The following is a 56,949-nucleotide window of genomic DNA, read 5'->3' on the forward strand; positions in this document are numbered from 1 at the left end:
GCCGCGATCAGGACACCGAGTAGGAAGCCGCCGCGCCGTGCCTTCTTCATCGGAGGCCCGGCTCCTGCCTCAATACATCGACTTGATGTCGGCCAGTTCGCGGGCGAGGCCTGCCTCGTCATGGGCTTCGATGAAGCGGGCGATGGCGGGCAGGCGCGGGCCGATCAGGGCGCCGGTGACGGTGAAGAACTCGTCCTCGTCGATCGCCTCGGCGGGCTTGCCCTCCTCGGCGAACAGCAGGGCCACGCAGGCGATCGAGAACACGGCAACGTTGGGCTCTACCTGGGCGAAGAAGCGGTTCTTCTCCGTCACCTTGCCGATGCGCGCCACCGGCCCCTGTTCCACCAGCGCGATGAGGATGCGGGCCATCATGGCGCTGTCCGAGACCGATTCATCGAGGCGCGGCGCGAGGCTGCGGCGCGCGGCATCCACCCGGTGCTCGAGGATCAGCCAGGGCGGCGCGGAATAGCGACCGGCAACGTGGATGGCGGCGCGGTAGAAATAGGCATTGAAGGTGGGGTTGTGGGTGAGGCTGTCGTTGCGGATGTCGCGGGCGACCGCGTGCATCAGCCCGGGCGTGAAAGGCGAGGGCAGCTTGCGCCAGGAGGGCAGGAACAACGAGATCGAGAGATCGGCCCCGCAGCTCATCAGCCCATCGACCAGGCGCGCACCGCGGGCGACGACACGCGACAGGAAGGGCACGCGGGCGGGTTCGCCCTTGCCGAAACGGTCGGCATTGGCAAGGTCGCGGATGTAATACTGCGCGGCGCGCAACCCATCGCGCACCCCTGCGGCGGCGCAGGTGGCATGGGCGGCAAAGGGCACGTTTTCAGCACGGGATGCAGTGGTCATGCCCCCATTTGACCCCCTCGGGGGCCCTGCCGTCAAGTTTTCCTATCTGGCCGTTTTGCTATCGGGCCGCTTTCCTATTTGGCCAGGGCGGCGTTGCGGATGTCGCTCAGGCTGCGGGCAGGCGTGATGGCCTCCGGGTCGATGAGGCAGTGGATGATGGCCGGCTTGCCGCTGGCCCGGGCGCGCGCCAGGGCGGGGCCGAATTCGGCGGTCGCCCGCACGGTTTCGCCATGGCCGCCATAGGCGCGCGCGAGAGCCGCGAAATCCGGGTTCTTCAGCTCGGTCGCCGAGATGCGGTTGGGGTATTCCCGCTCCTGATGCATGCGGATGGTGCCATACATGCCGTTGTCGACCACCACCACGATGACGGGGAGGTCATATTGCATCAGGGTGGCGAATTCCTGGCCGTTCATCATGAAGCAGCCGTCGCCCGCAAAGGCGATCACATTGCGGTGAGGCTGCAGCGCCTTGGCAGCGACCGAGGCCGGAACGCCATAGCCCATGGTGCCCGACGTGGGGGCGAGTTGCGAGGCGAAGGCGCGGAAGGGCCAGAAGCGGTGCACCCAGGTGGCGTAGTTGCCGGCACCGTTGCAATATACGGTGTCGGCCGGCATCACCTCCCTGAGCTGCGCCATGACGCCCGCCATCTGCAGGTCGCCCGCCGTCCTGATCTTCGACGGATCACTCCAGGCGAGATACTCGGCATGGGCGGCCTTGGGCGCGCCCGCCCAGGTGACCGTGTTGGGCTTCGGCAATTCCGCCGCAGCGGCCGCGAAGGCCTGCGGCGTCGCCAGGATGCCGAGCCCCGCGCGATAGACCTTGTTCAGTTCCTCCGCACCCGGATGGACATGGACGAGCTTCGACCCGTCGCCCGGAATGTCGAGCAGCGTGTAGCTCTGCGACGGCATCTCGGAGAGACGGCCACCCACCAGCAGCACGAGGTCGGCATCCTTCACCCGCTCCAGCAGCTTCGGATTGGGGCCGATGCCGAGGTCGCCCGCGAAATTGGGGTGGTCCGCGGGAAACAGCATCTGGCGACGGAAGCTCACCGCGACGGGCAGATCGAAATTCTCGGCGAAGCGCACGAGGTCGTTGACCCCCTGCTCGCTCCAGCCCGACCCGCCGGCGAGCACGATGGGGCGCTCGGCGGCGAGCAGGCGGCGCTGCAGCGCCTCCATGTCGGCCTGACCGGGCTTCATCACCACCGGCGCATAGGGCAGCGCGTCGGCCACCTCCACCTCGTCGGTGAGCATGTCCTCGGGGAGTGCCACCACCACCGGGCCGGGGCGGCCCTGGGTTGCCACATGGAAGGCGCGGCTGACGAGTTCCGGGATGCGCTCGGCGCGGTCGATCTCGACCACCCACTTGGCCATGGAGCCGAAGACCGCCTTGTAGTCGATCTCCTGGAAGGCCTCGCGCTCCTTCATGTCGCGCGCCACCTGGCCCACGAACATGATGAGGGGTGTGGAATCCTGCGAGGCCACATGCACGCCGCAGGAGGCATTGGTGGCGCCGGGGCCGCGCGTGACCATGACGATGCCGGGCGCCCCCGTGATCTTGCCGGCGGCCTCGGCCATGTAGGCGGCCCCGCCCTCCTGGCGGCACACGATGGTCCTGATGTCCGCGTCATGCAGCGCGTCGAGCACCGCGAGGTAGCTTTCGCCCGGCACGCAGAAGACATGGCTCGTGCCATGGATCTTCAGCTGGTCGACGAGGATCTGGCCGCCGGTGCGCCTGGTCATTTGTTGGTCCTCAGCAGGCGGGCGCGGGTTTCCGACACGGCATTGGCATGGCCGTCGAAGCCCTCGTAACGGGCGATGACCTCGCCGTGCCTCGCGAGCTCCGGATAGCCCTTGGCCGTGACATAGGCGACCGAGGTGCGCTTCATGAAGTCATGCACGGTGAGCGGCGAGCCGGTCTTGGCCCAGCCGCTGGTGGGCAGCACGTGGTTGACGCCGATGGTGAAGTTGCCGAGCGTCGGCGGCGTGTGGCGGCCGAGCAGGATCTCGCCCGCATTCTCGAGGCGGCCCAGATACTGGAAGGGCTCGTCGGAGTGGACGCCCAGGTGCTCCGGCGCATAATCGTTGCAGAAGGCGATGGCCTCCGCCTCGTCGCGCGCCAGCACGATGCCGCCCATCGGGCCGCCGAGCACGGCGGAGGAATATGCCACGCGCTGCTCGCCCATCTGCTTCCAGAATTCGGGGATCGCCTGCATCGCGTCCTCGGCCACCTTGCGGCTCCACGTCACGAGGAAGGCGGAGGAGTCCGGCCCGTGTTCCGACTCGATGATGAGGTCGAGGCCGGCGAGACGGCCATCGGCCGTGTCATCCGCCAGCACGATCAGCTCGCTGGGGCCCGCCGGCGTACCGACGTCGATCACATGCGAGCACAGGCGCTTGGCGGCCCCCACCCAGGGGCTTCCCGGCCCGACGACCTTTGCGCATTTGGGGATCGTCGCCGTGCCATAGGCCACCGCGGCGATGCCTTGCGCGCCGCCCGCCTTGAAGACCCTGGAGACACCCGCCATGCGCGCCGCGACCAGCGTCGCGTCATCGATGTGTCCGTCAGGCCCGGGCGGGGTGATGATGCAGATCTCCTTCACCCCCGCCACGTGCGCGGGGATCGACTGCATCAGCACGGATGATGGGAAGGCTCCCTTGCCGCGCGGGATGTAGCAGGCGACGGAGGGAATGGCTGTGGTGCGGTCGCCTGCGAAGACGCCGGGGCGGATCTCGTGGAACCACATTTCCTCCGGCTTCTGGTCTTCGTGGAACTTGCGGATATTGGTGGCCATGAAGGCCAGCGCCTCCTTCACCTTCGGGTCGAGCGTCTTCTCGGCGCGGGCGAAGTCGGCCTCGGTGGCGGCGAGGGCATCGGCCTCCACCGGTGCCTTGTCGAACTGGCGGGCGAAGCGCGCCACGGCCGCGTCACCCTCATGGCGCACGGCGTGGATGATGGGCTTCACCTTCTCCTCGAATTCGGTGAGGTCTGCCTCGGCGCGCTTCAGCAGCTGGTCGCGCGCGGTGCGCGTCATCTTGGAAAGGTCGTGGAAGGAAATGGCCATGCTGCGTCCGATCAGAGTGAGCCGAAGGTCTTGTGCCAGTGCCGCGCGATGTCGATGCGGCGCGGGATCCACACCTTGTCGTGGCCCAGCACGTAGTCGATGAATTTCGCCAGCCCCAGCGCCCGGCCCGGCCGGCCGACGAGGCGGCAGTGCAGGCCCACCGACATCATCTTCGGCGAACCGCGGCGGCCTTCCTCATAGAGGCAGTCGAAGCTGTCCTTGAGATACTGGTAGAAATGTTCGCCGGTGTTGAAGCCCTGCGGCGTGGCAAAGCGCATGTCGTTGGCATCGAGCGTGTAGGGGATCACGAGGTGCTTGCCGCCATCCCGCTTCTTCAGGAAATAGGGCAGGTCGTCGGAGTAATCATCAGAGGAGTAGAGGAATCCGCCCTCCTCCATGACGAGCTTCGTGGTGTTCATCGAGCAGCGGCCGGTATACCAGCCGAGCGGGCGCTCGCCCGTCACCTCCGTGTGCAGCCGGATCGCCTCGGCGATCTGGCGGCGCTCCTCGTCTTCCGGCATGTCCTTGTGCTCGACCCATTTGAGGCCGTGGCTGGCGATTTCCCATTGGGCTTCCTGCATCGCCTGCACCTGCTCGGGCGAGCGCGCCATGGCGCTGGCCACGCCATAGATGGTGAGCGGCACGCGGCGTTCGGTGAACATGCGCCACAACCGCCAGAAGCCGGCACGCGCGCCATATTCATAGATCGACTCCATGTTCCAGTGGCGCTGGCCCACCCAGGGCTGGGCGCCGACGATCTCGGAGAGGAAGGCCTCGGAGGCGGCATCGCCGTGCAGGATGTTGTTCTCGCCCCCCTCCTCGTAGTTCAGTACGAACTGCACCGCGACATGGGCGCCGCCCGGCCATTTGGGATCGGGGATCGCCCGGCCATAGCCCTTCATGTCGCGCGGGTAGGAGGTGGTCATCGCGTGCTCCTCAGTAGGATACTTTCTTGTAGTAGCGCCTCGTGGTGAGCGGATGGTTGCGCTTCACCTCGAGATGCGCCGAGAGGCGTTCGAGAATGGTGGCGAGGACCACGGGCGACACCAGCGCGCGCGTTTCCGCCGACACGCCGGGCATGGCGAAGCGCGCCGTGTCCAGCACCGTCACCTTGTCGGTGAAGTCGCGGACGAATTTTTCAACGCGGTCGGTGAGCGGGCGATAGGCATCCTCGCCCTTGAAGACGATGACACTGACGCCCTTCTCGACGAGTTCCAGCGTGCCGTGGAAGAAATCCGCCGCATGCACGGGACGGGTCCTGATCCACTGCATCTCCTCGAGGATGCACATGCCGTAGTACCAGGCCTCGGCCCAGCTGCCGCCGGCGGCGGTGATGATGTGATAGGGCTCCGTGCGGAAGGCCTCGGCGAGGCGTTCCGCCTCCGGCTCGAAGGCCCGCTTGGCGGCGAGCAGGTGCTGCGGCAGCGTTGCGAGCTCGGCGACGGTGCCGTCATAACCGGGGAACTCGCTACGATGCGCCATGACCGAGAGGGCGACCAGCAGCGACTGGAGATAGAAGGACTCGGAAGACGTGTCGTCCTCGGCGAAGTTGACGAAGGCGTGGTCGGCCTTCAGGCCGAGCGGCGTGTCGCTGTGGCCCACCAGGGCGATGACGGTGGCGCCGCGCTCCCTGCAATAGTCCAGGGTCGCCACCGACTCCTTCGTGGTGCCCGAAAGTGACGGGATCACCACGATCGAATCCCTGCCCAGCGCATGATGGCCGCTGGCGACGAGTTCCGCCGCGATTTCCATGAAGGCCGGAAAGCCCGAGCGGCGCTGCAGCATCAGGGCTGCCGGCTGCATCAGGATCGCCGCACCGCCGGTGCCGAGGAAGAAGATGTTCTTCGCACCCCCGGCCAGCGCAGCGCCGATGGCGGCATGGATCGGGCCTGCCAGCGCCAGTGCGCCGGACTGGATTGCCAGGAAGCGGTCACGATCGAAGTTCAGCATCAGGTGAGCACCGGATAGAGTTCGAGAATGCCGCGCCAGATCATGTCGAGCGCCACATAGAGGATGATGGCGAGGCCGACATAGGCGATCCAGCGGTGGCGGTTGAGCAGCCGGGCGATGAAGGAAGCGGCAAGGCCCATCAGCGCAATCGACAGCGCGAGGCCGATGACCAGCACGCCCGGGTGCTCGCGCGCCGCACCGGCGACGGCGAGCACGTTGTCGAGCGACATCGAGACATCGGCGACGATGATCTGCCAGGCCGCCTGGGCGAAGCTCTTGCGCGGCGCGCCGCCGGCGATGGCGCCGTCGGCGTTGACGTCCTCGCCGGTGACGGCTTCGACTCCGGCTTCCTCGCCATGGCCGTCGCGCAGCTCGCGCCACATCTTCCAGCTGACCCACAGCAGCAGGATGCCGCCGATGAGGATGAGGCCGAGGAGCTGCATCAGCTGGGTGGCGATGCCGGCGAACAGGATGCGCAGCACGGTGGCCGCGATGATGCCGACGAAGATCGCCTTGTTGCGCTGGTCCCGGGGCAGGCCCGCCGCGGCAAGGCCGATGACCACCGCATTGTCGCCCGCCAGCACGAGGTCGATCATGATGACCTGGCCCAGCGCCCAGAGGGCCTCGCCCGTCAGCAGGGACTGCACGAATTCAAGCATGTGATACTCCTTGCGGCTTTCAGCACCAACGGGGCGGAAAGCGCAAGGGTTTCCTGCGGGTGAGCCCTATGCGCTCAGGTGATCCGCTTGATCGAGGCGGCGATTTCCTGGGGTTCGAAGACTCGCTTCCAGTCGTCCCGCATCAGCATGGGCTTGCCGAAGGTGATGGCCTTGTTGCAGGCGTCCGAGAACACGCCCGGCTGCTCCTTGAAGATCACCGCGGCCAGGATGTTCATGTGGCCCAGGAGGAAGTCGCGCGCCGCCTCCGCCGGGACGCCGCGGGCCACTACCTCGTCCATTGCCTCGCGCATGACGTCGAGGAGCGAGGCGACCACGGTTTCGGACAGGCCCGGCTCCAGCAGCGCCATCTGCTCCACCGTCACCCGGTGCGAGCGCATGACGGGGGCCCAGATGGTGCGCGCCACCTCCTCGCCCAGCGCATAGTGCTCCTCCGGCCCCTGCATGAGGGCGGAGACGATGTGCTGCTTCGCCGCGATGCCGCCGAAACGGTCGAGCTTCGCCTCCATAACCGTCTCGTCGTTGAAAATCGGCGGGTGGCAGGGGTGGGTGACGAAATAGGTGAGGTCCGGCCGCTCCGGCAGATGACCCGCAAAGGGCGCCGCGGCGTCGAGCACGACGACCATGGTGCCGGGCTTCAGCAGGTGGTTGATCGACTGGGCCACCTTGCCGATGTGGGTGTCCGGCACCGCGAGGATGGCCACCTCGGCGTCGGCCAGCGCCACCTCGGGCGAGACGCATTGCACGCCGAAATCCTGCGCCAGCCGCGCCCGGCCCGGCTCGCTCACCTCGACGTGCCGAACGGTGAAGGCGGAGTCCTTCAGGTTGCGGGACAGGCGGTGGCCCATTTTGCCACCAGCCCCGAAGAGAGCGATTGACGTCATGCAGAAACCTCGGATAGCGTTTAGCTCTGCTTACATGCTACTGGTATGACAAGTCAATCAGTGTGACCCGGAGCCAACCGGGCCGTTTGGGAGGACGACCCCGATGGGGCTCAAGGAACTCGCGCGCGCGCCGGGGCCGAAGATCGGCAATTTCATCGTCGAGTTTGCCACGCCGGGCATCGGCCACATCATCAAGGCTGCGGGGCTCGACTTCGCCTTCTTCGACATGGAGCACTCGGGCTTCTCCTTCGAGACGCTGAAGAGCGCCATCCGCTATTTCGAGGCGGCCCAGGTGCCGCTCATCGTGCGCGTTCCCGCCCAGGAGAACGACATGCTGGCCCGGGCCTGCGACATGGGCGCGGAGGGGCTGATCGCGCCGATGATCTCAACACGCGCCCAGGCGCAGGCGATGGTCGATTCGGTGAAGTATTTCCCGGAAGGCAAGCGCGGGGTGGGCCTGCAGATGGCCCATGACAACTACCGCGCCGCACCGGTGGCGGATGCCCTGAAGGCCGCCAACGCCCGCACCGCCGTGATCTGCCTGATCGAGACGGCGGAAGGGGCCGAGAACGTCGATGCCATCGCATCGGTGAAGGGTGTCGACGGCTTGTGGGTCGGCCACTTCGACCTTTCGGTGTCGCTTGGCATTCCGGGCGAGTTCACCCACCCCGCCTTCACCGCCGCCATCGACCGCATCGTCGCGGCGGCCGGGAGCCACGGCAAGTTCCTCGGGCGGCTGGTGCCCACCCCCGAAGCGGGCATCGCCTTCTACAGGCAGGGCTTCGACTTCATCTGCTATTCCGGCGACATCTGGGTGCTGCGCGACGGGCTGGCAGCGGCGGGCAAGGCGATCCGCGAGGGGGTGAAGCCATGAGCGCGTTCCGCGTCGCGCTGTCCGGCGACTTCCGCAAGGCGGACGGCACGCCCACCTTCCCCGATTTCGACCTGACACCGCTCACATCGGCCAGGAACGTCGAGACGGTGTTCCTCGACAATGCCTCGCCGCTGAGGCCCGAGCAGTTGCAGGATTTCGACGCGCTGATCCTGCTCGCCCACCGCTTCGATGCCGCGAGCGTGCCGACCTCCGGCCGCCTTGCCGTCATTGCGCGCTTCGGCGTTGGCTATGACACGGTGGACGTTCCGGCCTGCACGGCCAACGACATCGCGCTCGTCATCACGCCCGACGGCGTCAGGCGGCCCGTTGCCGTCTCCATCCTCACCTTCATCCTGGCGCTCACCGGCAAGCTGATGGTGAAGGACCAGCTCGCCCGCTCCGGCCCTGCGGGCTTCGCGGCGCGCGGGAGCCATATGGGCGTGGGTCTCGTCGGCAAGGTGCTGGGCTCGCTGGGGGTGGGCAATATCGGGGCGGAAATGTTCCGCCTCGCCCGGCCCTTCGACATGCGCTTCATCGCGCATGATCCCTTCGCCGACCCGAAGCTGGCCGCCGAACTCGGCATCGAGCTCGTGTCGCTGGAGGAGTTGTTCCGGCGTGCCGACATCCTCTGCGTCAACTGCCCGCTGACACCGGAGACGCACCACATCGTCAGTGCCGAACGCCTCGCGCTGATGAAGCCCACCGCCTATTTCATCAACACGGCGCGCGGGCCGATCGTCGACCAGAAGGCGCTCACCCGTGTACTGCAGGACCGCAAGATCGCCGGCGCCGGCCTCGACGTGTTCGAGCAGGAGCCGACGGACCCGGATGACCCGCTGCTCAAGCTCGACAACATCATCGTGGCGCCGCACGCCCTGTGCTGGACCGACCAGTGCTTCGCGGGCAACGGGGCCGCCGACGTGAAGGCGGTGCTCGACGTGATGAAGGGCCAGGTGCCGCGCGGCGTGGTCAACCGGGATGTTCTGGACAGGGAGGGTTTCAAGGCCAAGCTCGCGGGCTTCGGCACGCGCTTCGGCTGAAGGAGAATTCCCCGGCCAACGGGGAAACACGAATGGCTGCCGTGGGGCCGCCGTTCACAATGGGAGGAAGGACGATGGTTACAAGACGTGACGTGGGCAAGATTGGCCTTGCGGCCGGGCTTGCCGGTTCGACCAGCTTCGCGGCCCGCCAGGCCGCCGCGGCAGACGCAGCGCAGGTGGCGGTGGACGCCGCCAAGCAGTATTCCGGCCAGACGATCTCCATCGTCTGGGAGGCGGGCCTGCAGGCGCTGGACCCCCTCAACTTCTCCGGCCCGAAGTGGAAGGAACTGACCGGCATCGACATCAAGGTGGTCGAAGTCTCGACCGCCGAGATGTTCACCAAGATCATGCAGGACTACAAGTCGGGTGCCGGCGCCTATGACGCGCTGAACGTCATCCCGTCCTGGATGCCGGACCTCGCCAATGCCGGGGCCCTCGAGGTGCTGGACCCCTATGTCGACAAATACGGCTACCGCGAGGAACTGCAGAAGATCGCCGCCACCTACCGCGACAACCAGATGATGGTGAACGGCAAGATCTATGGCCTGCCGGATGATGGCGACGTCTTCGTCATGTATTACCGCAAGGACATCTTCTCCGACCCCGCGGTGCAGGCGGCCTTCAAGGAGAAGACCGGCAAGGACCTCGCCGTGCCCACCACCTGGGCCGAGTTCGACGCCACCGGCCCCGTGCTGACGGACATCCTCAAGGACAAGGGCACCTATGGCGCCGGCTTCTTCCGCCAGCCGCCCTACACCATGTTCATGTTCCAGGAGCGCTTCCGCAACGAGGGCGGCAAGTTCTTCGACGCCGACTCGATGAAGGCGACGATCAACTCCGACGTGGGCGTGAAGGTGCTGACCGACATGCGCGCCGAAAATGCCTGGATGCCGCCGGGCGTCGAACAATGGGGCTTCGTGGAGAACCTCGCCGCCTTCCTGCAGGGCCAGACGGCGATGACCATTTCCTGGCCGCCCTATGGCCGCTGGGCCGCGGGCTATGGCACCGACCAGGAGGTGCTGAGCTGGGTTCCGAAATCGACGATCGCCGGCAAGGTGGGCTATGCCATGCCGCCGGGCGGCCACCCGGAACTGGCGGCGGGCTTCTGCCTCTCCGTCGCCTCGACCTCGAAGAACAAGGATGCCGCCTATCTGTTCATCCAGTGGCTGAACAGCGAGTCGATCTCGATGGAGCGCGTGCAGCTGCCCTATGCGCTGCGCGACCCGTTCCGCGACTCGCACTTCGTCTCGCCCGAGTATCTGGCCAAGTGGCCCGATGCCAAGGACTACCTCGCGGCCCTGCAGGCCGGCGCGCAGAACGGCCTGCTCGACCTGTCGCTGCTGCAGACCGACAAGTACGAGGAGGTGCTGCGCCAGATGATCTCCAAGCTGTGGGCGGGCGATGACCCCAAGGCCATCGCCGACGCGGCGGCGGCCGAGTGGGACGCCATCACCGAGAAGATCGGCGTCGACAAGCAGAAGGAGGTCTATGCCAACTGGGCCTCGAAGTCGGGCGCCTATCCGAAGATGTGAGCATGCCGCGTGTCCCTCCCCCCGCGGGGAGGGACACCGCTTCTGCCTGACCCTTGCCGGGCGGCGCAATTCACGGGACAAAGGGACGGCATGTCACTCGAGCCCCTCATCACCGCATCGCTGCCCGTCCAGATTCATGCCTTTGCGGCGCTGGCGGCACTGGTGCTGGGTGCCGCGCAACTCCTCCGCCGCAAGGGCGGCGGGGCTCATCGCGCCATGGGTTATGTCTGGGCGACCCTGATGCTGGTGATCGCGATATCCGGACTGTTCATCCATGAAATCCACATGATCGGGCCGTTCAGCCCCATCCACATTCTGTCGCTGGTCATCCTGGTCACCGTGCCGCTGGGCGTCATCCGCGCCCGGCAAGGCAGGATCGTTGCCCACCGCAGCACCATGCTGAACATCTATTGGATCGCCCTCGTCGGGGCAGGCCTTTTCACCATGCTGCCTGGCCGGATCATGGGCCAGGTTCTGTTCGGAACCCACTAGATGCAGCTTGCAGCCCACCACCCGCCGGACCGGAACTTCAAGTACTGGATCATCGCGCCCGCGGTGTTCCTGCTGCTGGCGGTCGGGCTGTTCCCGCTGATCTATTCACTCGTCGTGTCCTTCATGCGCATCGACATGATGGACACCGACACTTCCTTCGCGGGTCTCTACAATTACAAGCAGTTGTTCAAGGATGCGCGGCTCTGGCAGTCGCTGCTCCACACCCTGATCATCACCGCCGTGGCGCTGCCGCTGGAACTGATCCTCGGCCTCGCCATGGCCTATCTCTTCCTCGAGCGCATGCCGGGGCGGCAGATCTTCGTGTCGCTGCTGGTGCTGCCCACCATCATCTCGCCCATCGTGGCGGGCGCCACCTGGCGGCTGCTGCTCGACAACCAGTATGGCCCGATCAACCAGATCCTCGGCTGGTTCGCGGGCCAGCGGGTGAACCTGCTGTGGACGATCAATCCCCACCTCGTCTATCCCGCCATCATCTTCTGCGAGATCTGGCAGTGGACGCCCTTCATGTTCCTGATCCTGCTCGCGGCCCTCTCCAACGTCGACAAGTCGCAGACGGAAGCCGCCGAGATCGACGGCGCCTCCTTCCTGCGCACCTTCCGCTACATCGTGCTGCCGGCGATCTGGCCGGTCATGGCGATTGCCATCCTGATCCGCGGGCTCGACCTGTTCCGCATCTTCGACATCATCTGGGCGCTCACCATGGGCGGGCCCGGCACCATGACCGAGACGATCTCGATCTATACCTATAACCAGGGCTTCAAGCAGTTCGAGACGAGCTACACGGCGGCCATCGCCTTCCTCGTCATCGCCATCCTTACCGTCGTCGTCACCTGGGCCATCCGCAGAATGGGACTCGCCAAATGAGCGCCACCCTGCCCTTCCACCGCAGGCCGGGAACACGGCTGGCCCTGCGCTATCTGCTGGCGCTGGTCCTCACCGTGATCTTCGTCTTCCCGGTCTACTGGCTCTTCATCATCTCGTTCAAGACGCCGGACGAGATCTTCGCCTTTCCGCCGGTGTGGTATCCGAAATCGCTGCAGCTCGCGAACTACCATGTGCTGTTCAAGGACGGCGATGCAGCCACCGTCGGCAACAGCCTGATCCTCGCCTCGGTGTCGACCTTCTTCGCCATGATCCTCGGCACCATTGCGGCCTACAGCCTGGTGCGCTTCCGGACGGGGGGCGAGAACCTGGCGGTGTGGATCATCTCGCAGCGCATGATGCCGCCGGTGGCGATCGTGTTCCCGATCTTCCTCGTCTATGTCTGGCTTGGCTGGGTCGACACCTATGTCGGGCTCATCGTGCTCTACACCGCCTTCTCGCTGCCCTATGTCATCTGGATGATGCGCGGCTACATCGAGGACATTCCGCTGGAGCTTGAGGAATCGGCGCTGGTCGACGGCTGCACGCGCGCGCAGGTGCTGTGGAAGGTCGTCTTCCCCATGGCGCGCACCGGGCTCTTCGCCACCGCCGTCTTCACCTTCGTCTTCGCCTGGAACGACTTCCTCTTCGCGCTGGTGCTGACGCGCACCGAGGTGACCACCTACACCGTGCAGGTGACGCATTACTTCGGCGGCCAGTCGAACTTCTGGGCCAAGATCGCCGCCATGTCGGTGCTGGGCACCATTCCCGTTTTCTTCACCGTCGCGGTGATGCAGCGCTACCTGGTGCGCGGCATCTCCATGGGCGCCGTGAAGGGCTAAGAGATTGAAGGGCTAGAGATGTCGGACCTCAAGATCACCAAGCTCAACAAGCATTATGGTGCCTTCCATGCGGTGAAGGGCATCGACCTCGAGGTGCCGTCGGGCGAGTTCACCGTGCTGGTGGGGCCTTCGGGCTGCGGCAAGTCAACCCTGCTGCGCACCATCGCGGGGCTGGAGGAAGCAAGTTCCGGCACGGTCGAGATCGGCGGGCAGGACGTGACCTGGGCCAGGCCGCGCGACCGCAACATCGCCATGGTGTTCCAGAACTACGCGCTCTACCCCTATCTCAACGTGAAGGACAACATCGCCTTCGGCCTGCGCTCGCGCAAGGTGGCGGAAGCGGAGGTCGAGAAGCGGGTGAAGCGCGCCGCCGAGATGCTGGGGATCGCGCATCTCCTCGCCCGCTTCCCGCGCGAGCTTTCGGGTGGGCAGCGCCAGCGCGTGGCCATCGGCCGGGCCATCGTGCGCGACGCCATCCTCTATCTCTTCGACGAGCCGCTCTCCAACCTCGATGCGCAGCTGCGCGACGACATGCGCGTCGAGATCAAGCGCCTGCACCAGGAGCTTGGCCGCACCATGATCTATGTGACGCATGACCAGATCGAGGCCATGACGCTCGCCGACCGCATCGTGCTGCTGCGCGACGGGCTGATCGAGCAGCAGGGCGCACCGCTCGACCTGTTCGAAAGGCCGAAGACGCGCTTCGTCGCGGGCTTCCTCGGCAGCCCCAAGATGAACTTCATTCCCGCCACCCTCACCGAAACCGGCGTGGCTTTGAGCGACGGCACGGCGCTCGAACTGCCGGGCCGCAGGGGGCTCAAGGCGGGCCAGGCCGTGGTGCTGGGGCTGCGGCCGCAATATATCTCGATGGCGGGACAGGCGCTGGCGCCGGGCCACGCCCGCGTGCCCGTCACCATCGAGCTCGTGCAGCCCACCGGTTCGCGGGTGCAGGCCACCATGCCGCTGGGCGGCGCCTCGATCATCGCCGAACTCGCCGCGCATGATGTTTCCCGCCCCGGCGAGCGGACGGCGATTGACATCGACATGACACGTGCGGTCATCATCGATCCCCAGAGCGAACAGGTCATTTGAGGACACCCATGGCGAAGAGCACCCTCACCCGCGCAGTGAAGCTGACCGGCACCGACGTGGCCGAAGGCAAGCGCCGCACCCTGACGGCGGGGCCGATCACCGCCATGTTCGACAATGGCGCGCTGCGCTACATCCGCTACCGGGGCGCCGAGGTGCTGCGCGGCATCGCCTATCTGGTGCGCGACAAGGACTGGGGCACCTATGCGCCGGCCATCGAGAACCTCAAGATCAGGCAGGGCAAGGACGGCTTCTCCATCAGCTATGCCGCGACCACGAAGGACAAGGCGCAGGGCCTCCATTACGTGGCGAAGATCGAGGCCAGCGCGAAGGGCACGCTGAGCTTCACCGTCACCGGCACGCCGCTCACCGACTTCCTCACCAACCGCACCGGCTTCACCATTCTCCACCCGCTCAACGGCGTGGTCGGCGAGCCCGTGGAGATCGTCCACACCGACGGCCGCAAGAAGAAGGGCCGCTTCCCCAAATTCATCAGCCCCGGCCAGCCGGTGTTCGAGATCCGCTCGCTGAAGCACCAGGTGGTGCCCGGCGTCACCGCCACGGTGCTGATGGAGGGCAACAAGTTCGAGATGGAGGACCACCGCAACTGGATGGATGCCTCCTACAAGACCTATGTCTGCTCGCTGCTCGACCCCTGGCCCTATACGCTGAAGAAGGGCGAGGCCTTCACCCAGACGATCACCGTGACGATCGAGGGCAAGCCCGCGGCGAAGAAGGGCGCCAGGGCGGCCTCGGGCCTCGGCGTCGATGTGGGCGGGGTGAAGGGCATGATCCCGGCCATCGGCGTGGGCGTGCCCATGGCGGAAGCCGCCCATGCGCTCGCCAAGGCCGACCTCATCGCCGCCATGGATGCCAATCACCTCGTCTGCCAGATCGACGGGCGCCAGAAGAACCAGCGCGAGGCCGCGGCCGCCTTCCGCGAACTGCGCGAGCGCACCGGGGCCCTCTCCTTCCTCGAGATCGTGCTGCCCGCGAAGAAGCCCGCGGCGGAGGAAGTCGCCGCCATCGCCAAGGAGCTGCGCGCCGCGGATTACAAGCCCGATGCCATCGTGGTCACGCAGGTGCATGACCTCAAGTCCTTCCAGCCCAACACGCCGCGCCCCTGGGGGCCGAGCTACGAGGAAATGGCGGCGGCGGTGCGCAGGGAATTTCCCGGCGTCACGCTGGGCGGCGGCATGCTGTCCTTCTTCACCGAACTCAACCGCAAGCCGGTGCCGAAGGGCGTGTTCGACTTCATCACCCACACGGTGTGCCCCATCGTCCACGCGGCGGACGATATCTCGGTGATGGAGACGCTGGAGTCGCTGCCCTCCATCATCGCCTCCACCCGCAACATGATCGGCAAGGACACGCCCTATCTGCTGGGGCCTTCCTCCATTCCCTGTCGCGACAATCCCTATGGCGCGGTGGTCTCCGCCAACCCTGGCAATTCCCGCGTCTGCCTCGCCGACATGGACCCGCGCCAGCGCGGCCTCTTCGCCGCGGCGTGGAATGTGGGCCTGCTCGCGGCCTTCGCCAAGGGCGGGCTCGATGCCGTGGCGCTGGGCGCCGTCACCGGCCCGCAAGGTGCCATCTACCGCAAGGCGGAGCATGCGCAGCCCTGGTTCGATGGCGCCAGGGCCGAGGTCTATCCCACCTATCACGTGCTTGCTGGCCTTGCGGCGGCGAGCGGCAACCGCCGGCGCGACGCCGTGTCCAGCGCGCCCTCCACCATCGCGGCCGTGGCGCACAAGTCGCCCGAAGGCAGCGAAGTCTGGCTCGCCAATCTCACGCCCGAGGCGCAGAAGGTGAAGGTCTCGGGCCTTGAAGGTGCCGCCGAAATCCACCGCCTGTCGGATGCCAACTTCCAGAAGCTGGCGACGACGCCCGACTTCCTGCTCGGCCAGGGCGAGAGGGTGAGGAAGGTTTCGGGCGTCGAGCTCGGCCCCTATGGCGTGGTCCGCATCCGCACGGCCTAGACCATGATCCTGGGCTGCATCGCCGACGACTTCACCGGGGCCACCGACCTCGCCAACACGCTCACCCGCCGCGGCATGCACACGGTGCAGACCATCGGCATTCCGCAGGGCGCTGCCCCCGAGGCCGATGCCGTGGTGGTGGCGCTGAAGTCGCGCACCGTTCCGGCAGCGGAGGCCGTGGCGCAGTCGCTCGCCGCCTGCCGCTGGCTGAAATCCCATGGCGCGCGCCAGATCTTCTTCAAGTACTGCTCGACCTTCGATTCGACGGATGCTGGCAACATCGGCCCGGTGGCCGATGCGCTGCTCGACGCGCTGGGCGCGGGCTTCACCATCGCCTGCCCGGCCTTCCCGGAGAACGGGCGGAGCATTTATCTGGGCCACCTCTTCGTGGGCGGCGAACTCCTGTCCGACTCGCCCATGAAGAACCATCCGCTCACCCCCATGCGCGATGCCAGCCTCGTGCGCGTGCTGGGGCGGCAGACGCCGCACAAGGTGGGGCTGGTGCCCTACCGCACGGTGAAGCAGGGTGCCCCCGCCATCGCCGAAGCCTATGCATCGCTCGCGGCGCAAGGCATCCGCCACGCCATCGTCGATGCGCTGGAGGACCGCGACCTGGAGCACATCGGTGCGGCGTCCTCCGCCTTGCCGCTCATCACCGGCGGTTCGGGCGTCGCCATCGGACTGCCGCAGAACTATCTCACGGCGCGGCTCATCCCCAGGCGTGAGGGGGCGGCGGCGCTGGACAAGGTCGGCGGGCCCGGCATCGTGCTGTCTGGCTCCTGCTCCGCCGCCACGCTGGGCCAGGTCGAGCGCTTCGCCGCCACGCACCCTGCACGGGCCATCGACCCGGCGGCCCTGGCGGCCGATCCGGAGGCGACGGTGCGCGATCTTCTCGCCTGGGCCACGGCCGCGCTGAAGCAGGGCCCGGCCCTGATCTATGCCTCGGCCCCGCCCGACAAGGTGGCCGCGGTGCAGGCGCAGTTCGGCCGCGACAGAGCAGGCGCGATGATCGAGCAGGCGATCGCCCGGCTCGCCCAGGGCCTTGCCGCTGACGGCGTGCGGCGCTTCGTGATCGCGGGCGGGGAAACCTCCGGCGCAGTGGTTTCGGCGCTGAAGGTCGAGGCGCTCGAGATCGGGCCGCAGATCGCACCCGGCGTTCCGGCCTGCCTCGCCCATGGCGCGCCGCGTTATGCGCTGGCGCTCAAATCCGGCAACTTCGGCGGCCCGGACTTCTTCGGCCAAGCCCTCGAGGCACTGGCATGAGCGAGGCACAGGCGCGTGAGCTGATCTGCGAGATGGGCCGCTCGATGTTCGAGCGAAGGCTGACCTTCGGCTCCTCCGGCAACATCTCGCTGCGCACCGATGACGGCTGGCTGATGACGCCCACGGGCTCGTCCCTCGGCCGGCTGGACCCCGCCCGCCTGTCGAAGCTCGATGACACGGGCAGGCTCGTCAGCGGCGATGCGCCCACCAAGGAAAGCTTCCTGCACCTCGCCATGTATCGCGAGCGGGCGAAGGCGGGTGCCGTGGTGCACCTCCATTCCACACACTCGGTGGCCGTCTCCTGCCTCGACGGCATCGACCACGAGGACGTGCTGCCGCCGATCACCGCCTATTACGTGATGCGCGTGGGCAAGCTGCCGCTGATCCCCTATTACGCGCCCGGCGACAAGGCGCTGGGCGAGGCCGTGGGCCGCGCCGCCGCCAGACACAATGCCATGCTGCTGGCCAATCACGGCCCGGTGGTGGCAGGCACCAGCCTCTCCGCCGCGGTCGATGCCATCGAGGAGCTGGAGGAGACGGCGCGGCTCTACCTGCTCCTGCATGGACGCCCCACACGCTACCTGACGCCGGAACAGGTGGAGGACCTGAAGCGCCGCTTCCCGCCGCAGTAGGTGGCCTCAGCCCCGCCCCAGCCTGCCCTGCAGGGCCATGGCCCAGTGCGCGAGTGTCTCCTCTCCCGGGTAGCTGTTGGCATAATGCATCACCCCACCCTCGCCGTGCAGCAGGATGCCGGGGTTGAGCGGCACCTCCGGCGCGGGTGCCGCGGGTCCTTCGCCGACGCGGTGAAGGAACTGGCCGGCCTCTCCGCCGAGCGACTGGAGAAAACGTTGCGAAGGTGAAAGTCCGGCACCCGGCAGCGGCGGGCGCCGCCGCTTGGGCTTCCCGGCAAGTCCGGCATAGAGGCCGGCCATGGTTGCGGCATTGCGCCGAGGATCGAAGCGTTGCAGCGCCATGCTGCGGGCCGCGCCGCCGATGCGGCTGCGCAAGGCGCCATCCCCGGCCAGGCGCATGAGGGCCGCGGCGAACCCGTTACAGTCCTGCGCCACGAAACCGGTGACGCCCTCCTCGATCCAGCCGGTTGCCGCCGTTCCCGCCAGCAGCACCGGCGGAAGACCTGCCCACATCGCCTCCTGCAGCGCCTTCTCGCTGGTGACGTAGCTGCCTGCGGCCAGCGGATAGGCAAAGATGTCTGCCTCGGCGAAGGCCTCGGCAATGTTTTCCACATGGCCATGGAAGCGGACGCGGGCACCGGCCCTGCGCATCTCGAGGTCATGCTTCAGCCGCTCCAGGGTCGCGGCGTCACCGTCGCCATAGAGATCGAAGGTGACATCGGGGTGATGGGTGGCGGCCACGATGTCCGGAAACGCGGGGCTCAGCTTGGTGGCGGCAAGGCTGCCGAGATAGGCGATGCGCAGGCCCTGGTGCGGGCGCGGCGCATGGCCTGCGAGGCGCGTCATGTCGGAGAGGGCCGGAATGTGGTGCACGTCACCATGGCCTTTCAGACTGGCGCCGTGGCCGGGAGGTGCCGAAAGCACCCAGCAATCGGCCAGTGCCACGAGATCGGGATACAGGATGTGCGGCAAGGTGTTGCCGGCGATCGCCGCGCGGATGAGCAGGCGTGCCGGCGGCAGGTCGCGGCGCAGCAGGTCAAGCAGAAGCGGGTGGTTCCAGTAGGTGACCTCGACGATATCCGCCGCGGCGATCTCGCGCGCCAGGTCTTCCGGAAGCGGGTTCACCACCAGCACAACGCCCAGCCGCCGCGCGCGGATGAACAGCGGCGCGGATACCGGCGTGTCGAGCACCACCACGCGGCGCGTCATGCCGCCGGGCAGGTCCTTGTCATGGCGGGCGATTTCCAGGATGCCGCGTTCGGGCCCGCCGCCGATCCAGCGCGGGATGATGTGCAGGATCCTCATGCGCCGCCACGCCGGGCGCGCGCGATGAAGCGGCGGGCGATGAGCATCATCTCGGCGCGATAGGCCGCCACGTCGGTGGACAGGCTGCCGGGCCGCAGGCCCTTCTCGAGCACGAGCTGCGGGATGACGAGCGGCGGCCCCAGGGCCTGCGCCGCGCGGAGGATCCAGTCGCCATCGGCACCGATGCGCAGCGCCGCATCGAAGGGGCCGACGGACTGGAAGGCGTGGCGGCGGATGAGCATGGCGCCCGGTGTGAAGCCCGGGTGCTCGGCGCCCTCGACGCGGCGCACCGGGGCGGCGGATGCATCACCCGCGACGGAGACGAAGCGCACCTGGCCCGTTGCCGCCCAGATGTCGGGCCTGAGGCGCAACGCGGCGAGCCGCAGGGTGATCGCGCCCGGCGTCCAGCGGTCATCGGCATCGCAGAAGCCGATGAGCGGCGCGGAGGATGACGCCACCGCCTCGTTGCGCGCCGCGGCCAGGCCGCGCGTGGATTGATGAAGGATGCGCAGGCCCGGCAATGCCTGCCGCCGCGCCTCGGCCTCGGCGATGGTGTCATCGGTCGATCCGCCATCGATGAGGATCACCTCCGGTGGCGGCCCCGCAAGACCGGCGCATGCAGCGGCGACACTGTCCAGCGCCGCGCCGATGGTTGCCCCGGCGTTCAGGCTCGGAACGATGATCGAGAGCATGGCAGCATCCGTCATGATGCGGGCCCCGGCTGTCCTGCGCCGTCGCCCAGTGCATGCCGCCAGCGCCCGATGGCGGCGGGATCGACGCCGGTTCGGCCAAGGTGCTCGATCAGCCGTCGCGTCTCTTCCATGTGGCGGAACGGCAGCAGATGCAGGCGCAGCGCGGCATCGAGCGGAAGATCGCCGCGCCGGGCCAGGCGGCGGGCCATGGCGGGGTCGCGGCTGCGCACCAGAAGCTCGAGCAGCACGCGCGCGCGGTCATAGGCGGGGTCATCGGCCCCTTCGGCAAGCAGGCGAAGACATGGCGGCGCCAGCAGCGCATCCGCCGCCGCCCGATCGGGATAGGTTCCGCGCGGCAGGAAGAACAGCATGTCGTCGCCGTCCCTGGTGATGGTCGCGTCGGGCCCCAGGCCCAGGTTGTGCACGAGATTGACCGGCGACACGATGGCAATCCGCCCAGAGATTGCCATGCGCAGCGACCACTCGACATCCCATGACAGGCTGGTCACCTGCCGCGCCTGATCGAGATAGAAGGTGAAGAGCGCCGCGAGTGCCGGATCGAAGCCACGGGCCGCCACGTCCTCGCAGGCCGTGGCGCCGGGTTCGCCCTTGAAGGTCTGGCGGATGGCGCGCCACCGGTCCCGCCATGTGGCCCAGCCATAGATGCCGCCGCGGCGGCTGGGAATTCCGGCGGTGCCTGGCATGACATCCGGCCACCACACCAGCGGATTGTGACCTGTCAGCATGGCCACGTCGTCCCGGTTTTCATAGGCCGCGAGCATGCGGGCCGCCCAGCCGAAGAAGCGCGGATCGGCGTCGATGTCGTCTTCGAGAATGATGGCGCGCTCGACCAGCCCGAAGGCCCAGTCCAGCCCGGTGAGGATGCGCCTGCGGCAGCCGAGATTGCCTGAGGCCGCGTCGCGGCGGATTTCGCAATCCCAGTCGATGCGGTCGAGTTCGGCCCGGGCGCGGGCACAGGCCTCGGCATCCGCCGGATCGCCGCGCTTCGGCCCATCGGCCACGATCAGCAGCTGCCGCGGCCTCAGCCGCCGCAACCCGTCGACCAGCCGGCGGACCATCCGGGCCCGGTTGTAGATGATGCAGACGATCGGCACATCCACCGGCCCGATCATGCCATGACCTCGCCGCCAGCGAGCAATGCGCCGAGAGCCGCGTCGATGCGGGCGAAGTCCCAGCCGATGCGCATGCGCCAGGCCGGCACCATGCGGGACAGGCCCGCCAGCTGCCGGACCCAGTCGGCCGAGGGGCCATGCGCCTGCAGCGCGGGGGCCAGCGCTGCCTGCCACGGCACCAGCGCATCCCGCCGCGCCATGGCCTCCGGCTCGTAAAGCCGTCCGGCTTCGGGCGAGACCCAGACGACGCCGGCGAGATCAGCCTCGTGCGCCATGGCAATGGCGGGGGGAAGACGGCGGGCATGCTTGCCGTGATGCGTGATGCCGATGTCCTGCCAGTCGCGGGCCTGAAGCCGCGACAGGGAATTGCCGGTGACCACGGCCGTGGCATAGAGGCTCGCCACCCGTGGACCGGCAGCCTCGCGGTAGAGGAAGCAGCGGTCATCGCCCACCAGACTCCAGCCGCGCTCCGCCAGGGCCAGCGCGGTGGTGGTCTTGCCGCTGCCGCTGTCGCCCAGCAGGATCAGCGCACGGCCGCCCCGCGCAATGCCGGAGGCATGAATGGGAAGAATGCCCCGGCTCGCGGCCCAGGCGGAAATCACCTCGACCCCCGGCCGCGCCTGCAGGCTGCCGTCCAGCCCCTGCGACCGGTCGAGGACGACACGCGCCATCGCCGGTTCGCCGGCATCCGGCGCGGCCAGCACCAGCGACTGGAGATGGCGCGGATTGGGCGCAAGCCAGAGATGGGCGTCGCCCCGGCGGCGGTGCTGCGAGGCCAGTGCCACGTCCTGCAGGGCCTCGTCCACGGCTGCCGGATCGATGCGGAAGGAGACGGTGAGGTCGGCCGGCCCGCGCTGTTCCTCATCCCGCCTCGCGAAGGACTGAGCGAGGTGGGCGGTCTCCGGCGGCAGTTCGATGTCGATGGCCTGCCCGGCAAGCGACGTGCGCATGCGCTTCGCGGCGAGTGGCTGCTGCGACACGCCTGTCAGTCGCGGCCGTCGAAGGGCCAGCCGCGCTGGGGGTCGATGTCGTGGATGGGATCCATGGTGATGATGCTGGTCATGTCGTCATACTGCGTCAGAAGGAATGACCCGAGGTCTGCCGGCCACTGGCCCGTGGTGTCCGGCAGTTCGGTCGCGTCGTCGACAGCGGCCTCGGACGCCAACCCCAGCGCCAGCAGACGGTCGAGGAAATCCTGCGCCTCCCGAACGGCACCGCCGCGTGACTGAACCGCGGCGATGAGCGCATCGCGGCCGGCCCCCCGGGTGATGCTGTCCCACAGCACGGCTGCCCCCTGTTCGAGCAGGAAAAGGCGCCCGCTGACGGTGTCCATCACGATGGTCTCGCCGTCGAGGGGATCGCTGACAAACCGCTTGCCGTCGACGTCGAACCGAATCATGGCCACTCTTCCCCACTGGCATATAAATGGCCTCTGAGCTTATGTGGTGAGCAGGCAGCACACAAGGCGGCACCGGCGCGTGACGCGGGAGACGGAATGAGCGACGAGACGGCCGGCACAAGGGCACTGCTGACCTCCTTCCTCGGCGGCCCGGGCAGCGACAGCGGCTGGTCGCTGCTGGCGCCGCGCATCCATGCGCCCGACGATCTGTCGCCCCTTGAAAGGACCCTGCTGCCGCTGGCCTTCGAGCGCTGGCGGCAGGATGGCCGGGCAATCGACAGCATGCACGTGCTGCGCGGCATTCACCGCAAGACCGTGGTGAGGAACCGGCTGTTCCTGCTTGAATCCGCAAGGTCGTTGGCCGCGCTGCGCGCCGCGGGCGTCGATGCGCTGGTGTTCAAGAGCGGCGGCCTTCTGGGCCGCCTGCTGCCCGACACCGGCCTGCGGCCCATCGCCGATATCGACCTCTGGGTGCGGCCCAGCCAGATCAGGGCAGCGACGCGCGCGCTCGGCACGGCCGGAGCCTCGCCCGGCGAGGACCACGCGGTGACGATCGAAATCGCCAGCGGCCTGCAACTGGACCTGCACAGCCTGCCAAGCCACATCCACACCAGCCGCCTCGCAACGGCGGCGAGCGCCGAAGCGCTGTTCGACAGCGCCTGGGCGCAGCGTGAAGACGGCGCCCTGTCGGCGGCCGACCTGCTGTATTTTTCATTCCTCAACCCGCTCTACTCACACCCTCCGGGCGGGGCGCGGGCCGCCTTCGCCCTCCTCGAACTCGCTGCGGCCCTGGGCGCACTGCCCGTCACTGACGACGTTCTGCAAGGCGTCCTGCGGCGGGTGCAGGATGACGGGTCGGCCGCAGTGTTCCTCGAGCACGCCTCGTGGCTGGGCCCCGGCGTGTCACCCGCCATCGACCGGTTCATCGCCACGGCGGTGCAGCCTGCTGCCACGCCGCATGACATCGAACTGGCACTCCGGCTGTCGCGCCAGGCCCGGAACACCGCGGGGCTCAGCGTCCACCAGCGCTGGCTTCGCACCCATGCGCGTGGCGAGGCGCTGGCCTCGCGCCGCATGCCCGGCGGAACGCCCGCCACCTATTCCGGCGTGGCCCGGCACTTCCTTGGCGTGATGCGGCGCAATCCGCGCATGCTGCTGGTATGGGCCGGACGCCCCAGCAGCTGGCGGCGCCTGTGGCACATCGGGCGCCATGTCGCCGGGGCGGATTCCTGAGCGTTCCGTTGCGCCGCCCCTCCCCGGGCGCGCAGCGGGTTCGCGCTGGCGGCGGTTCCCTCCGCAGCTGAACCACCCTATGATCCGCGCCATGGACATGCTCGCTCATTTCACCCTCGCGGATGCAGGCCGCCGGCTCGAGGATCTTGAAACCCCCGTTCCGGTCATCGACATCGACGTGGTGGAGCGCAATCTGCGCCGCTGGCAGCAACGCTGCGACGAGGCGGGCCTCGCCAACCGCCCCCACATCAAGACGCACAAGCTTGTGCCGCTGGCGAAGGCCCAGATCGAACTCGGCGCGAAAGGCATCACGGTGCAGAAGCTGGGCGAGGCGGAGGTGATGGCTGATGCCGGCATCACCGACATGCTGCTCACCTTCAACGTGGTGGGCGGCCACAAGCTGGGCCGCCTCGCCGACCTCGCCAGGCGCACCGCCATCAAGCTGGTGGCCGACAACGAGGCGGTGCTCGAAGGCCTGTCGCAGGCGGCGGCGCAGGCGGGCCGCGGCATCGAAGTGCTGGTCGAATGCGACACTGGTGCCGCCCGCAACGGTGTTCAGAGCCCCGCGGCGGCGATTGCCCTGGCGCAGGCCATCGACCGCATGCCGGGCCTTGCCTTCGGCGGGTTGATGACGCTGCCGAAGAACGGCGCCCGGCAGCAGATGGCAGAGTTCCTTGGCGAGGCGCAGGCCGGGCTGGCGGCGTCGGGCCTCGATGTTCCCACCGTTTCCACCGGCGGCTCGCCCGACATGTGGAAGGACGACGGGCTGGCGCAGGTGAGCGAATATCGCGCCGGCACCTATATCTACATGGACCGCATGCAAGTCGCCGCGGGGTCCGCCACGCCGGATGATTGCGCGCTGACGGTGCTGTCGACCGTGGTCAGCGTGCCGACGGGCGACCGCGCCATGATCGATGCGGGCTCGAAGTCGCTCACCAGCGATCTCGTCGGGCTCGAAGGCTATGGCGAAGTGCGTGCGCTGTCCGGCGCCCGGGTCTACAATATGTCTGAGGAACATGGCTTCCTCGACATCTCGCGGCTCAACCACAAGCCGCGCGTCGGCGACCTCGTCCGCATCACGCCCAACCACGTCTGCCCGGTGACCAACCTGTTCGACAAGGTCGTGCTGGTGCGTGGCAGCGAGGTGCTCGGCGCCGTCAGGGTCGATGCGCGCGGCACGGTGCAGTAGCGCGCTCAGCCCTCATGGCCATAATCCCTGCGCGCCGCCTCCACCGTCACCAGCCCGGCGGCGATATCCGCTTCCAGCGCCGCGCGGTCGCGCCGGTCGGGCCTGCCGAAGCCGCCGCCGCCGGGGAGTTCAAGCACCAGCGAGTCGCCTGCCTCGATGATGTGGATGCCCTTGTCGGGGAGCTTCGAGCCCGACCCGCGCGCCGCGAGGCCGACGCAGCCGGGCTGGCCGCCCTCGCGACCCTGCGCGGGGTGGATGACGCGGTCGAAGGTGGCGGCCGAAATCGCAAACGGCGCGTCCTCGGTGTTGGCGATCTCGATCCGCTGCGAGACGCCGCCGCGCCACTGGCCGGCGCCGCCCGAGTCAGCAAGGTAATGCTTGCGGCGGAAATAGAGCGGGCACTGGGTTTCCGTCACCTCGATGGGGATGGTGCCCACGCCCGAGGGGAAGGCGGTGGTGGCCAGCCCGTCCTTGCCGGGCCTGCCGCCGATGCCGCCGAGGCCCATGTTGATCACCGCAAAATTCTTCGCCTTCGCCGTCTGCTCCGGCGGAACCCGTCCGTGGGCGGAGTAAAGCGACAGGATCCAGATCGGGCCGGCGCTTTCCGCCTGCACCGTGCCGGGCAGCGCCTGGGCGAGGCAGCCGAAGACGCTGTCGGCCAGCATCTGGCCGATCACGTGGCGCGCCGTCACGGGCGAGGGGCGGATCGGGTCCACGATGGTGCCGGGCTCGGTGACGAGGTCGAAGCAGGAGAGGGAGCCGATGTTGTTCGGCACATGCGGTGCGATCACCGCCTTCAGGCCGAACACCGCGTAGGCATGGGTGTAGGTACGCGGGCTGTTGATGCCGAAGAGCGAGGCGGGCGAACTCCCTGAGAAGTCGACCGTGATCTTGCCGCCCTTGATGATGAGCTTCGACTTGAGGGTGAGCTCGCGCTCATAGCCGTCGAGCGGCATCTCGTAGGACCATTCGCCCTCGGGCAGCGCCTTGATCGCCTCGCGCGCGCCCTTCTCGGACTGCCTGAGGATGTGCTTCGCCAGCGCATCCAATGAGGTGAGGCTGAACTCCTTCATCATGTCGACGAGGCGGCGCGCACCCGTGTCGTTGGCGCTCACCAGCGAGAGGATATCGCCGCGCACTTCCACAGGCGAACGCGAATTGGCGAGGATCACCGAGAGCAGTTCCTCGTTGAGCCTGCCCTCCTTCCTGACTTTGAGGTGCGGGATCAGTGTGCCTTCCTCGAAGGAGGAGTTCGCCTTGGCCGTCATGCCCACGCCCCCCACGTCGATGACGTGGCAGGTGGACGCGAAGAAGGCCACGAGCTTTTTGCCCAGGAACACCGGCGTCATCATCACGTAGTCGAAGAGGTGCCCGGTGCCGAGCCACGGATCATTGGTGATGAAGACATCGCCCGGCTTCATCGTCGACTGCGGATAATGCTTGAAGAAGTGCGCGACCGCCGTGGCCATGGTGTTGACGTGGCCGGGCGTGCCCGTCATAGCCTGGGCGATCATGTTGCCATTCACATCGTAAACGCCGGCGGAGAGGTCGCCCGCCTCGCGCGTGATGGTGCCGAAGGCGGTGCGCAGCAGCGACTGCGCCTGTTCCTCCACCACCGCGATCAGGCGGTTCCACATGACCTGCGTGCGGATGGCGGCGAGTGCGTCCCTGCTTGCAGTCCTGCTCATCGGCGGCGCTCCAGAATGATGTAGCCCAGCGAATTGACTGACGCCGTGAAATTGGCGCCCACGATGGTCGAGGTTTCGTCCTCGGCGATGATGGCGGGGCCCTTGATGGCCGCACCGGGCTTCATGTCGAAGCGCCAGTAGACGGGCGCTGCAACCTGCCTGCCGAGAGCCGGATCATAGATCGTGCGCTTCGAACGTGGCTTGGGTGCTGCCTTCTTCGTGGCCTTCGCCGCACGCTTCGGCTTCTTCGCCTGCGACGACACGGTGACCGACCAGGTGATCGCCTCCGCCTCCTGGTTGGGGATGCGCAGGCCATAGACCTGCTCGTAGAGCTTTTCGAAGGCGGCCTTCAGCTTCGCGCCATCGGCTGGCATCAGCTTCCTCACCGGCACGGGCACGCGGATTTCGTGGCCCTGGCCGATGTAGCGGCAGTCGGCGATGACCTGCACGGTGGGCTTGGCCTTGCCGAGGGCGGGCTGCACCACGGCGCGGGCATCCGCCGTCATCGCCGCGAGCAGCCTGTTGACGCGCGCGGCGTCGAAATTCTCGAGCGAGACGACCGCACTCTTGGTGATCTCATAGGCCACGGGCGCGCGCAGGAAGCCGATGGCGGAGCCGACGCCCGCGCCCTTCGGCACGATGATGGTGTCGACCCCCACCTTCTCGGCGAGCCTGCAGGCATGGAGCGGCGCGCCGCCGCCAAAGGCGATCATGGTGCAGGCAGCGATGTCATGCCCGCGCTCGATCGCATGCACGCGCGCCGCATTGGCCATGTTCTCTTCGACGATCTCGGTGACGCCCGCGGCAGGCCAGAAGTCCTTGAGGCCCAGCTTCGCGCCGATATTCTTCTGCAGGGCAGCCTTGGCCGCGGCTTCGTCGAGCGCGATCTTGCCGCCGGCGAAATAGGCGGGGTCGATCTTGCCGAGTGCGAGGTTCGCATCCGTCACCGCGGGCTCGGTGCCGCCGCGGCCATAGCAGACGGGGCCCGGAGTCGAGCCAGCGCTGTCCGGCCCCACGGTGATGCGCGACAGCTTGTCGACGCGCGCGATGGAGCCGCCACCGGCACCGATCTCCACCATCTCGATGACGGGAATGCGGACAGGGATGCCGGAGCCCTTCATGTCGCGATAGGCGCGTGCGATCTCGAACTTCCGTGCGCGCTCCGGCTCGCCATCGGTCAAGAGGCAGATCTTCGCCGTGGTGCCGCCCATGTCGAAGGAAAGGACATGCGGCAGCGCGCATTCCGCTGCGATCTGGCTCGCGAGGATCGCGCCACCGGCGGGGCCTGATTCCACGAGGCGGATGGGGAAGCGCGCCGCCGTCTCCAGCGTCGTCAACCCGCCGCCGGACATCATCAGGAACAGCGGGGCCGACAGCTTCATCGCCTTCAGCTGGTCGCGCAGGCGATAGAGATAGCTCGCCATCAGCGGGCGCACATAGGCGTTGGCGACGGTGGTCGAGAAGCGCTCGTATTCACGGATCTCGGGGGCGACCTCGGAGGAGATGCAGACGGTCACGTCCTGCGGCAGCAGCCTGGTGAGCAGCTCGCGCACCCGCGCCTCGTGCCGGTCATGCGCATAGGCATGGAGGAAGCCGATGGCGACGGATTTGACGTCCTCGGCGATGATGCGTTGCGCCAGCTTCTTCACCGCGCCCTCGTCCAGCGGCAGCAGCTCGCGGCCGTCGGCGGCAAGGCGCTCGGTGATCTCGAAGCGCAGCGTGCGCGGCACCAGCGGCACCGGGCGGTCGATCATCAGGTCGTAATGGTCGAAGCGCTTCTCGTAGCCCTGTTCGATGATGTCGCGGAAGCCCTCGGTGGTGATGAAGGCCGTCTTTGCACCCTTGCGCTCGATCAGTGCATTGGTGGCGAGCGTGGTGCCATGGATGAAGACGCCGATGTCCTGCGGCTTCAGGCCCGAGGCCTCCAGCACCAGCCCGATGCCCTCGATCACGCCCAGTTCCGGCGCATCGGTGGTGGTCAGCACCTTGCCGGACCAGCGCTTGGCGCCGTCCTCCAGCACGATGTCGGTGAAGGTGCCGCCAATGTCGGCGGCGAGCTTTGCTGTCTTGGGCATGGTGCTTGGTTAGCCCGTCCGCGAGGCTTTCGCATCCGGATTCTGAGGTGCGTGTTGCAGAAAGCGCAGCATCCCTCTATCAATCCCTCATGGCTAAGGTGACCATCCAGGATGTGGCCCGCGTGGCGGGCGTGAGCGTTGCGACCGTCGACCGGGTGCTGAACCGCCGTCCCGGCGTCAGGAGCGTCACCGTCAACAAGGTCGAGACCGCGATCAGGGACCTCAACTACCAGCCGGACCGCATCGCGGCGCGGCTTGCCCGTTCGCGCGAATACCGCTTCTGCTTTGTGCTGCCCGACCGGGCGGGCGATTTCTGGGAGCGCATCAACGAGGAAGTGCGCACCATGGCGGAGCGCATGGCGGGCGAGCGCGTGGCCATCACCGTGAAGCGCGTCGACGTCTTCGACGGCGAACTCCTGGCTTCGACCCTCGATTCGATCGGCGACGTGCATGACGGCGTGGCCGTGGCGGCATTGGACCATCCCGCGGTGCGCGAGGCGATCAATGCGCTGGCCGCCCGCGGCGTCACCGTGGTGACGCTCGTCTCCGACGTGCCAGGCTCGAAGCGCATGCATTATGCCGGCATCGACAATTCGTCTGCCGGGCGCACCGCGGCGAGCCTGATGGGCCGCTTCCTGCGGGGGCTGACCGGCAAGGTGGGCCTCATCGCCGGGTCCCTCGCATTGCGTGACCACATCGAGCGCCAGTTCGGCTTCGAGCAGGTGCTGACGCATGAATACCCAAACCTGCAGGTGCTGCCGGTGCGCGAGTCGCGCGACGACTGGAGGAAGCTCGAGGAGATGACCGCACAGCTCCTCGCCGAGCATCACGATCTCGTCGGCATCTACAATGTCGGCGGCGGCACGCGCGGCATCGTCTCGGCGCTGGAAGCCGCGGGCCGGGCGAAGGACGTGGTGCTGCTGGGCCATGACCTGTCGGACGCCAACCGCAAGGCGCTGATCCGCGGCACCATCGACGCGGTGATCAACCAGGACCCCGGCCACGAAGTGCGCTCCGCCATCCGCGTGCTGATCGCCAAGGCCGACAACGTGCCGCTGATCGAGAGCCAGGAGCGGATCAGGATCGATATCTTCCTGCGGGATAATTTGCCGTAGGGCGCTGCTACGTTTGCTCCCCCAAGGCCGTCACCCCGGCGAAAGCCGGGGCCCCGCTTTGGATCAGCATGACGGAAGGAAAGCGGGGTCCCGGCTTTCGCCGGGATGACGAAACAAAGGGGGGGGGGGTGTTACGGGCAATCAGGAATACAGCCCCGGCCTCTTCTCATAGCCGATCGCCACCGTCTCTCCCGTCTTCAGCGACTTCACTCCCGCATCCGTCACGGTGGTCGCCACATAGCCGTCCCACGCACTCGACCCCACCGGCACGCCCGAAGCGATCGACCTGATCCAGGCCTGGTTCTGGATGCGGTAGGCCGCCGCGAAGCGCGGACGCCAGTCGGGGGCGAGCGAGGTGGCGTGAACGCCATTGGCGCGAATGTCGGTGTTGAGTGTCGGGCCAAAGGAAATGGTGCCCGTCTCGCAGACCAGTTCGCCCTTCACGTCATAGCCATATTGCGCGTTGATGAAGAGTTCGACGTCGACCAGCTGGCCCTTGTCGGTCTCGAACACGACGAGCATCGGATCGTCGAATGTCGCGTGGCGCGAACGCTTCGCCTTCAGCACCTGCACCGAGGCGAGCTCCGCCGAGAGCACGAAGCGCGAGACATCCACCTCGTGCCCGCAGGAGCTGACGATGGCCGCGGCGGAATCGAAATGCGCAGGCGCAGAGGCATTGCGGTGCACGCAGTGGAAGGCCAGCGCTTCGCCATAGCGGCCGGAGTCGAGCAGGCCCTTCATCTCGACATAGCCGGGGTCGAAGCGGCGCATGTAGCCGAGCTGCACGAGGCGCCTGCCCGCGGCGACCTCGGCCTCGATCACCCGCAGGCCTTCCGCCGCCGTGGGCGCCAAGGGCTTCTCGCACAGCACCGGCTTGCCGGCCTTGATGCAGGCGATGGCGAAGTCGGCATGGGTGGCATCGGGCGAGGCGATCAGCACGGCGTCGACGGCGGGATCGTTGATGACAGCAAGCGCGTCGCTCGTTGCACGCGCGGCCCCCGTCTCCCGCGCCACGGCCCCGGCGCGTGCTTCGTCGGCATCCGAGATCGCCACCAGATGCGCGCCGGCGATCTGGCCAGCGAAGATGCGCGCATGGTCCGCCCCCATGATGCCTGTCCCGATGATGCCGACCCCGATGCTCATGCGCGTCTCCCCTTTGTGGCGAGATTAGCGGAGGGAAAGAAGATCGACCACAGGCAATGCCGCCTCCGAAACAATTCAGATCATCATGCGCGGGCTCGTCCCGCGCATCCTTTTGGCGGCCCCAAAGAGGATGCCCGGGACGAGCCCGGGCATGATGAGGTGTGAGGGTGAAGGACCCCGATGCAGATCCCCGGGTCGGAGCCCGGGGATGAGGCCCGCTGCGCGGGCGTCACTTCATCGTCGGCATGACGAAGTCGGCGCCGGAGCGGATGCCCGTGGGCCAGCGCGAGGTGATGGTCTTGAGCCTGGTGTAGAAGCGGATGCCTTCCGGCCCGTGCATGTGGTGGTCGCCGAAGAGGGACGACTTCCAGCCGCCGAAGGAGTGGAAGGCCATGGGCACCGGGATCGGCACGTTGATGCCCACCATGCCGACCTGGATCTGGTGCGCGAATTCGCGCGCCGCGTCGCCGTCGCGGGTGAAGATGGCGGTGCCGTTACCGTATTCGTGTTCATTGATCATGGTCGCGGCCTCCTCATAGGTCTTGGCGCGCACGACCGAGAGCACGGGTCCGAAGATCTCTTCCTTGTAGATCTTCATCTCCGGCGTCACGTTGTCGAACAGCGTGCCGCCGACGAAATAGCCGTTCTCATAGCCCTGCAGCTTGAGGCCGCGGCCATCGACCACGAGCTTCGCACCTTCGGCAACACCCGCATCGATGTAGCCCTTCACCTTCTCCTGGTGCTGCTTCGTCACCAGCGGGCCCATTTCGGCTTCGGGGTCCGTGCCGGGGCCGACCTTCAGCGCCCGCACCTTGGGCTCGAGCTTGGCGATCAGCGCATCCGCCGTCTTCTGGCCGATCGGCACGGCGACCGAGATCGCCATGCAGCGCTCGCCGGCGGAGCCATAGGCCGCACCCATCAGCGCATCGACCGCCTGGTCCATGTCGGCATCGGGCATGATGATCATGTGGTTCTTGGCCCCGCCAAGCGCCTGGCAGCGCTTGCCGGTGCGGGCGGCGGTTTCATAGATGTAGCGCGCGATGGGGGTGGAGCCCACGAAGCTCACCGCCTGGATGTCGGGCGAGTGGAGGATGGCATCGACCGCCTCCTTGTCGCCATGGACGACGTTGAACACGCCATCAGGCAGGCCCGCCTCCGTGAGCCACTTCGCGAGCAGCAGCGAGGCGGACGGATCACGCTCCGAGGGCTTCAGGATGAAGCAGTTGCCCGCGGCGAGTGCGACCGGGAACATCCACATCGGCACCATGGCCGGGAAGTTGAAGGGCGTGATGCCGGCGACGACGCCCAGCGGCTGGCGCAGCGAATGGCTGTCGACGCGGGTGCCGACATTCTCGGTGACTTCACCCTTCAGGAGCTGCGGTGCGGCGGTGGCGAATTCCACGACCTCGGCGCCGCGCTGGATCTCGCCCTTGGCATCCGACAGCACCTTGCCGTGCTCGGCGGTGATGACGGCGGCGAGCTCGTCGGTGCGCTCCTCGAGGATGCGCAGAAACTTGTTGAGGATGCGGGCGCGGCGCAGCGGCGGGGTGGCGGCCCAGCCGGGGAAGGTTTTCCTGGCGACAGCGATGGCCTCGTTCACCTCGGCCGTGGAGGCAAGCGAGACGGAGCCCGACTGCTCGCCCGTCGCCGGGTTGAATACGGCGGCGGTGCGGCCCTTGCCGGTCACTTCGGTGCCGTTGATGTAGAACGGAATGGTCTTCGCCATGGGGAGTCCTCCTGAATTGATGCCCCCCTATGCGCCTCTGAAATCTGCACAGCAATGGACAGGATTGCGCTTTCGATGTGCAGAAATTAAAGTACCAGCATGGACTGGGACCGCATCCGCATCTTCCTCGCCGTCGCCCGCTCGGGGCAAATCTTAGGTGCCGCCAGGCACTTGGGGCTCAACCACGCCACTGTCGGCCGCCAGCTCACCGCGCTGGAGGAGGAGCTCGGCACGGCCCTTGTCGAGCGCCAGACCAATGGCTGCGTCCTCACCCAGGCCGGCGAGGTGCTGATGCGCGCGGCCGAGAAGGTCGAGTCGGAGCTCCTCCAGGCCGGCACGCGCCTGTCGGGCGCCACCGAGGCGCTGACCGGCACGGTGCGCGTCGGCGCGCCCGATGGCCTGGGCAATTATTTCCTGTCGCGCACGCTGGGCGCACTGGCGGAGCTGCACCCGGACCTCACCATCCAGCTCGTGCCGCTGCCGCGTACCTTCTCGCTGTCGCGCCGCGAGGCCGACATCGTGGTGACGCTGGACCGGCCGAAGCAGGGGCGGCTGATCGTCAGAAAGCTCACCGACTATTCGCTCAGCGTCTATGCGGCGAAATCCTATCTCGACCAGCGCGGGGCCATCGCATCCGTCGATGATCTCGACGGCCATCTCTTCGTCACCCATGTCGAGGACTTCGTCTATTCCCGCGCGCTGGACTATGCGGCGGAACTCGGCAAGCGCATGAAGCGGCACTATGAGTGCGGCAGCGTGGTAGCCCAGATGGAAGCCGTGCGCGCCGGCCATGGCGTGGGCATCCTGCATGATTATGCCGCCGTGCAATATCCCGAGCTGCGGCGGCTGCTGCCGGAACTGCGCTTCACGCGCACCTACTGGCTGATGTCGCACCCGGACACGCATGACACGCGCCGCGTGGCGGAAGTCTATGCCGCGATCACGCGGGCGGTGGGGGAAGCCAAGGGGCGCTTCGTGCTGGCCTAGCGCCGAAGCACGGCGCGCACCGGGCTTGCATCCAGGTTCTCGAATTTCAGCGGCAGGGCGATGAGCTCATAGTCCCCCGGCTCGACATACGACAGCACGAGGTTTTCGAGGATCCGCATGTCCGCCGCGCGGCAGGCATGGTGCGCGGCGAGCGTCTTCGATGTTTCGGGGTCGACCGAGGGCGTGTCGATGCCCACCAGCCTCACGCCCTTCGATGCCAGCAGATCCACTGTCTCCGGCGCCAGCGCGCGGAAACCGGTGGGCCATACCTTGGGATCGAGCCGGTCCATCAGCCGCAGCAGGATGCGCGGCGGGGCATCGGTCAGTGCAGCAGCAATCTGCGCAGGCTCGCAGACCGGCCCCGCCCCGCGCGCGTCGATGACGCGGCACGGGCCGATATAGGGTTCGAGCGGCAGGGCCGCAGCAGCCGCACCCTGCGCGTCATAATGCAGCGGCGCATCGGCATGCGTGCCGCAATGGACCGAGAAGCTGACGCGCGAGACGTTCACCGGGCAGTCGGGGCCGAGGCGGAAGGTCCAGCCCTCGGCGTAGGCCGCGTCGCCCGGAAAACCCGCCATGCCGGGCGACAGCCCTTGAGTGATGTCGATGATCACGTGACGGCCTTCCGGGCCAGGAACTGCGGCTGGTTCCACTCAGCCTTGTCGAGGATGCGGGCGAGGATGTCGACGGCGTCCCACACCTCCGTGAAGCTCGTGTAGAGCGGCGTGAAGCCGAAGCGCATCATGTCCGGCGCGCGGAAGTCGCCCACCACATTGGCGGCGATCAGCGCCTGCATCACGGCATAGCCCTGCGGATGGTGGATGGAGACGTGGCTGCCGCGCCGCGCCATGTCGCGCGGGCCTTCCACCGTCACGCCATGCGACGCGAGGCGGCTCTCGACCAGGTCGATGAAGGCCTTGCACAGGGCGAGGGACTTCTGGCGCAGCACGTTCATGTCGACATCGTCCCACACGTCCAACGCCGCATCGAGGGCGGCCATCGACAGCATGGGCTGCGTGCCGCACTGGTTGCGGATGATGCCGGGGTGCGGCCGGTAGTCGAGGTCGAAGGCGAAGGGTGCCGCATGGCCCCACCAGCCGGCGAGCGGCGGCTGCACGCGGTCCTGCAGCTCCGGCTTCACATAGAGGAAGGCGGGGGCGCCCGGACCGCCGTTCAGGTATTTGTAGGTGCAGCCCAGCGCGAAGTCGGCGTCGCAGGCGGCAAGCTGAACGGGCGTGGCACCGGCCGAATGGGCGAGGTCCCAGATGGTCAGCGCACCCTTCTCATGCGCGCGGCTCGTCACCGCCTTCATGTCGTGGAGGCGTGCCGAGCGGTAGTCGACCTCGGTGATCATGGTGAAGGCCACGGTCTCGTCGATCGCGTCCATCACCTGTTCGGGATCGACCACCTTCAGCACGTAGCCGTCATCCATCAGGTCGCGGAAGCCTTGCGCCACGTAGAGGTCGGAGGGGAAGTTACCGTTGTCGGAGAGGATCACGCGGCGCGACGGGTTCAGCTTCGCCGCCGCCCCCAGCAGCTTGAACAAGTTGACCGAGATGGTGTCGCCCGCGATCACGCTGCCGGCGGGCGCGCCGATGAGCCTGGCGATGCGGTCGCCGATCTTCTGCGGCAAATGGAACCAGCCATGCTCGTTCCACGACTTGATGAGCGTCTGGCCCCACTGCTTCTCTGCCACCTCGGCCACGCGCTTGGGAACATTGACAGGCAGCACGCCCAGCGAATTGCCGTCGAGATAGATCATGCCTTCGGGGATCGAGAAGGCGGCGCGCTTGTGCTTCAAGGGGTCTTGCGCGTCGAGGGCTTGGCAGTCGCTGCGGTTCATGCGGGTCAGGCTCCGTAAGTCTTCACATACTCAGCATGGACTGCCTCGAAGCGGCCCAGATATTCTTTCGCATAGGCGACGTAATCCACGCCGGGCGCGGCGAGGAAGAGTTCCGAGATCATGCCCCACACCGCCTCGCGCAGCGCGCTCGCTGCCTTCATGGCATGGAAGGCGCGCCACAGGGCCTCCGTCGGTTCCGCTTCGAAATAGCGCTCGAGGATCAGCCTCTCGCCGCCCGCATCGAAGGAGTTGTTGGCCGCAATGGAGGCCAGGTCGAACATCGCGGTGCCGAAGGCGCCATATTCCCAGTCGATGAGCCACAGCCTCTGGCCGTCATCCATGAAGTTGGTGGGCAATATGTCATGGTGGCCGAAGACGATGGGGAGCGGCAGCTGCGCGGCCTCCAGCCGGTCGACGACAGCCATCCATTGCGGCACGTGCGGGGCAAGCCTGTGGTTGTGCTGCTCGAGCGTGCGGCCATAATCGCGCAGGATCTGGAACACCCAGAAGATCGCCCCCTGCCCCGTGATGCGCTTGCCCATCTCGGCATGGCAGCGCTTGAGGATGTCGACACAGGCGCCGGCATTGGCGCGCACGTCGGCCTCCGCATAGGTCCGGGCCGCGATGAAGCGCATCACCATGACCCCGTCCCCGGCATGGACCAGCTCCGGCGACAGCCCCGCCTCGAAGGCGGCACGCGACGCGATGGCTTCACGTTCGCGTGAGACTTGGTGGAAGGGGTAATCGCCGCCCAGCCGGGCGACATAGCTCCCGGTCGAATCAGTGACCTTGAAGCTGGCATTGCTCACGCCGCCCTTCAGGGGCGTGACGGTGAGGGGCCCTTTCCACAGGGGAAGCGCCCTCACCCGCGCCTCGTCCGCGCCGCCTGCAATCGTGTTTTCCGCCCCCATCCGCCCATTCCCGCCGTTTGGCTGTTTGGCCGCGACATTCCACCCCGGCGGGCGCTGCGTCAACAAACCGTCACGACCGCAGGGCGCACTCGCCTGCACCGCGCACATGCCGGATTCGCGCCACGGTGGTTGACCTTTGGGGGTGGGCTGGCCCAAAATGCGCGGCGAAATTCAAACAGGTGACGCAACATGCAATATGAAGCACCAGAAACCACCAAGGCGGCAGTCGGCCTGCTCGCCAAGGCCAAGGGGAGCGCCTATGTGCTGGCGGGCGGTTCCGACCTGCTCGTCCGCATGAAGGGCGGGTTCGTCGAGCCCGATCTCGTCGTCGACATCAAGCGCATCAAGCCGATGCGCGAGATCAAGAAGACGGCGAGCGGATTCACCATCGGCGCCGCCGTCTCCTGCGCCGAGATGAACGAGAACAAGGCCCTGATCAAGGCCTGGCCGGGTGTGGTGGAGGCCGCCGGCCTCATCGGCTCGAAGCAGGTCCAGAGCCGCTGCACCGTCACCGGCAACCTGTGCAATTCGTCGCCCGCCGCCGACAGCGTCCCGGCCCTCGTCGCCGCCGGCGCCAAGGCCGTGATCCAGGGCCCCAGGGGCAAGCGCAAGGTGGCCGTCGAGGACATTCCGGTCGGCCCCGGCAGGAATTCGCTGAAGAAGGGCGAGCTCATCGAGGCGATCGAGCTTCCCGCCCGCAAGGGCAAGTCGGGTGATGCCTATCTCCGCTTCATCCCGCGCACCGAGATGGACATCGCGGTGGTCTCCGCTGGCGTCAGCCTGACGCTCGGCGACAAGGGCGTGATCAAGGACGCCCGCGTGGCGCTCGGCGCCGTCGCGCCGACGGTGCGCCTCGTGAAGGAGGCAGCCAAGGCCATCATCGGCACCAAGCTCGATGAGGCTGCTCTCGAAAAGCTGGGCAAGGCCGCATCCGCTGCCTGCTCCCCCATCGACGACAAGCGCGGCACCATCGAGTTCCGCACCAAGGTTGCTGCCGTGCTGGCCAAGCGCGCCGCGCAGATCGCCTACAAGCGCGCAGGAGGTAAGTGATATGGCCGTTCTCGTTTCCACCACCATCAACGGCGACAACGTGGAGTTCGCCTGCGAGCCGAACGAGTCGCTCTTGGACGTGCTGCGTAACCGCCTTGGCCTTTCGGGCGCCAAGGAAGGCTGCGGCACGGGTGACTGCGGCGCCTGCTCGGTGCAGGTCGATGGCCGCGTCGTCTGCTCCTGCCTCGTGCTCGGCGTCGAGGCCGAAGGCCGCGAGATCGAGACGGTCGAGGGCCTCGCCCACGGCACCGAGCTCCACCCGCTGCAGACAAAGTTCCTCGAGCATGCCGCCCTCCAGTGCGGCGTGTGCACGCCGGGCTTCCTGATGGCGGCCAAGGCGCTGCTCGAGAAGAACCCGGATCCCACGGAAGAAGAAATCCGCTTCGGTCTCGCCGGCAATCTCTGCCGCTGCACCGGATATGACAAGATCGTGCGCGCCGTCCAGGACGCCGCCAAGGTAATGAGGGGTTAAGACAATGGCATCCGAAAGCACCACGGCCCATCCCTTCGAGGACGCGCCGAACCACGTGACGCCCACCGTCATCCATGACCCGATCCTGACCAAGACCGACTTCAAGCGCGTGGGCACCCGCCCGCTGCGCCCCGACGGCTTGGACAAGGTCACGGGCCGTGCGCGCTATGGCGCGGACTTCAACATGCCGGGCCAGCTCGTCGGCCTCGTGCTGCGCAGCCCACACGCGCATGCGAAGATCAAGAAGATCGACACGTCCAAGGCCGAGAAGCTCGCGGGCGTGAAGGCCGTCATCACCTTCGCCGACATGCCGGACCACACCGGCGGCGACCAGTCGATGTACGACATCCTGGAAAACTGCATGGCGCGCGGCGTTGCCAAGTATGACGGCCACGCCGTGGCCGCCGTCGCGGCGGTCGATGCGGCAACCGCGCGGGCCGCGCTGAAGCTCATCAAGGTCGACTACGAGGTGCTGAAGCACGTCACCGACGTCGATGAGGCGGTGAAGCCCGGCGCCCCCCTGGTGAACCCGAAGAACATCACCGAAGGCGTCGAGCCCAAGCCCACCAAGCCCTCCAACATCGCCAAGCGCACCGAGTTCGGCCACGGCGACGTCGATGCCGGATTCAAGGAGGCGGATGTCATCGTCACCCGCTCCTTCCGCACCGAGCAGACGCACCAGGGCTACATCGAGCCGCATGCCTGTGTGGCCTCCGTGTCGCCCGATGGCACCGGCGAACTCTGGGTCTGCACCCAGGGCCACTTCGTCTACCGCAACCACTGCGCCATGCTGCTCGGCATGGACGTCTCCAAGCTGCGCGTGACGTCGTCCGAGATCGGCGGCGGCTTCGGCGGCAAGACCCATGTGTGGGCCGAGCCCGTTGCCCTTGCCCTGTCGCGCAAGGCCAACCGCCCGGTGAAGCTCACCATGACGCGCGACGAGGTGTTCCGCGCTTCAGGCCCGACCTCGGCGACGTCCATCGACGTGAAGATCGGCGCCAAGAAGGACGGCACCATCGTCGCCGCTGATGCGACGCTGCGCTTCACCTGCGGCCCGTATTACGGCATGTGGGCCGAACTCGGCGCCATGACGGCCTTCGCCTGCTATGACCTCAAGAACGTCCGCACCGTGGGCTATGAGGTGCTGGTGAACCGCCCGAAGACGGCGGCCTATCGTGCGCCCTCGGCCCCCATGGCGGCCTTCGCGGTCGAGAGCGTCATGGACGAGCTCGCCCACAAGATCGGCATGAACGAGGTGGACTTCCGCATCAAGAACGCGGCGAAGCAGGGTACGCGCGCCTCCTACGGCCCGGTCTATGGGCCCATCGGCATCGGCGCCACGCTGGAAGCGGCCAAGAAGCACCCGCACATGAAGGCGCCGCTGGGCAAGAACCAGGGTCGCGGCATGGCCTGCGGCTTCTGGTTCAACTTCGGCGGCCAGACCTGCACCGACATCAACATCGGGCCCGACGGCTCGGTGACGCTGACGGTGGGCACGGTCGACGTCGGCGGCTCGCGTGCGTCCCTCGCACTCTGCGTCGCCGAGGAGCTGGGTGTTCCCTACGAGCAGGTCAAGTGCCTCGTCGCCGACACCGGCACGCTCGGCCACAATGACATGACCGACGGCAGCCGCGGCACCTTCTCCTCCTCGATGGCCGGCATCTTCGCCGCCCGCAACGCGGTCACCGTGCTGCGTGAGCGCGCTGCCAAGATGTGGGAAATCCCGGTGGATGACGTGAAGTGGGAAGACGGCCACGCCAAGGCGGTCGGCTCCAAGTACGGCAACCTCGCACCCCTCTCGATCAAGGAGATCGCGGCGGCGGCCGGCAACACCGGCGGCCCCATCGCGGGCCACTCCGAGATCGTCGCCGACGGTGCGGGCGTGTCGTTTGCGACCCACATCGCCGACGTCGAGGTCGACCCTGAAACCGGCCGCTCGAAGATCGTGCGCTACACGGTCATCCAGGATGCCGGCAAGGCGGTGCACCCGACCTATGTCGAGGGCCAGTACCAGGGCGGTGCGGCACAGGGCATCGGCTGGGCGCTGAACGAGGAATACATCTACGGCAAGGACGGGCGGCTCCAGAACCCGGGCTTCCTCGACTACCGCATCCCGGTGTGCTCCGACCTGCCGATGATCGACACGCAGATCCTCGAGATTCCCAACCCCAACCACCCCTATGGCGTGCGCGGCGTTGGCGAAACCTCGATCGTCCCGCCGCTCGCCGCCATCGCCAACGCCATGTCGAACGCCTTCGGCGTCCGCATGACGCATGTTCCCATGTCGCCCCCGCGCGTCCTCAAGGCGCTCGAGGCGGCAAAGAACGGCTGATTTGGCCGAGATACACCTTTGGGGGGCGCTCCGTCCGGCAGCGGGCGGAGCGTCCGTCGTTTCAGTCGATGCCAAGACCATCCGCGAGCTCTTCCGCAAGCTCGAGGACACCTATCCCGGCATGGCCCCCCACATCGCACGCGGCGTCGCGGTCTCCATCGATGGCCGCATCTATCGTGATGACTGGGGCAAGGAACTGCCGGAGGGTTCGGAGATCTATCTCCTGCCACGCATCCAGGGCGGGTGAGACAGAGCCCCATTTTCATAGCCCATCACGCAACCCATCACGCAACCCAACACATAACCCATCATGGCCGGGCTTGACCCGGCCATCCTTTTGCCAGCCCCAAGGATACGCGGGCCGAGCCCGCGCATGATGCGCTGAGAGGGCGGCACCGGGCCACGTTCCCCCTCCCACTGTCATCCCGGCGAAGGTCGGGACCCAGCCTTCAACAGGTTCTGACGCCCGAAGCTGGACCCCGGCCTTCGCCGGGGTGACGGCTGAATGGCGGTGCATTCCGCTTCGCGTGCACCGCGAAATTGTCCGCAAATGGCAACTCTCACTGGTTGAATCCCGCTAGCGTTCTCACCCTGCGCCCATTGGAGATTCACATGCGAAAGCTCGCCCTCGCCGTCCTCGCCCTGGGCGCCCTCGCCCTGGGCGCCCTTGCCCAGCCGTCCTTCGCCGAGACCACCCTCGAACGGCTCGACCGCGGCATCGACATCGTCAAGGACTGCGCCGCCGACATCCGCAGCCTCTGCAAGGACGTGACGCCGGGCGAAGGGCGCATCAAGGCCTGCATGGCGGGTCACCTCGCGAACCTCTCCGCCCCCTGCATCAGCGCCATCGCCAATCCGCCGCCGGCCGTGCAGTCGGATGGCGCCAAGACCGTGTCGAAGCGCATCAACATGAGCCAGATGCGCTACATCGAGATGTTCCTCGCCTCGCTCGACCCGAAGACCGGCAACATCCTGGCGGAGTGCTATGGCACCTACGCCGACCCCGAGATTCCCGCCAACATGGATTCCGCCCCCCAGGCCAAGGTGGAGGCGCTGAACATGAAGGAGATCGCCAAGGAATATGGCGTGCTCGCCGCCTCGCTCAACGGCCCCAAGCTGTCGATCGCCGACTGGTGGGAGATCGATGTCGGCCAACCGCGGCAATTCGGCGAGCTCACCATTCCCTGGACGGCCCAGCTCAATCTCGGCAAGCAGGTCGACGTCAACAAGGTGACGCCCTATGAGCCGCAGACCATCGCCCGCAAGAGTGCGGTGAACTGGAACAAGGGCAGCAAGGTCATGGTGCTCGATGACCCGCAAGGCAATGTGTGGATCATGAAGGGCTACCAGCTCGGCCTCACGCCGCGGCAGAGCTATGCCGACTTCATGGCCGAGGGTCCCTCCGTCTTCAAGAAGCTTCCCCCCGGCTGGAAGGCCCGCATCGCAACGCTGGCGCAGGACAATCTCGAAGTGCCGGAAGGCGGCATCGCCACCATCCTCTCGGACGAGTTCTTCAACGTCTATGACAAGACCGGCCCAGGGATGAGCAATTCGAAGCCGTGAGGCGAGTGGTCGCCGCAACGCTGTATAGAGGCGTCATACACTCCCTCAATGCCGTCATCCCGGCGAAAGCCGGGACCCCGCTTCGGGCATCTGCCACGCGGAAAGCTGGGCCCCGGCTTTCGCCGGGGTGACGGCATGTTTGGAGATTCCTACGAAGCCCACCCAGCAGTTGCACCCGCCTTCCCCGCTGCTAGCATCTTCCTCACACGGGGGCCGATTCATGGAACTGATGCAGCGTTTCGAACTGGGCGAACTGGCCACGGTTCTCATCGGCCTCGTCGCGCTCTTCGTCGGGCGCTGGGTGCGCCAGTCAGTGCCGTTGCTCTCCCGCCTCGACATGCCCAATGCCGTGGTCGGCGCCATGATCGTCGCGGTGCTGATCCTGCTCCTGCAGGTCACCGCCCATGTCGACATTGCCTTCGGCCAGCGCACGCGCGATGCGCTGCTGCTCGTGTTCTTCACCTCCATCGGGCTTTCCGCCAAGCTCTCGACGCTGAAGAGCGGCGGCAAGCCGCTGGTCATCCTCTGCGCCGTCACCGTGCTGGCGCTGGTGGCGCAGAACCTTTCGGGCTCGCTGCTGGCCGGGGCCTGGGGGGCGCATCCGGCCTATGGCGTGCTGGCGGGTTCGCTCTCCTTCGTCGGCGGCCCGGGCACCGCCATGGCCTGGGCGCGGGAGCTCGATGCGCAGGGCCTCGGCAATGCCCATGTCGTCGCCATTGGTGCCGCGACACTCGCCACCATCGCCGGCGCGCTCGTGTCGGGCCCCATCACCGGCTGGATCATCCGCCACCACAAGCTCCATGGCGGCGGCGCCAAGGACAACAGTGTCAGCTTCGCGCCCCCCGCGGCGCAGGCCCCACCCCCCGGCAACCGCACCGACACGCTGCTCACCACCGTCTTCCTCGTGCTGCTGGCCGTCAGCATGGGCGAAAAACTCAACGGCTATGCAGCAGCGGCGGGCCTGCTGCTGCCGGGCTTCCTCTCCGCCATGATCGCCGGCGTCGTCATCACCAATGTCGCCGACGCGCTGGGCTACAAGCTCGACTATGCCCCCATCGAGCAGGGCGGCGCCCTGGCCTTGCAGCTCTTCCTCGTCATGGCGCTGATGTCGACACCCCTGATCTCTGTCGCCGCCATCCTCGTGCCGCTGATGCTCAACGTGGTGCTGCAGGTGATCGTCACCGTGGCGATTGCCTATTTCATCCTCTTCCGCCTGCTGGGGCGGGACTATGATGCGGCGGTGGCCTCCGGCGGCTTCCTCGGCTTCGGCCTCGCCTCCATGCCGGTCGCCATGGCCACCATGGACGAGGTGGGCCGGCGCTATGGCCCCTCGCCCAAGGCCTTCCTGCTCATCACCATGGCGGGCTCCTTCTTCGTCGACCTCGCCAATGCCGTCGTGGCCAAGAGCTTCCTGGCGCTGCCGTGGTTCGCCATCCCGTGATCGGTAACGGATCCGATTACTATTGAAATCCGCCGCCGGAAGCCCGATATGCGGGGCGCCGGAGCAGCCGCTCCCCAACAGGATCACCGCCACCTTCTGGCGTGCCGGATTTTCGCCATGAACCTCAAGGGCTTCCACCACCTCACCGCCGTCACCGCCGATGCGCCGGGCAACCACAAGTTCTACACCGACACGCTGGGGCTGCGCCTCGTCAAGAAGACGGTGAACCAGGACGACACCTCGGCCTACCACCTGTTCTATGCCGATGGCGTGGGCTCGCCCGGCACCGACATCACCTTCTTCGACTGGCCCGTCGGCAAGGAACGCCGCGGCACCCATTCGGTGACGCGCACAGGCTTCCGCGTGGGTTCCGAGGAAGCTCTCAAATACTGGCAGCACCGCCTCACCATGAATGGTGTGAAGCAGGAGAAGATCGCCGACGTCGCCGGCCGCCCGACACTCGCCTTCGAGGACCATGAGGGCCAGCGCCTGAGCTTCACGGTCGACGCCGAGGGCGAGGCGCACGCCTGGGACAAGAGCCCGGTTCCGGCCGAGCACCAGATCCGCGGCCTCGGTCCCATCACCATGAGCGTTCCCGACATCCGCCACACCGACATGGTGCTGACCAAGCTGATGAACATGACGCCGACCGGCTCCTTCGCCGGCACCCACGTCTACAAGATGGGTGCCCCCGGAGCCGTGGGCGAGTTGCACGTGACCGTCGACCCGACCCTTCCCCCCGCCCAGCAGGGCGCGGGTGCGGTCCACCACGTCGCTTTCAACATCCCTTACGCTGACTACGAAGCCTGGGCCGACCGCCTGCGCTCCATGAAGGTGCCGAATTCCGGTCCCGTCGACCGCTTCTGGTTCAAGAGCCTCTATTTCCGCGAACCCAACGGGGTGCTCTTCGAACTGGCAACCGACGCGCCGGGCTTCGCCACCGACGAACCGATGGACAAGCTCGGCACCACCCTGTCGCTGCCTCCCTTCCTGGAAGGAAAGCGCGAGCAGATCGAGGCGGGGCTGAAGAAGCTGTAGCAAGAGAAGCAGCACGGCAATCAGCATCAACATCCCCCAACCCTCATCATCGCCGGGCTCGTCCCGGCGATCTTTTTTCGCGCCACGCCCACACCCCCTCAGCCGTCATCCCGGCGAAGGCCACGAGAGGGAGAGGCGAAAACAAAAAAGGCCAGCATCCGCTGGCCTTCTCCATACCTACACTTTCCGAGTATGCCCTTTCGTAGCACATCGAGCGCGCGCTGTCAAGGACTAATCTCTATTATTAGGATTTTATAATTTATCCACTCTCCTGCTCTCCCGCTTTCATCATGCCCGGGCTTGTCCCGGGCATCCTCTTCCGCTCCCACCAAAAAAACATGGCCGGGACAAGCCCGGCCATGATGAAACTCCGAAGGCGCAGTCTATCTCAGCCCTTCACCGCATCCCACTCCGCGCCATCCTCCTCATAGGCATGAAGCTCGCCCAGCGAGATGTCGAACCACACGCCGTGCAGCGACAGCTCCTTCCTGTTCTCCTTCATGCGAATCCACGGGAAGGTGCGGAGGTTCGCCAGCGAGTGCTCGATGGAGGCCCGCTCGATGTGGCGTTCGTGGGTCTCCTCATTCACCCCCGCCTCGCGCGGCACGATGCGCGTCACGTCCTTGATGGCCCGCATCCAGGAGCCGATAAAATCCGTGTGGGTCAAGGGCGAGGAATCCTGCACCGCGGCGCGGATGCCGCCGCAGCGGCCATGCCCCATCACCACGATGTGCTTCACGCCGAGCGACATGACCGCGAATTCCAGCGCCGCAGAGGTCGCATGGTGCCCGCCGTCCGGCGTATAGGGCGGCACGAGGTTGGCCACGTTGCGCACCACGAACATCTCGCCCGGGCCCGCATCGAAGATCGTCTCGGGGGCCGCGCGCGAGTCGCAGCAGGCGATGATCATCACCTTGGGCTTCTGCGATCCCTCGCCCAGCCTGTGGTAGCGCTCCTGCTCCGCCGCATAGCGGCCGGAGCGGAAACTGGCATAGCCATCGACCAGTGCGGCGGGGAGGCCCATCCGCCCTACTCCACCACGCGGACCGCACCCTTGGCGGCCGAGGTGGTCATGGCGGCATAGGCCTTGAGCGCGGTCGAGACCTTGCGCTTGCGGTTCTCGGTCGGCTTCCAGGCCTTGTCGCCCCTGGCCAGCATCGCCGCGCGGCGCTTGGCCAGCACGTCGTCCGGCACGGCGAGGCGGATCGAGCGGTTCGGGATGTCGATCTCGATCACGTCGCCCTGTTCCACCAGCGCGATCAGCCCGCCTTCGGCTGCTTCCGGCGAGACGTGGCCGATCGACAGGCCCGAAGTGCCGCCGGAGAAGCGGCCATCGGTGATCAGGGCGCAGGCCTTGCCCAGGCCCTTCGACTTCAGGTAGCTCGTCGGGTACAGCATCTCCTGCATGCCGGGTCCGCCGCGCGGGCCCTCGTAGCGGATCACCACCACGTCGCCGGCCTCCACGCCGCGGTTCAATATTCCGTGTACGGCAGAATCCTGGCTCTCGAAGACCTTGGCCTTGCCGGTGAACTTCAGGATCGATTCATCCACGCCCGCCGTCTTCACGATGCAGCCCTCTTCCGCGAGGTTGCCGTAAAGCACCGCGAGGCCGCCATCCTGCGAGAAGGCATGCTTGATGTCGCGGATCACGCCCTTGGCGCGGTCGAGGTCCAGCTCGTCCCAGCGGCTCGACTGGCTGAAGGCCACCTGGGTGGGCACGCCACCCGGTGCGGCGCGGAAGAATTCCCGCACCGAGTCCGAATTGGTGCGGCTGATGTCCCAGCGGTCCAGCGCCTCGCCCAGCGTGCGGGTGTGCACCGTCGGCAGGTCGCGGTTGATGAGCCCGCCCTTGTCGAGTTCGCCGAGGATGGCCATGATGCCGCCCGCGCGGTGCACGTCCTCCATGTGCACGTCGGACTTCGCCGGCGCCACCTTCGACAGGCAGGGCACGCGGCGCGACAGCCGATCGATGTCCTTCATGGTGAAGTCGATGCCCGCCTCGTGGGCGGCGGCCAGAATGTGCAGCACCGTGTTGGTGGAGCCGCCCATGGCGATGTCGAGCGTCATGGCGTTCTCGAAGGCGCCGAAGCTCGCGACATTGCGCGGCAGCACGGACTCATCATCCTGCTCGTAATAGCGCCGCGCCAGGTCCACCGCCAGGTGGCCGGCCTCGACGAAGAGGCGCTTGCGGTCGGAATGCGTGGCGAGTGTGGAACCATTGCCCGGCAGCGACAGGCCCAGCGCCTCGGTCAGGCAGTTCATCGAATTCGCGGTGAACATGCCGGAGCAGGAGCCGCAGGTCGGGCAGGCCGCCTTCTCGATCGCCTGCACGTCCTGGTCCGTCACGTTGTCGTCCGCCGCGGCGACCATGGCATCGACGAGGTCGAGCGCCTTGGTGACGCCCGAGAGCACCACCTTGCCCGCCTCCATCGGCCCGCCCGAGACGAAGACGGCGGGAATGTTGAGGCGGAGTGCCGCCATCAGCATGCCGGGGGTGATCTTGTCGCAGTTCGAGATGCAGACCATCGCGTCGGCGCAGTGCGCATTGACCATGTACTCGACCGAGTCCGCGATGATCTCGCGCGAGGGCAGCGAATAGAGCATGCCGTCATGGCCCATGGCGATGCCGTCATCGACCGCGATGGTGTTGAACTCCTTGGCGACACCGCCGGCCTTCTCCACCTCGCGGGCGACCAGCTGGCCCAGATCCTTCAGGTGCACGTGGCCCGGCACGAACTGGGTGAAGGAGTTGACGATGGCGATGATCGGCTTGCCGAAATCCTCGTCCTTCATGCCGGTGGCGCGCCACAGGCCGCGGGCGCCGGCCATGTTGCGGCCATGGGTGGTGGTGCGGGAACGGTACTGGGGCATCGGATCGGACCTCACATACGGTAAAACCGACCCCGATTGCCCCATGGGGAGGCGGGAATCAAGCCCGGGCTCCACAGGCCTTCTTTGGTCCGATTGCATGGGTTGGCGGGAGACGGGTAAGACCCTCCCCAAATTGCAGGAAGGACCCGGACCCCATGAGCTTCAAGACCATCGAACAGGCCCCCGCCCGGCTGAACCGCAGCGAGCTCGCCGTGCCGGGAAGCCAGCCCAAGCTGTTCGAGAAGGCGGCCAAGTCCGCCGCCGACGTGATCTTCCTCGACCTCGAGGACGCCGTGGCCCCCGACGACAAGGAGCAGGCCCGGAAGAACATCATCCAGGCCATCGGCGACATCGACTGGGGCCGCAAGACCCTCTCGGTGCGCATCAACGGTCTCGACACGCATTACATGTACCGCGATGTGGTCGATGTGCTGGAGCAGTGCTCGGACCGGCTGGACCTGATCATGATCCCCAAGGTCGGCACCGCGGCGGACGTCTATGCCGTCGACATGCTGGTGACCCAGGTCGAGGCGGCGAAGAACCGCCGCAAGCGGGTGGGCTTCGAGCTCATCATCGAGACGGCACTCGGCATGCAGAACATCAACGAGATCGCCGCGGCCTCCCGCCGCAACGAGTCCCTCCACTTCGGCGTCGCCGATTACGCTGCGTCAACCAAGGCGCGTACCACGTCGATCGGTGGCCCACACCCGGACTATGTGGTCCTCACCGACGCGCTGGCCGACGGCGCCCGCGCCACGCACTGGGGCGACATGTGGCACTACGCCGTCTCGCGCATGGTGGTGGCGGCCCGCGCCAATGGCCTTCGTCCCATCGACGGCCCCTTCGGCGACTTCTCGGACGCGGAGGGCTTCAAGGCCCAGGCGCGGCGCGCCGCCGTTCTGGGCTGCGAGGGCAAATGGGCCATCCACCCCTCGCAGATCGGCCTCGCCAACGAGGTGATGAGCCCGTCCGAGGCCGACGTCACCAAGGCGAAGCGCATCATCGCCGCCATGAAGGAGGCCGAGGCCCAGGGCAAGGGTGCAGTCTCCCTCGACGGCCGCCTGATCGACTATGCCTCCATCCGCCAGGCCGAGGTGCTGGTGAAGAAGGCGGAGATGATTGCCGCCTCGTAAAGAGGCTTTCGTCTCCTCCTGCTGCCACCCTCCATCATGCCCGGGCTTGTCCCGGGCATCTTTTTGCGACCCCGAAAAGGATCGCCGGGACAAGCCCGGCGATGATGACTGAGGGGGCGATGATGGGTGAAGGCGGCAGAGCGCACAGGAATGTTGAGCGGAATTTACCCCCCCATGTGAGCAAGTGCCGCATCAGAAGCCCCGCGCGGCGCGAGCCGAAACCATGTAGATTGCGGCCCCGATTGCAAGCAGGACCACATCTGGACTAACTTGGCATGGTGAAGGAATACTCCCGCGAGATCGAATGGCCCACCGTGGCGCTGATCGCCGCCACTTACGCGGTGCTGGCGCTTGTCGTCTGGTTCCATGCCAGCCTGCCATGGTGGATCATCCTGCCGGTCGGCGCCTATTGCGCGGCCCTCCACGCTTCGCTCCAGCACGAGGTGCTGCACGGCCACCCGACGGGAAACCGGCTCCTCAACGAGGCGATGATCTTCCCCACGCCCACCTTCTGGCTCCCCTACCTGCGCTACAAGCAGACGCACCTGCAGCACCACAACGACCAGCACCTCACCGACCCGCGGCTCGATCCCGAATCTTATTACCTGCTCCCGGACGACTGGGCGCACGTAACCGGCGTCCGCCGCGTGCTCTTCGAGATCAACAACACGCTGGCCGGCCGCATGCTGATCGGCCCGGCGATTTCCATCATCCGTTTCTGGTCCGCCGAGTTCCGCGACATGCTGGCCGGAAACCGCAAGACGATCCGCGCCTGGGCCTGGTTCGTGCCGTCCTGCGCCATCACGCTGTGGTACGTGGTCGATGTCTGCGGCATGCCCTTCTGGCAGTATTACATGCTGATCGCCTATCCCGGCATCTCGCTGGCGCTGGTGCGCTCCTACTGCGAGCACCAGGCGGCGGAGAGCGTCGCGCACCGGACCATCATCGTCGAGGCCTCGCCCTTCTGGTCGCTGCTCTTCCTCAACAACAACCTGCACGTGGCGCACCATACGGTGCCGGCACTCGCATGGTACAAGATCCCCGCCTTCTACCGTGCCGAGCGCGAGCGGCTGATCGCAAACAACAACGGCTACACGATGAATGGCTATGGCGAGATCTTCGCCCGGTTTTTCCTGAAGGCGAAGGAGCCCGTACCCTATCCCAACATGGACTGGCTCAAGCGCCCGTGATGGTCTAGACCCTTCCCCCGCACTGGCCTTTTGGGGGACTTGACACGTGACCAACCGCATCGAGATCGCAGGGCTGAAGGTGGCGGGCGACCTCTTCACCTTCATCGGCGACGAGGCCCTGGCCGATACCGGCATTTCCGAAACAGACTTCTGGCAGCGCTTCGCGGCCATCGTATCGGACCTCACCCCCCGCAACCGTGCACTGCTCGCGCGGCGCGACGAGCTGCAGGCGAAACTCGACGACTGGTATCGCGCCAACGGTGCGCCCACCGACATGACGGCCTACAGGGCCTTCCTCACCGAGATCGGCTATCTCGTGCCCGAAGGGCCGGACTTCAAGGTGACGACAAGGCACGTCGACCCCGAGATCGCGCAGGTTGCCGGACCTCAACTCGTCGTGCCGGTGATGAACGCGCGCTATGCGCTCAACGCCGCCAATGCCCGCTGGGGCTCGCTCTATGATGCGCTCTATGGCACCGATGCGATTCCCGAGCAGGACGGCGCGGAGAAGGGCAAGGCCTATAACCCGGTGCGCGGCGAACGCGTCATCGGCTGGGCGCGCAACTTCCTCGACCAGTCCGTGCCGCTCGCCAGGCCGAAATGCAAGTGGGCCGATGTCTCCCGCGTCTTCGTGGACGGCAATGTGCTGATGACGGATCTCGGCCCGCTCAAGGCGCCGTCGCATTTCAAGGGCTGGCGCGGACCTAAGGAAAGCCCGACGGCCGTGCTGCTCGCCACCAACGGCCTTCACATCGAGATCGCTTTCGACCGAACGCATTTCATCGGGAAGCAGGACAAGGCCGGGATTTCCGACATCATCCTCGAGTCTGCGCTGACCACCATCATGGATTGCGAGGACTCGGTCGCGGCCGTGGACTCCGCCGACAAGGTTCAGGTCTACCGCAACTGGCTCGGCCTCATGAAGGGCGACCTCGCCGAAGAGATCGAGAAGGGTGGCAAGACCGTCACCCGCCGCCTCAACCCCGACCGCACATACGAGTCACCCAACGGTGGCACGGTGACGCTGCCCGGACGTTCCCTGATGCTGGTCAGGAATGTCGGTCACCTGATGACCAACCCGGCGATCCTCCTGGAGGATGGCCGCGAGGTGCCGGAAGGCATCATGGACGCGATGATGACGGCGCTGATCGCCATCCACGACATCAAGGGCAAGCGCATGAATTCGCGCGCGGGCTCGATCTACATCGTGAAACCGAAGATGCACGGGCCGGACGAGGTGGCCTTCGCGGTGGAACTGTTCCGCCGCGTCGAGCAGGCGCTGGGGCTTCCCCTCAACACCATGAAGATCGGAATCATGGACGAGGAGCGGCGCACCACCATCAACCTGAAGGAATGCATCCGCCAGGCCAAGGACCGGATCGTCTTCATCAACACCGGCTTCCTCGACCGCACCGGCGACGAGATGCATACGTCGATGGAAGCGGGCCCGATGATCCGCAAGGGCGACATGAAGCAGGCGCCGTGGATCAAGGCCTATGAGGACTGGAATGTCGACACAGGGCTCCTCTGCGGCCTTCCCGGCCATGCCCAGATCGGCAAGGGCATGTGGGCGATCCCGGACCACATGGCGATCATGCTGTCGATGAAGCTCGCCCACCCGCAGGCCGGCGCCAACACGGCCTGGGTGCCGTCACCCACCGCGGCAACGCTGCACGCCACGCATTATCACAAGGTGAACGTCAAGCAGGTCCAGGAGAAGCTGAAGAGCCGCCCGCGGGCGAGCCTTGACGATATCCTATCGGTGCCCGTGGCGGTGCGGCCGAACTGGACGGCGGAGGAGATCCAGAAGGAACTCGACAACAACGCGCAGGGAATCCTCGGTTATGTCGTGCGCTGGGTGGACCAGGGAATCGGCTGCTCCAAGGTGCCGGACATCGACAATGTCGGCCTGATGGAAGACCGCGCCACGCTGCGCATCTCGTCCCAGCACATCGCCAACTGGCTGCGCCATGGCGTCGTCACCGGTCCCCAAGTGATGGAGACCATGAAGCGCATGGCGGCCGTGGTGGACAGGCAGAACGCGGGCGACCCGGCCTATCGTCCGATGGCGGATGATTTCGCGGGGTCTATCGCATTTCAGGCGGCCTGTGATCTGGTGTTCAAGGGGCGGGAGCAGCCCAATGGTTACACCGAACCGCTGCTGCACATGCACAGGCTGGCGGTGAAGGCGCGGGGGTAGAGGCCCTCATCGGCCTCCCTCCCCCATCATGGCCGGGCTTGACCCGGCCATCCTTTTTGGTGGCGGCAAAAAAGATCGCCGGGTCGAGCCCGGCGATGATGGGATTGGGTGGGGGTGGCGGTGCCGTCACTCCCCGTAAGGTACCCAGATGTTCTTCACCTGGACCGCCCGGCGGAGATATTCGCTCCCCTGCCCCTGCGCGCGGGATAGCCAGTCGCGTGAGCGGGCCGAGGCCCATGTCGCCTTGAGGTTCCCGGCACTCGCGGCTTCCACCGCCTTCACGCCGGGGCCGAAATACCAGAGTGCGGCCACCTCATCATGCTCGGCCAGGGTCCTGGCCAGCTCATCGCGCTCGCCAGTGACGATGTTGACGACGCCGCCCGGAACGTCGGACGTGTCGAAGACCTGGTAGAGGTCGGTCGCGGCTAGTGGTGCATGCGGCGAGGGAACGGCCACCACGCGGCTGCCCATGGCGATGGCGGGCATCACCAACGAGATGAGCCCGAGCAGCGGCATCTCGTCCGGGCAGACGACGCCCATCACGCCCCAGGGCTCATTCATGGCGAGCGTCACGTGGCGGGACTTGGTGTTGTGCACGCGACCGTCATATTTGTCGGCCTGCGCCGCGTACCAGAAGATGCGGGCGAGGGAGGCCTCGAGTTCGGCCTTGGCGTCCTTTGCGGATGAGCCCATCTGGCGCAGGCGGGCGGTGAATTCCTCCGCACGGGCCGAGAGGTTCTCGGCGATGTAGTAGAGCACCTGCGCGCGGTTATGTGCCGTGGCGGAGGACCAGCCACCAGCCTTCGCCGCGGCCTCCACCGCGTTGCGGATGTCCTTGCGGTTGCCGAGGCCCGCATGGCCGATGGATTTGCCTTTCCCTCCGTGCACGGAATAGCTGTAGCCCGAATCCGGCCGCGCCTGCTTGCCGCCGATATAGAGCTTGGCGGTGCGGTCAATCGGCGAAGGCTCCACGCTCTCCGGCGGCAGCGCGCTGAGCGGGGCTACCTTGGCGGGAGCCGCAGGCTTCAATGCCGCTTCCCATGACGGAACCAGATATTCGTACATCCCCTCGCGGCCACCCTCGCGGCCGAAACCGGATTCCCTGTAGCCGCCGAAGCCGGCGGCGGCGTCGAAGAGGTTGGTCGAATTGATCCACACCACGCCGGCCTTCACCCGCGCGGCGGTGTCGAGTGCCAGGTTGATGTTTTCCGACCACACGGTGGCGGCAAGGCCATAGCGCGTGTGGTTGGCGATCTGCACCGCCTCCTCCGGCGTGCGGAAGGTCATCACCGCGGCGACGGGGCCGAAGATCTCGACGTCCATCACGGTGGAGGATGGCGCGACATCGGTGAACAGCGACGGCGCGAACCAGTTGCCGGCCGTGGGAAGCTCGCAAGATGCCTGCAGCAGCGTGCCGCCTTCCTGCTTGCCCTTCTCCACGATCTCGGTGATGCGCTGCAGCTGGATCGGATCGACGATGGCGCCCATGTCGATCGATTTGTCCAGCGGATCGCCCACACGCAGGCTCTGCATGCGGCGGCGCAGCTTGGCGAGGAAGCGTGGTGCGATCCCCTCCTGCACCAGGATGCGCGAGCCCGCGCAGCAGACCTGGCCCTGGTTGAACCAGATGGCATCGACCACACCCTCCACCGCCGCATCGAGGTCGGCATCCTCATGCACGATGAAGGGCGACTTGCCGCCGAGTTCGAGCGAAAGCTTCTTGCCGGAACCCGCCGTCGCCTTGCGGATGAGGCGGCCCACTTCGGTGGAGCCGGTGAAGGCGATCTTGTCGACTTGCCCGTGATCGACGAGGGCAGCACCCGTGGCGCCGTCGCCCGTCACGATGTTGACCACACCCGGCGGCAGGCCGGCCTCGCGGCAGATTTCGGCGAAGGCGAGCGCCGTCAGGGGCGTGAATTCGGCGGGCTTCAGCACCACCGTGTTGCCGGCGGCCAGCGCCGGCGCGATCTTCCAGGCCAGCATCAGCAGCGGGAAGTTCCACGGGATGATCTGGCCGCAGACGCCGACGGGCTGGTGGCCCGGGAATTCATCGGCGATCAGCTCCGCCCAGCCGGCATGGTGGTAGAAGTGGCGCGCCACCAGCGGAATGTCGATGTCGCGCGACTCGCGAATGGGCTTGCCGTTGTCCATCGTCTCCAGCACCGAGAGGAATCGCTCGCGCTTCTGGATGATGCGGGCAATGGCATAGAGGTGTTTCGCACGCTCATGGCCGGAGAGCCTGGACCAGCTGCCAAGGGCCTTGCGGGCGGCCTTCACCGCCGCGTCGACATCGGCCGCGGAGCCTTGCGAAACGCTCGCAAGCACCTGGCCATTGGCGGGGTTGGCGACGTCGAAGCGCTTCGCCGAGGGCTTCGTGAAAGCGCCGTTGATGAACTGGCCGAAGCCTGCCGCATGATCCTTCAGCCAGGCCACCGCATGGGCGTTGCTCTCGGGGGCCGTGCCGTAATCCATGGTGTCGAGAATGTCGCTGACGCTGGGCATGATCATCTCAGGCGAGGGGCTGGTGGGAGGCTGCGGCATAGCGGCCGGTGACATGGTGTTCGAGCTGGCGTTCGATATCGCCCAGCATGGAGGAGGCGCCGATGCGGAAGAGGTCGGGCTCCAGCCAGCGGCGGCCGAGCTCCTCCTTCATCAGGATCAGCCAGTTCATCGCGTCCTTCGCGGTCTTGAGGCCGCCCGCCGGCTTGAAGCCGATCTGGAAGCCGGTGAGCTCGCCGTAATCCCTGAGCGCGCGCACCATGGTGAGGCTGACAGGCAGCGTGGCGTTGACGTCTTCCTTGCCGGTCGAGGTCTTGATGAAGTCGGCGCCGGCCTGCATGGCCACCATCGAGGCCTTGTAGACGTTGCGCAGCGTCTTCAGGTCACCCGTGGCGAGAATGGCCTTCATGTGCGCATCCCCGCAGGCCTCGCGCATGGCGGCGACCTCGTCGTAAAGCGCCGTCCAGTCCTGCAGCAACACCTGGGCGCGGTGGATGACGATGTCGATCTCCTGCGCGCCCTGGTCGACCGCATATCTGATCTCGGCCAGGCGCTGCGGCAGCGGCGTGAGGCCGGCGGGGAAACCCGTTGCGACCGAGGCGACGGGAATGCCGGAGCCTTCGAGCGCCTTCACCGCGGGCGCCACCATCGCCGGGTAGACGCAGACGGCGCCGACGGTCGGCATCTCGGCGAGGCCGAGACCTTTCACGATGTCCTGCCGCAGCGGCCGCTTCGCCTTGGCGCAGAGGCGGTGCACGCGGCCCGGCGTGTCGTCACCGGCGAGCGTCGTCAGGTCGATGCATTGCAGGGCCTTCACCAGCCAGGCGGCCTGGTAGTTCTTCTTCACCGAGCGGCGCGTGGGGATCGAGGCCGCGCGGCGCTCGGCGGCGGAGAGATTGACCTGCACGTCCTCGAACCAGTCGAGGGTCAATGGCGTTCCCGCATTGCGCGCAACGGGCGCGAAGCGGGTGGCGGCGCCGACGGGGCGGAGTTCATTCATGACGCATACTCCTTGCGGGCCCGAGCCCGAAGATCGTGGGACGTGTCTTAGAACAAATGGGAGTGGTGGGAAATGGCCCATCTCCCACCAGCCATCATGCCCGGGCTTGTCCCGGGCATCCCCTGCGGCGGCCAAAAAGTATACGCGGGCCAAGCCCGCGTATGATGATCCGGGGGGGAACACATCGGGTCAGAACGTCAGCCCCTTGAAGGCCTTCGTCTGTTCCACCAGAGCGATCTCCGTCGGCAGCCGCTCCATTGACGAGGCACCGTAGAAGCCGTGGCAGTTCCTGGTGTTGGACAGGATGAACTGCGCATCCTCCGGCATGGAGACGGGGCCGCCATGGACGATGATGATGGCGTCCTTGTTCACCTTCAGCGCCGCCTCGGCCCATTCGTCCACGAGCGCCGGGCAGTCGGCGAGCTTGAGGGCTGTCCTGGAGCCGATCGAGCCGCCGGTGGTGAGGCCCAGGTGGCAGACGATGATGTCCGCACCGGCCTTCGCCATGGCCTCCGCCTCGCCGGCGTTGAAGACGTAGGGCGTTGTCAGCATGTCTTTCGCGCGGGCGAGGCGGATCAGGTCCACCTCCTGGCCATAGGACATGCCGGTCTCCTCCAGATTGGCGCGGAACACGCCGTCGATGAGGCCCACGGTCGGGAAGTTCTGGATGCCGGAGAAGCCCACGGCCTTCAGCTGGTCGAGGAAGTGGTCGAAGATGCAGAAGGGGTCGGTGCCGTTCACGCCCGCCAGCACCGGCGTCCGCTTCGTGACGGGCAGCACCTCGCGCGCCATCTCCATGACGATCTCGTTGGCATTGCCATAGGCGAGGATGCCCGAGAGCGAGCCGCGGCCCGCCATGCGGTAGCGCCCGGAGTTGTAGATGACGATGAGGTCGATGCCGCCCTCTTCCTCGCATTTGGCGGAGAGCCCTGTTCCCGCTCCGCCGCCCACGATGGGAATGCGGCGACGCTTCATGTCCTGGAACTTGTCCATCAGCTCTTTGCGGTCGAAGCGCGGCACGTGTCTCTCTCCTTCGTTTTCCGTGACTATGCGGTAAGCCCGTCGCGCAGCGCAACGAAGTAATCATCGCCCCCGACCTGGCCGCCCTTCATGGCGATCTCCAGCCCGTCGAGCTTCGGGTCGGCACTGGCCGCCGCGCAGAGCGGCGAGCCGGGCGTTGCCAGCAGCGGAAAGCGCGTGGTGAGGGCGAAGACGTCGAGCTCGCCCAGTGCATGGCTGGAGGTGTCGCCGCCCGCGAGGATGGTGCGGCGTAGGCCGAAGCTCTCGATACAGGCGCGCGCGATGCGGCCCAGCCCCTGCCCCACGCGGTGGCGGCCGCCGGCGATCTGGTCCAGCGGCCCGCCGCGGTCCGTCTCGGGATCGAGTGCCGTATAGACCAGCACGCTGCGCCCTTCGCCCATCAGCCGCTTCGCCTCCGCGGAGAGTCGCGCCACGGCGTCATCAGGCCCGCGCGCAAGATCGAGCGGGTCGGCGTGGAGGCCGGTGAAGCCGTGGGCCAGCGCATGCTTGATCTGCCGCGCCGTGGTGGGCGAACAGCTGCCGGAGACGGCGATGGTGCGCGCGACCTTCGGCAGCGATGGGAAGCTGGCGGACCCGGCGATCCTGCCCGACGCCGCGAGCGCCTTCACCAGTGCGTATTCGACGCCCG

50 protein-coding genes (2 of these 50 running past the window's edge) are annotated in these 56,949 nt (G+C 67.0%); 24 read left to right on the plus strand and 26 right to left on the minus strand.

Annotated elements, in window-relative coordinates; translation table 11 throughout:
- The 8 genes from DK847_RS05550 to DK847_RS05585 all read right to left on the minus strand — a co-directional run.
- Positions 1–50: the start of a CHASE2 domain-containing protein gene (locus DK847_RS05550; RefSeq protein WP_161957163.1), read on the minus strand. It extends 1,858 nt beyond the left edge of the window; 50 of the gene's 1,908 nt are visible here — the first part of the coding sequence; it begins with the start codon at positions 48–50; its stop codon lies off the left edge, out of view.
- 19 nt (positions 51–69) lie between these two features.
- Positions 70–852, minus strand: a complete 783-nt coding sequence (locus DK847_RS05555; RefSeq protein WP_111196674.1) for a hypothetical protein — start codon at positions 850–852, stop codon at positions 70–72.
- 74 nt (positions 853–926) lie between these two features.
- Positions 927–2,594 carry a thiamine pyrophosphate-binding protein gene (locus DK847_RS05560; RefSeq protein WP_111196676.1) on the minus strand — a complete coding sequence of 556 codons (1,668 nt, stop codon included), beginning with the start codon at positions 2,592–2,594 and terminating at the stop codon, positions 927–929.
- Positions 2,591–3,916, minus strand: a complete 1,326-nt coding sequence (gene hisD / locus DK847_RS05565) for a histidinol dehydrogenase (protein ID WP_111196678.1) — start codon at positions 3,914–3,916, stop codon at positions 2,591–2,593. The genes DK847_RS05560 and hisD overlap by 4 nt, the downstream gene beginning before the upstream one ends.
- 11 nt (positions 3,917–3,927) lie before the next feature.
- Positions 3,928–4,842, minus strand: coding sequence for an allantoinase PuuE (gene puuE / locus DK847_RS05570; protein ID WP_111196680.1), 915 nt, complete (start codon positions 4,840–4,842; stop codon positions 3,928–3,930).
- A 10-nt stretch (positions 4,843–4,852) separates the two neighbouring features.
- A complete protein-coding gene (locus DK847_RS05575; protein ID WP_111196681.1) occupies positions 4,853–5,866 on the minus strand; it encodes an SIS domain-containing protein in 1,014 nt (337 codons plus the stop codon).
- Positions 5,866–6,525, minus strand: coding sequence for a TerC family protein (locus DK847_RS05580; RefSeq protein ID WP_111196683.1), 660 nt, complete (start codon positions 6,523–6,525; stop codon positions 5,866–5,868). Before DK847_RS05580 ends, DK847_RS05575 begins: the two co-directional genes overlap by 1 nt.
- A 74-nt stretch (positions 6,526–6,599) precedes the next feature.
- A complete protein-coding gene (locus tag DK847_RS05585; RefSeq protein ID WP_111196685.1) occupies positions 6,600–7,427 on the minus strand; it encodes a phosphogluconate dehydrogenase C-terminal domain-containing protein in 828 nt (275 codons plus the stop codon).
- Positions 7,428–7,530: 103 nt separating this feature from the next.
- Between DK847_RS05585 and DK847_RS05590 the strand changes: the two genes are divergently transcribed.
- From DK847_RS05590 to otnC, 10 genes are all read left to right on the plus strand, one after another.
- Complete coding sequence (locus DK847_RS05590) at positions 7,531–8,301, plus strand: HpcH/HpaI aldolase family protein (protein ID WP_111196687.1); 771 nt, start codon at positions 7,531–7,533, stop codon at positions 8,299–8,301.
- The gene (locus tag DK847_RS05595) at positions 8,298–9,341 is read left to right on the plus strand and encodes an NAD(P)-dependent oxidoreductase (protein ID WP_111196689.1); all 1,044 of its coding nucleotides are present in this window, start codon (positions 8,298–8,300) and stop codon (positions 9,339–9,341) included. Before DK847_RS05590 ends, DK847_RS05595 begins: the two co-directional genes overlap by 4 nt.
- Positions 9,342–9,415: 74 nt before the next feature.
- A complete protein-coding gene (locus DK847_RS05600; RefSeq protein WP_161957164.1) occupies positions 9,416–10,873 on the plus strand; it encodes an ABC transporter substrate-binding protein in 1,458 nt (485 codons plus the stop codon).
- A 90-nt stretch (positions 10,874–10,963) separates the two neighbouring features.
- Complete coding sequence (locus tag DK847_RS05605) at positions 10,964–11,365, plus strand: DUF2306 domain-containing protein (RefSeq protein WP_111196693.1); 402 nt, start codon at positions 10,964–10,966, stop codon at positions 11,363–11,365.
- Complete coding sequence (locus DK847_RS05610; protein ID WP_111196695.1) at positions 11,366–12,250, plus strand: carbohydrate ABC transporter permease; 885 nt, start codon at positions 11,366–11,368, stop codon at positions 12,248–12,250.
- Positions 12,247–13,089, plus strand: coding sequence for a carbohydrate ABC transporter permease (locus tag DK847_RS05615; RefSeq protein WP_111196697.1), 843 nt, complete (start codon positions 12,247–12,249; stop codon positions 13,087–13,089). Before DK847_RS05610 ends, DK847_RS05615 begins: the two co-directional genes overlap by 4 nt.
- An 18-nt stretch (positions 13,090–13,107) precedes the next feature.
- A complete protein-coding gene (locus tag DK847_RS05620) occupies positions 13,108–14,181 on the plus strand; it encodes an ABC transporter ATP-binding protein (protein WP_111196699.1) in 1,074 nt (357 codons plus the stop codon).
- 8 nt (positions 14,182–14,189) lie between these two features.
- Positions 14,190–16,157: a D-apionate lactonase family protein gene (locus DK847_RS05625; protein ID WP_111196700.1), complete on the plus strand. Its 1,968-nt coding sequence runs from the start codon at positions 14,190–14,192 to the stop codon at positions 16,155–16,157.
- 3 nt (positions 16,158–16,160) lie between these two features.
- Positions 16,161–17,420, plus strand: a complete 1,260-nt coding sequence (gene otnK, locus DK847_RS05630; protein ID WP_111196702.1) for a 3-oxo-tetronate kinase — start codon at positions 16,161–16,163, stop codon at positions 17,418–17,420.
- A complete protein-coding gene (gene otnC, locus DK847_RS05635; protein WP_111196704.1) occupies positions 17,417–18,052 on the plus strand; it encodes a 3-oxo-tetronate 4-phosphate decarboxylase in 636 nt (211 codons plus the stop codon). Before otnK ends, otnC begins: the two co-directional genes overlap by 4 nt.
- Before the next feature lie 6 nt (positions 18,053–18,058).
- Here otnC and DK847_RS05640 read toward each other — a convergent pair whose 3' ends face one another.
- The 5 genes from DK847_RS05640 to DK847_RS05660 are packed head-to-tail and all read right to left on the minus strand — an operon-like array spanning position 18,059 to position 22,581.
- Positions 18,059–19,357, minus strand: a complete 1,299-nt coding sequence (locus tag DK847_RS05640; RefSeq protein WP_111196706.1) for a glycosyltransferase family 4 protein — start codon at positions 19,355–19,357, stop codon at positions 18,059–18,061.
- Entirely contained in the window at positions 19,354–20,064 is a 711-nt protein-coding gene (locus DK847_RS05645; RefSeq protein WP_111196707.1) for a glycosyltransferase family A protein, read from the minus strand. The genes DK847_RS05640 and DK847_RS05645 overlap by 4 nt, the downstream gene beginning before the upstream one ends.
- Positions 20,061–21,182 carry a hypothetical protein gene (locus tag DK847_RS05650; RefSeq protein WP_111196709.1) on the minus strand — a complete coding sequence of 374 codons (1,122 nt, stop codon included), beginning with the start codon at positions 21,180–21,182 and terminating at the stop codon, positions 20,061–20,063. Before DK847_RS05650 ends, DK847_RS05645 begins: the two co-directional genes overlap by 4 nt.
- A complete protein-coding gene (locus tag DK847_RS05655) occupies positions 21,179–22,162 on the minus strand; it encodes an HPr kinase/phosphorylase (protein ID WP_111196711.1) in 984 nt (327 codons plus the stop codon). The genes DK847_RS05650 and DK847_RS05655 overlap by 4 nt, the downstream gene beginning before the upstream one ends.
- Before the next feature lie 5 nt (positions 22,163–22,167).
- Positions 22,168–22,581, minus strand: coding sequence for a PqqD family protein (locus tag DK847_RS05660; RefSeq protein WP_111196713.1), 414 nt, complete (start codon positions 22,579–22,581; stop codon positions 22,168–22,170).
- Between the two features lie 96 nt (positions 22,582–22,677).
- On the opposite strand from DK847_RS05660, the gene DK847_RS05665 reads away from it, so the two are divergent.
- Entirely contained in the window at positions 22,678–23,814 is a 1,137-nt protein-coding gene (locus DK847_RS05665; protein WP_111196715.1) for a nucleotidyltransferase family protein, read from the plus strand.
- Positions 23,815–23,905: 91 nt separating this feature from the next.
- A complete protein-coding gene (locus tag DK847_RS05670) occupies positions 23,906–25,003 on the plus strand; it encodes an alanine racemase (RefSeq protein WP_245414532.1) in 1,098 nt (365 codons plus the stop codon).
- A 5-nt stretch (positions 25,004–25,008) separates the two neighbouring features.
- Here DK847_RS05670 and DK847_RS05675 read toward each other — a convergent pair whose 3' ends face one another.
- Entirely contained in the window at positions 25,009–26,691 is a 1,683-nt protein-coding gene (locus DK847_RS05675) for a hydantoinase B/oxoprolinase family protein (RefSeq protein WP_111196717.1), read from the minus strand.
- The gene (locus tag DK847_RS05680; protein ID WP_111196719.1) at positions 26,688–28,766 is read right to left on the minus strand and encodes a hydantoinase/oxoprolinase family protein; all 2,079 of its coding nucleotides are present in this window, start codon (positions 28,764–28,766) and stop codon (positions 26,688–26,690) included. Before DK847_RS05680 ends, DK847_RS05675 begins: the two co-directional genes overlap by 4 nt.
- An 89-nt stretch (positions 28,767–28,855) precedes the next feature.
- Here DK847_RS05680 and DK847_RS05685 point away from each other — a divergent pair, with 89 nt between their 5' ends.
- Positions 28,856–29,881 (plus strand): LacI family DNA-binding transcriptional regulator, encoded by a 1,026-nt coding sequence (locus DK847_RS05685; RefSeq protein WP_111196721.1) that lies wholly within the window; start codon positions 28,856–28,858, stop codon positions 29,879–29,881.
- A 141-nt stretch (positions 29,882–30,022) separates the two neighbouring features.
- On the opposite strand, the gene DK847_RS05690 is transcribed toward DK847_RS05685, so the two are convergent.
- Together DK847_RS05690 and DK847_RS05695 are read right to left on the minus strand one after the other, a co-directional pair.
- Positions 30,023–31,024 (minus strand): Gfo/Idh/MocA family oxidoreductase, encoded by a 1,002-nt coding sequence (locus tag DK847_RS05690; protein WP_111196723.1) that lies wholly within the window; start codon positions 31,022–31,024, stop codon positions 30,023–30,025.
- Between the two features lie 229 nt (positions 31,025–31,253).
- Positions 31,254–32,750 carry a CoA-acylating methylmalonate-semialdehyde dehydrogenase gene (locus tag DK847_RS05695; protein ID WP_111196725.1) on the minus strand — a complete coding sequence of 499 codons (1,497 nt, stop codon included), beginning with the start codon at positions 32,748–32,750 and terminating at the stop codon, positions 31,254–31,256.
- Between the two features lie 99 nt (positions 32,751–32,849).
- On the opposite strand from DK847_RS05695, the gene DK847_RS05700 reads away from it, so the two are divergent.
- Positions 32,850–33,737: a LysR family transcriptional regulator gene (locus DK847_RS05700; protein WP_111196727.1), complete on the plus strand. Its 888-nt coding sequence runs from the start codon at positions 32,850–32,852 to the stop codon at positions 33,735–33,737.
- On the opposite strand, the gene kynB is transcribed toward DK847_RS05700, so the two are convergent.
- From kynB to DK847_RS05715, 3 genes are read right to left on the minus strand one after another with little or no spacing between them, the layout of a single operon-like run.
- A complete protein-coding gene (gene kynB / locus DK847_RS05705; RefSeq protein WP_245414533.1) occupies positions 33,734–34,351 on the minus strand; it encodes an arylformamidase in 618 nt (205 codons plus the stop codon). The genes DK847_RS05700 and kynB overlap by 4 nt on opposite strands.
- The gene (kynU, locus tag DK847_RS05710) at positions 34,348–35,580 is read right to left on the minus strand and encodes a kynureninase (RefSeq protein WP_111196729.1); all 1,233 of its coding nucleotides are present in this window, start codon (positions 35,578–35,580) and stop codon (positions 34,348–34,350) included. The genes kynB and kynU overlap by 4 nt, the downstream gene beginning before the upstream one ends.
- A gap of 5 nt (positions 35,581–35,585) precedes the next feature.
- Positions 35,586–36,491, minus strand: coding sequence for a phosphotransferase (locus DK847_RS05715; RefSeq protein ID WP_111196731.1), 906 nt, complete (start codon positions 36,489–36,491; stop codon positions 35,586–35,588).
- Positions 36,492–36,680: 189 nt separating this feature from the next.
- Between DK847_RS05715 and DK847_RS05720 the strand changes: the two genes are divergently transcribed.
- The 7 genes from DK847_RS05720 to DK847_RS05750 all read left to right on the plus strand — a co-directional run bounded on the left by DK847_RS05720 (position 36,681) and on the right by DK847_RS05750 (position 44,387).
- A complete protein-coding gene (locus DK847_RS05720) occupies positions 36,681–37,541 on the plus strand; it encodes an FAD binding domain-containing protein (RefSeq protein ID WP_111196733.1) in 861 nt (286 codons plus the stop codon).
- A 1-nt stretch (position 37,542) separates the two neighbouring features.
- Complete coding sequence (locus tag DK847_RS05725; RefSeq protein ID WP_111196735.1) at positions 37,543–38,013, plus strand: (2Fe-2S)-binding protein; 471 nt, start codon at positions 37,543–37,545, stop codon at positions 38,011–38,013.
- Positions 38,014–38,017: 4 nt separating this feature from the next.
- A complete protein-coding gene (locus DK847_RS05730) occupies positions 38,018–40,345 on the plus strand; it encodes a xanthine dehydrogenase family protein molybdopterin-binding subunit (RefSeq protein ID WP_111196737.1) in 2,328 nt (775 codons plus the stop codon).
- A gap of 1 nt (position 40,346) precedes the next feature.
- A complete protein-coding gene (locus DK847_RS05735; protein ID WP_111196739.1) occupies positions 40,347–40,592 on the plus strand; it encodes a MoaD/ThiS family protein in 246 nt (81 codons plus the stop codon).
- A 365-nt stretch (positions 40,593–40,957) separates the two neighbouring features.
- A complete protein-coding gene (locus DK847_RS05740; RefSeq protein ID WP_111196741.1) occupies positions 40,958–41,908 on the plus strand; it encodes a hypothetical protein in 951 nt (316 codons plus the stop codon).
- 220 nt (positions 41,909–42,128) lie between these two features.
- Entirely contained in the window at positions 42,129–43,349 is a 1,221-nt protein-coding gene (locus tag DK847_RS05745) for a sodium/glutamate symporter (protein WP_111196743.1), read from the plus strand.
- 117 nt (positions 43,350–43,466) lie between these two features.
- Complete coding sequence (locus DK847_RS05750; RefSeq protein WP_111196745.1) at positions 43,467–44,387, plus strand: ring-cleaving dioxygenase; 921 nt, start codon at positions 43,467–43,469, stop codon at positions 44,385–44,387.
- 388 nt (positions 44,388–44,775) lie between these two features.
- On the opposite strand, the gene DK847_RS05755 is transcribed toward DK847_RS05750, so the two are convergent.
- Positions 44,776–45,411 carry a carbonic anhydrase gene (locus DK847_RS05755; RefSeq protein WP_111196747.1) on the minus strand — a complete coding sequence of 212 codons (636 nt, stop codon included), beginning with the start codon at positions 45,409–45,411 and terminating at the stop codon, positions 44,776–44,778.
- 5 nt (positions 45,412–45,416) lie between these two features.
- Positions 45,417–47,258, minus strand: coding sequence for a dihydroxy-acid dehydratase (ilvD, locus tag DK847_RS05760; RefSeq protein ID WP_111196749.1), 1,842 nt, complete (start codon positions 47,256–47,258; stop codon positions 45,417–45,419).
- A gap of 155 nt (positions 47,259–47,413) precedes the next feature.
- Between ilvD and DK847_RS05765 the strand changes: the two genes are divergently transcribed.
- The 3 genes from DK847_RS05765 (at position 47,414) to DK847_RS05775 (ending at position 51,781) form a co-directional block, all read left to right on the plus strand.
- Positions 47,414–48,391 (plus strand): HpcH/HpaI aldolase/citrate lyase family protein, encoded by a 978-nt coding sequence (locus DK847_RS05765; RefSeq protein WP_111196751.1) that lies wholly within the window; start codon positions 47,414–47,416, stop codon positions 48,389–48,391.
- A gap of 275 nt (positions 48,392–48,666) precedes the next feature.
- On the plus strand, positions 48,667–49,581 hold the full coding sequence (locus DK847_RS05770; RefSeq protein WP_111196753.1) for a fatty acid desaturase: 915 nt from the start codon (positions 48,667–48,669) through the stop codon (positions 49,579–49,581).
- A gap of 46 nt (positions 49,582–49,627) precedes the next feature.
- Positions 49,628–51,781: a malate synthase G gene (locus DK847_RS05775; protein WP_111196755.1), complete on the plus strand. Its 2,154-nt coding sequence runs from the start codon at positions 49,628–49,630 to the stop codon at positions 51,779–51,781.
- 126 nt (positions 51,782–51,907) lie between these two features.
- Here DK847_RS05775 and DK847_RS05780 read toward each other — a convergent pair whose 3' ends face one another.
- The 4 genes from DK847_RS05780 to DK847_RS05795 all read right to left on the minus strand — a co-directional run.
- A complete protein-coding gene (locus tag DK847_RS05780) occupies positions 51,908–54,283 on the minus strand; it encodes an aldehyde dehydrogenase family protein (protein WP_111197278.1) in 2,376 nt (791 codons plus the stop codon).
- Between the two features lie 7 nt (positions 54,284–54,290).
- Positions 54,291–55,280 (minus strand): deoxyribose-phosphate aldolase, encoded by a 990-nt coding sequence (gene deoC, locus DK847_RS05785; protein ID WP_111196757.1) that lies wholly within the window; start codon positions 55,278–55,280, stop codon positions 54,291–54,293.
- A 189-nt stretch (positions 55,281–55,469) separates the two neighbouring features.
- Positions 55,470–56,300, minus strand: a complete 831-nt coding sequence (locus DK847_RS05790) for a phosphoenolpyruvate hydrolase family protein (RefSeq protein WP_111196759.1) — start codon at positions 56,298–56,300, stop codon at positions 55,470–55,472.
- Positions 56,301–56,326: 26 nt separating this feature from the next.
- Positions 56,327–56,949 carry the end of a four-carbon acid sugar kinase family protein gene (locus DK847_RS05795; RefSeq protein WP_111196761.1) on the minus strand. 688 nt of this gene lie beyond the right edge of the window, so only the last 623 of its 1,311 coding nucleotides appear in the window; its start codon lies off the right edge, out of view — the gene reads right to left on this strand; it ends in the stop codon at positions 56,327–56,329.

The sequence above is a fragment of the Aestuariivirga litoralis genome, from assembly GCF_003234965.1.
GTDB classification, from domain to species: domain Bacteria; phylum Pseudomonadota; class Alphaproteobacteria; order Rhizobiales; family Aestuariivirgaceae; genus Aestuariivirga; species Aestuariivirga litoralis.

Excerpts from the sequence above, each read along its gene's own strand:
- DK847_RS05740 (WP_111196741.1), top strand. The coding sequence starts at position 40,958 with ATGCGAAAGCTCGCCCTCGCCGTCCTCGCCCTGGGCGCCCTCGCCCTG.
- DK847_RS05690 (WP_111196723.1), bottom strand. The coding sequence starts at position 31,024 with ATGAGCATCGGGGTCGGCATCATCGGGACAGGCATCATGGGGGCGGAC.
- DK847_RS05725 (WP_111196735.1), top strand. The coding sequence starts at position 37,543 with ATGGCCGTTCTCGTTTCCACCACCATCAACGGCGACAACGTGGAGTTC.
- DK847_RS05610 (WP_111196695.1), top strand. The coding sequence starts at position 11,366 with ATGCAGCTTGCAGCCCACCACCCGCCGGACCGGAACTTCAAGTACTGG.
- DK847_RS05670 (WP_245414532.1), top strand. The coding sequence starts at position 23,906 with ATGGACATGCTCGCTCATTTCACCCTCGCGGATGCAGGCCGCCGGCTC.
- ilvD (WP_111196749.1), bottom strand. The coding sequence starts at position 47,258 with ATGCCCCAGTACCGTTCCCGCACCACCACCCATGGCCGCAACATGGCC.
- DK847_RS05720 (WP_111196733.1), top strand. The coding sequence starts at position 36,681 with ATGCAATATGAAGCACCAGAAACCACCAAGGCGGCAGTCGGCCTGCTC.
- DK847_RS05585 (WP_111196685.1), bottom strand. The coding sequence starts at position 7,427 with ATGACGTCAATCGCTCTCTTCGGGGCTGGTGGCAAAATGGGCCACCGC.
- DK847_RS05765 (WP_111196751.1), top strand. The coding sequence starts at position 47,414 with ATGAGCTTCAAGACCATCGAACAGGCCCCCGCCCGGCTGAACCGCAGC.
- DK847_RS05645 (WP_111196707.1), bottom strand. The coding sequence starts at position 20,064 with ATGACGGATGCTGCCATGCTCTCGATCATCGTTCCGAGCCTGAACGCC.
- deoC (WP_111196757.1), bottom strand. The coding sequence starts at position 55,280 with ATGAATGAACTCCGCCCCGTCGGCGCCGCCACCCGCTTCGCGCCCGTT.
- DK847_RS05560 (WP_111196676.1), bottom strand. The coding sequence starts at position 2,594 with ATGACCAGGCGCACCGGCGGCCAGATCCTCGTCGACCAGCTGAAGATC.
- DK847_RS05640 (WP_111196706.1), bottom strand. The coding sequence starts at position 19,357 with ATGAGGATCCTGCACATCATCCCGCGCTGGATCGGCGGCGGGCCCGAA.
- hisD (WP_111196678.1), bottom strand. The coding sequence starts at position 3,916 with ATGGCCATTTCCTTCCACGACCTTTCCAAGATGACGCGCACCGCGCGC.
- DK847_RS05730 (WP_111196737.1), top strand. The coding sequence starts at position 38,018 with ATGGCATCCGAAAGCACCACGGCCCATCCCTTCGAGGACGCGCCGAAC.
- DK847_RS05620 (WP_111196699.1), top strand. The coding sequence starts at position 13,108 with ATGTCGGACCTCAAGATCACCAAGCTCAACAAGCATTATGGTGCCTTC.
- DK847_RS05595 (WP_111196689.1), top strand. The coding sequence starts at position 8,298 with ATGAGCGCGTTCCGCGTCGCGCTGTCCGGCGACTTCCGCAAGGCGGAC.
- DK847_RS05590 (WP_111196687.1), top strand. The coding sequence starts at position 7,531 with ATGGGGCTCAAGGAACTCGCGCGCGCGCCGGGGCCGAAGATCGGCAAT.
- DK847_RS05555 (WP_111196674.1), bottom strand. The coding sequence starts at position 852 with ATGACCACTGCATCCCGTGCTGAAAACGTGCCCTTTGCCGCCCATGCC.
- DK847_RS05750 (WP_111196745.1), top strand. The coding sequence starts at position 43,467 with ATGAACCTCAAGGGCTTCCACCACCTCACCGCCGTCACCGCCGATGCG.
- DK847_RS05685 (WP_111196721.1), top strand. The coding sequence starts at position 28,856 with ATGGCTAAGGTGACCATCCAGGATGTGGCCCGCGTGGCGGGCGTGAGC.
- DK847_RS05625 (WP_111196700.1), top strand. The coding sequence starts at position 14,190 with ATGGCGAAGAGCACCCTCACCCGCGCAGTGAAGCTGACCGGCACCGAC.
- kynU (WP_111196729.1), bottom strand. The coding sequence starts at position 35,580 with ATGAACCGCAGCGACTGCCAAGCCCTCGACGCGCAAGACCCCTTGAAG.
- DK847_RS05745 (WP_111196743.1), top strand. The coding sequence starts at position 42,129 with ATGGAACTGATGCAGCGTTTCGAACTGGGCGAACTGGCCACGGTTCTC.
- DK847_RS05695 (WP_111196725.1), bottom strand. The coding sequence starts at position 32,750 with ATGGCGAAGACCATTCCGTTCTACATCAACGGCACCGAAGTGACCGGC.
- DK847_RS05675 (WP_111196717.1), bottom strand. The coding sequence starts at position 26,691 with ATGAGCAGGACTGCAAGCAGGGACGCACTCGCCGCCATCCGCACGCAG.
- DK847_RS05615 (WP_111196697.1), top strand. The coding sequence starts at position 12,247 with ATGAGCGCCACCCTGCCCTTCCACCGCAGGCCGGGAACACGGCTGGCC.
- otnK (WP_111196702.1), top strand. The coding sequence starts at position 16,161 with ATGATCCTGGGCTGCATCGCCGACGACTTCACCGGGGCCACCGACCTC.
- DK847_RS05780 (WP_111197278.1), bottom strand. The coding sequence starts at position 54,283 with ATGCCCAGCGTCAGCGACATTCTCGACACCATGGATTACGGCACGGCC.
- DK847_RS05755 (WP_111196747.1), bottom strand. The coding sequence starts at position 45,411 with ATGGGCCTCCCCGCCGCACTGGTCGATGGCTATGCCAGTTTCCGCTCC.
- DK847_RS05650 (WP_111196709.1), bottom strand. The coding sequence starts at position 21,182 with ATGATCGGGCCGGTGGATGTGCCGATCGTCTGCATCATCTACAACCGG.
- DK847_RS05770 (WP_111196753.1), top strand. The coding sequence starts at position 48,667 with ATGGTGAAGGAATACTCCCGCGAGATCGAATGGCCCACCGTGGCGCTG.
- puuE (WP_111196680.1), bottom strand. The coding sequence starts at position 4,842 with ATGACCACCTCCTACCCGCGCGACATGAAGGGCTATGGCCGGGCGATC.
- DK847_RS05580 (WP_111196683.1), bottom strand. The coding sequence starts at position 6,525 with ATGCTTGAATTCGTGCAGTCCCTGCTGACGGGCGAGGCCCTCTGGGCG.
- DK847_RS05660 (WP_111196713.1), bottom strand. The coding sequence starts at position 22,581 with ATGATTCGGTTCGACGTCGACGGCAAGCGGTTTGTCAGCGATCCCCTC.
- DK847_RS05680 (WP_111196719.1), bottom strand. The coding sequence starts at position 28,766 with ATGCCCAAGACAGCAAAGCTCGCCGCCGACATTGGCGGCACCTTCACC.
- DK847_RS05600 (WP_161957164.1), top strand. The coding sequence starts at position 9,416 with ATGGTTACAAGACGTGACGTGGGCAAGATTGGCCTTGCGGCCGGGCTT.
- DK847_RS05575 (WP_111196681.1), bottom strand. The coding sequence starts at position 5,866 with ATGCTGAACTTCGATCGTGACCGCTTCCTGGCAATCCAGTCCGGCGCA.
- otnC (WP_111196704.1), top strand. The coding sequence starts at position 17,417 with ATGAGCGAGGCACAGGCGCGTGAGCTGATCTGCGAGATGGGCCGCTCG.
- DK847_RS05605 (WP_111196693.1), top strand. The coding sequence starts at position 10,964 with ATGTCACTCGAGCCCCTCATCACCGCATCGCTGCCCGTCCAGATTCAT.
- DK847_RS05715 (WP_111196731.1), bottom strand. The coding sequence starts at position 36,491 with ATGGGGGCGGAAAACACGATTGCAGGCGGCGCGGACGAGGCGCGGGTG.
- DK847_RS05665 (WP_111196715.1), top strand. The coding sequence starts at position 22,678 with ATGAGCGACGAGACGGCCGGCACAAGGGCACTGCTGACCTCCTTCCTC.
- DK847_RS05700 (WP_111196727.1), top strand. The coding sequence starts at position 32,850 with ATGGACTGGGACCGCATCCGCATCTTCCTCGCCGTCGCCCGCTCGGGG.